This is a genomic window from Pseudomonas sp. E1MeOHC2, from assembly GCF_058745025.1.
The window spans coordinates 3,998,078-4,055,748 of record NZ_CP196675.1 but is presented as its reverse complement, the minus strand read 5'-3'; the positions used below and the strand labels follow the sequence as shown (position 1 = coordinate 4,055,748).

At 64.0% G+C, this 57,671-nt stretch carries 45 protein-coding genes (2 of these 45 running past the window's edge); 22 read left to right on the top strand and 23 right to left on the bottom strand.

The genetic code is table 11. The features are described 5' to 3' along the window. A protein-coding gene (gene ppsA / locus ACSSU5_RS18390) for a phosphoenolpyruvate synthase (RefSeq protein WP_264309635.1) crosses the window boundary here: on the bottom strand, positions 1 to 628 show its 5' end (the start). 1,748 nt of this gene lie to the left of the window's left edge; 628 of the gene's 2,376 nt are visible here — the first part of the coding sequence; the start codon lies at positions 626 to 628; its stop codon lies off the left edge, out of view. Positions 629 to 799: 171 nt separating this feature from the next. Between ppsA and ppsR the strand changes: the two genes are divergently transcribed. Further along, entirely contained in the window at positions 800 to 1,624 is an 825-nt protein-coding gene (ppsR, locus tag ACSSU5_RS18385; protein ID WP_264309636.1) for a posphoenolpyruvate synthetase regulatory kinase/phosphorylase PpsR, read from the top strand. A gap of 167 nt (positions 1,625 to 1,791) precedes the next feature. Here ppsR and ACSSU5_RS18380 read toward each other — a convergent pair whose 3' ends face one another. Continuing rightward, positions 1,792 to 6,657, bottom strand: coding sequence for an NAD-glutamate dehydrogenase (locus ACSSU5_RS18380; RefSeq protein ID WP_492559452.1), 4,866 nt, complete (start codon positions 6,655 to 6,657; stop codon positions 1,792 to 1,794). Positions 6,658 to 6,931: 274 nt separating this feature from the next. On the opposite strand from ACSSU5_RS18380, the gene ACSSU5_RS18375 reads away from it, so the two are divergent. Beyond that, on the top strand, positions 6,932 to 7,285 hold the full coding sequence (locus ACSSU5_RS18375) for a hypothetical protein (protein WP_264309638.1): 354 nt from the start codon (positions 6,932 to 6,934) through the stop codon (positions 7,283 to 7,285). A gap of 64 nt (positions 7,286 to 7,349) precedes the next feature. Here ACSSU5_RS18375 and ACSSU5_RS18370 read toward each other — a convergent pair whose 3' ends face one another. Further along, on the bottom strand, positions 7,350 to 8,267 hold the full coding sequence (locus ACSSU5_RS18370; RefSeq protein ID WP_492559451.1) for a LysR substrate-binding domain-containing protein: 918 nt from the start codon (positions 8,265 to 8,267) through the stop codon (positions 7,350 to 7,352). A gap of 133 nt (positions 8,268 to 8,400) precedes the next feature. On the opposite strand from ACSSU5_RS18370, the gene ACSSU5_RS18365 reads away from it, so the two are divergent. Together ACSSU5_RS18365 and ACSSU5_RS18360 are read left to right on the top strand one after the other, a co-directional pair. Further along, positions 8,401 to 9,699, top strand: coding sequence for an NAD(P)/FAD-dependent oxidoreductase (locus tag ACSSU5_RS18365; protein WP_492561336.1), 1,299 nt, complete (start codon positions 8,401 to 8,403; stop codon positions 9,697 to 9,699). Positions 9,700 to 9,742: 43 nt separating this feature from the next. Further along, positions 9,743 to 10,831, top strand: coding sequence for a polyamine ABC transporter substrate-binding protein (locus ACSSU5_RS18360; protein ID WP_492559450.1), 1,089 nt, complete (start codon positions 9,743 to 9,745; stop codon positions 10,829 to 10,831). Positions 10,832 to 10,849: 18 nt separating this feature from the next. Here the strand turns inward: ACSSU5_RS18360 and ACSSU5_RS18355 are convergent, their stop codons facing one another. Next, entirely contained in the window at positions 10,850 to 11,215 is a 366-nt protein-coding gene (locus ACSSU5_RS18355; protein WP_264309641.1) for an avidin-fold protein, read from the bottom strand. 163 nt (positions 11,216 to 11,378) lie between these two features. On the opposite strand from ACSSU5_RS18355, the gene ACSSU5_RS18350 reads away from it, so the two are divergent. After that, positions 11,379 to 11,807, top strand: coding sequence for an NUDIX hydrolase (locus ACSSU5_RS18350; RefSeq protein ID WP_492561335.1), 429 nt, complete (start codon positions 11,379 to 11,381; stop codon positions 11,805 to 11,807). 17 nt (positions 11,808 to 11,824) lie between these two features. Here the strand turns inward: ACSSU5_RS18350 and ACSSU5_RS18345 are convergent, their stop codons facing one another. Both ACSSU5_RS18345 and ACSSU5_RS18340 read right to left on the bottom strand, forming a co-directional pair. Next, positions 11,825 to 14,914 (bottom strand): MexW/MexI family multidrug efflux RND transporter permease subunit, encoded by a 3,090-nt coding sequence (locus tag ACSSU5_RS18345; RefSeq protein ID WP_492559449.1) that lies wholly within the window; start codon positions 14,912 to 14,914, stop codon positions 11,825 to 11,827. Continuing rightward, complete coding sequence (locus ACSSU5_RS18340; protein WP_492559448.1) at positions 14,911 to 16,008, bottom strand: efflux RND transporter periplasmic adaptor subunit; 1,098 nt, start codon at positions 16,006 to 16,008, stop codon at positions 14,911 to 14,913. Before ACSSU5_RS18340 ends, ACSSU5_RS18345 begins: the two co-directional genes overlap by 4 nt. Before the next feature lie 86 nt (positions 16,009 to 16,094). On the opposite strand from ACSSU5_RS18340, the gene soxR reads away from it, so the two are divergent. Then, a complete protein-coding gene (gene soxR / locus ACSSU5_RS18335; protein WP_264309644.1) occupies positions 16,095 to 16,562 on the top strand; it encodes a redox-sensitive transcriptional activator SoxR in 468 nt (155 codons plus the stop codon). 12 nt (positions 16,563 to 16,574) lie between these two features. On the opposite strand, the gene ACSSU5_RS18330 is transcribed toward soxR, so the two are convergent. The 3 genes from ACSSU5_RS18330 to ACSSU5_RS18320 all read right to left on the bottom strand — a co-directional run bounded on the left by ACSSU5_RS18330 (position 16,575) and on the right by ACSSU5_RS18320 (position 20,619). Further along, positions 16,575 to 19,079 (bottom strand): TonB-dependent siderophore receptor, encoded by a 2,505-nt coding sequence (locus tag ACSSU5_RS18330; RefSeq protein WP_492559447.1) that lies wholly within the window; start codon positions 19,077 to 19,079, stop codon positions 16,575 to 16,577. 86 nt (positions 19,080 to 19,165) lie between these two features. After that, complete coding sequence (locus ACSSU5_RS18325) at positions 19,166 to 20,098, bottom strand: FecR family protein (RefSeq protein ID WP_492559446.1); 933 nt, start codon at positions 20,096 to 20,098, stop codon at positions 19,166 to 19,168. Next, the gene (locus tag ACSSU5_RS18320) at positions 20,095 to 20,619 is read right to left on the bottom strand and encodes a sigma-70 family RNA polymerase sigma factor (RefSeq protein WP_264309647.1); all 525 of its coding nucleotides are present in this window, start codon (positions 20,617 to 20,619) and stop codon (positions 20,095 to 20,097) included. The genes ACSSU5_RS18325 and ACSSU5_RS18320 overlap by 4 nt, the downstream gene beginning before the upstream one ends. Positions 20,620 to 20,832: 213 nt before the next feature. Between ACSSU5_RS18320 and ACSSU5_RS18315 the strand changes: the two genes are divergently transcribed. The 3 genes from ACSSU5_RS18315 (at position 20,833) to ACSSU5_RS18305 (ending at position 23,872) form a co-directional block, all read left to right on the top strand. After that, the gene (locus ACSSU5_RS18315) at positions 20,833 to 21,615 is read left to right on the top strand and encodes an aldolase (RefSeq protein WP_264309648.1); all 783 of its coding nucleotides are present in this window, start codon (positions 20,833 to 20,835) and stop codon (positions 21,613 to 21,615) included. A gap of 44 nt (positions 21,616 to 21,659) precedes the next feature. Next, complete coding sequence (locus ACSSU5_RS18310; protein WP_492559445.1) at positions 21,660 to 22,541, top strand: dihydrodipicolinate synthase family protein; 882 nt, start codon at positions 21,660 to 21,662, stop codon at positions 22,539 to 22,541. A 116-nt stretch (positions 22,542 to 22,657) separates the two neighbouring features. After that, a complete protein-coding gene (locus tag ACSSU5_RS18305; RefSeq protein ID WP_264309650.1) occupies positions 22,658 to 23,872 on the top strand; it encodes a benzoate/H(+) symporter BenE family transporter in 1,215 nt (404 codons plus the stop codon). Here the strand turns inward: ACSSU5_RS18305 and ACSSU5_RS18300 are convergent, their stop codons facing one another. Then, complete coding sequence (locus tag ACSSU5_RS18300; RefSeq protein ID WP_492559444.1) at positions 23,873 to 25,189, bottom strand: T6SS phospholipase effector Tle1-like catalytic domain-containing protein; 1,317 nt, start codon at positions 25,187 to 25,189, stop codon at positions 23,873 to 23,875. 229 nt (positions 25,190 to 25,418) lie between these two features. Here ACSSU5_RS18300 and ACSSU5_RS18295 point away from each other — a divergent pair, with 229 nt between their 5' ends. The 9 genes from ACSSU5_RS18295 to ACSSU5_RS18255 all read left to right on the top strand — a co-directional run bounded on the left by ACSSU5_RS18295 (position 25,419) and on the right by ACSSU5_RS18255 (position 37,941). Beyond that, positions 25,419 to 26,378: an AAA family ATPase gene (locus ACSSU5_RS18295; RefSeq protein WP_264309652.1), complete on the top strand. Its 960-nt coding sequence runs from the start codon at positions 25,419 to 25,421 to the stop codon at positions 26,376 to 26,378. Between the two features lie 4 nt (positions 26,379 to 26,382). After that, a complete protein-coding gene (locus ACSSU5_RS18290) occupies positions 26,383 to 27,327 on the top strand; it encodes a DUF58 domain-containing protein (protein ID WP_264309653.1) in 945 nt (314 codons plus the stop codon). Then, positions 27,324 to 27,818 carry a DUF4381 domain-containing protein gene (locus ACSSU5_RS18285; protein ID WP_264309654.1) on the top strand — a complete coding sequence of 165 codons (495 nt, stop codon included), beginning with the start codon at positions 27,324 to 27,326 and terminating at the stop codon, positions 27,816 to 27,818. Before ACSSU5_RS18290 ends, ACSSU5_RS18285 begins: the two co-directional genes overlap by 4 nt. Beyond that, positions 27,811 to 28,887 (top strand): vWA domain-containing protein, encoded by a 1,077-nt coding sequence (locus ACSSU5_RS18280; RefSeq protein ID WP_264309655.1) that lies wholly within the window; start codon positions 27,811 to 27,813, stop codon positions 28,885 to 28,887. The genes ACSSU5_RS18285 and ACSSU5_RS18280 overlap by 8 nt, the downstream gene beginning before the upstream one ends. Further along, complete coding sequence (locus ACSSU5_RS18275; protein ID WP_492559443.1) at positions 28,884 to 30,602, top strand: vWA domain-containing protein; 1,719 nt, start codon at positions 28,884 to 28,886, stop codon at positions 30,600 to 30,602. The genes ACSSU5_RS18280 and ACSSU5_RS18275 overlap by 4 nt, the downstream gene beginning before the upstream one ends. Next, a complete protein-coding gene (locus tag ACSSU5_RS18270; RefSeq protein WP_492559442.1) occupies positions 30,599 to 32,233 on the top strand; it encodes a BatD family protein in 1,635 nt (544 codons plus the stop codon). The genes ACSSU5_RS18275 and ACSSU5_RS18270 overlap by 4 nt, the downstream gene beginning before the upstream one ends. Positions 32,234 to 32,471: 238 nt before the next feature. Beyond that, positions 32,472 to 33,710: an exonuclease SbcCD subunit D C-terminal domain-containing protein gene (locus ACSSU5_RS18265; protein ID WP_264309658.1), complete on the top strand. Its 1,239-nt coding sequence runs from the start codon at positions 32,472 to 32,474 to the stop codon at positions 33,708 to 33,710. After that, positions 33,707 to 37,351, top strand: a complete 3,645-nt coding sequence (locus tag ACSSU5_RS18260; protein ID WP_492559441.1) for an AAA family ATPase — start codon at positions 33,707 to 33,709, stop codon at positions 37,349 to 37,351. Before ACSSU5_RS18265 ends, ACSSU5_RS18260 begins: the two co-directional genes overlap by 4 nt. Then, positions 37,348 to 37,941 carry a glutathione S-transferase gene (locus ACSSU5_RS18255; RefSeq protein WP_492559440.1) on the top strand — a complete coding sequence of 198 codons (594 nt, stop codon included), beginning with the start codon at positions 37,348 to 37,350 and terminating at the stop codon, positions 37,939 to 37,941. Before ACSSU5_RS18260 ends, ACSSU5_RS18255 begins: the two co-directional genes overlap by 4 nt. 71 nt (positions 37,942 to 38,012) lie before the next feature. Here ACSSU5_RS18255 and ACSSU5_RS18250 read toward each other — a convergent pair whose 3' ends face one another. The 11 genes from ACSSU5_RS18250 to ACSSU5_RS18200 all read right to left on the bottom strand — a co-directional run bounded on the left by ACSSU5_RS18250 (position 38,013) and on the right by ACSSU5_RS18200 (position 50,071). Beyond that, positions 38,013 to 38,192, bottom strand: coding sequence for a hypothetical protein (locus tag ACSSU5_RS18250; protein WP_264309661.1), 180 nt, complete (start codon positions 38,190 to 38,192; stop codon positions 38,013 to 38,015). 147 nt (positions 38,193 to 38,339) lie between these two features. Continuing rightward, positions 38,340 to 39,470 carry a lactonase family protein gene (locus ACSSU5_RS18245; protein ID WP_492559439.1) on the bottom strand — a complete coding sequence of 377 codons (1,131 nt, stop codon included), beginning with the start codon at positions 39,468 to 39,470 and terminating at the stop codon, positions 38,340 to 38,342. After that, entirely contained in the window at positions 39,436 to 39,726 is a 291-nt protein-coding gene (locus ACSSU5_RS18240) for a DUF5629 family protein (RefSeq protein ID WP_264309663.1), read from the bottom strand. The genes ACSSU5_RS18245 and ACSSU5_RS18240 overlap by 35 nt, the downstream gene beginning before the upstream one ends. 141 nt (positions 39,727 to 39,867) lie before the next feature. After that, positions 39,868 to 42,243: an efflux RND transporter permease subunit gene (locus tag ACSSU5_RS18235; protein ID WP_264313954.1), complete on the bottom strand. Its 2,376-nt coding sequence runs from the start codon at positions 42,241 to 42,243 to the stop codon at positions 39,868 to 39,870. A 20-nt stretch (positions 42,244 to 42,263) separates the two neighbouring features. After that, a complete protein-coding gene (locus ACSSU5_RS18230; protein WP_492559438.1) occupies positions 42,264 to 43,304 on the bottom strand; it encodes a YCF48-related protein in 1,041 nt (346 codons plus the stop codon). 248 nt (positions 43,305 to 43,552) lie between these two features. Beyond that, the gene (gene pepN / locus ACSSU5_RS18225; protein ID WP_264309665.1) at positions 43,553 to 46,210 is read right to left on the bottom strand and encodes an aminopeptidase N; all 2,658 of its coding nucleotides are present in this window, start codon (positions 46,208 to 46,210) and stop codon (positions 43,553 to 43,555) included. Between the two features lie 13 nt (positions 46,211 to 46,223). Next, positions 46,224 to 47,054, bottom strand: coding sequence for a DUF2797 domain-containing protein (locus ACSSU5_RS18220; protein ID WP_264309666.1), 831 nt, complete (start codon positions 47,052 to 47,054; stop codon positions 46,224 to 46,226). Next, a complete protein-coding gene (locus ACSSU5_RS18215; protein WP_051099822.1) occupies positions 47,051 to 47,311 on the bottom strand; it encodes a YeaC family protein in 261 nt (86 codons plus the stop codon). Before ACSSU5_RS18215 ends, ACSSU5_RS18220 begins: the two co-directional genes overlap by 4 nt. 14 nt (positions 47,312 to 47,325) lie before the next feature. Continuing rightward, on the bottom strand, positions 47,326 to 48,213 hold the full coding sequence (locus ACSSU5_RS18210) for a rhomboid family intramembrane serine protease (protein WP_492559437.1): 888 nt from the start codon (positions 48,211 to 48,213) through the stop codon (positions 47,326 to 47,328). Next, positions 48,210 to 49,181, bottom strand: a complete 972-nt coding sequence (locus ACSSU5_RS18205; protein WP_492559436.1) for a metallophosphoesterase — start codon at positions 49,179 to 49,181, stop codon at positions 48,210 to 48,212. The genes ACSSU5_RS18210 and ACSSU5_RS18205 overlap by 4 nt, the downstream gene beginning before the upstream one ends. Continuing rightward, a complete protein-coding gene (locus ACSSU5_RS18200) occupies positions 49,181 to 50,071 on the bottom strand; it encodes an NAD(+) kinase (protein WP_027596710.1) in 891 nt (296 codons plus the stop codon). Before ACSSU5_RS18200 ends, ACSSU5_RS18205 begins: the two co-directional genes overlap by 1 nt. Before the next feature lie 43 nt (positions 50,072 to 50,114). On the opposite strand from ACSSU5_RS18200, the gene ACSSU5_RS18195 reads away from it, so the two are divergent. Beyond that, the gene (locus tag ACSSU5_RS18195) at positions 50,115 to 51,095 is read left to right on the top strand and encodes a DUF1853 family protein (RefSeq protein ID WP_492559435.1); all 981 of its coding nucleotides are present in this window, start codon (positions 50,115 to 50,117) and stop codon (positions 51,093 to 51,095) included. 224 nt (positions 51,096 to 51,319) lie between these two features. Next, complete coding sequence (gene cybB / locus ACSSU5_RS18190) at positions 51,320 to 51,865, top strand: cytochrome b561 (RefSeq protein ID WP_492559434.1); 546 nt, start codon at positions 51,320 to 51,322, stop codon at positions 51,863 to 51,865. Here the strand turns inward: cybB and ACSSU5_RS18185 are convergent. Together ACSSU5_RS18185 and ACSSU5_RS18180 are read right to left on the bottom strand one after the other, a co-directional pair. Further along, entirely contained in the window at positions 51,856 to 52,749 is an 894-nt protein-coding gene (locus ACSSU5_RS18185) for a 1-aminocyclopropane-1-carboxylate deaminase/D-cysteine desulfhydrase (RefSeq protein WP_492561334.1), read from the bottom strand. The two genes, cybB and ACSSU5_RS18185, sit on opposite strands and share 10 nt — an antisense overlap. Before the next feature lie 104 nt (positions 52,750 to 52,853). Next, positions 52,854 to 54,890, bottom strand: coding sequence for an NADPH-dependent 2,4-dienoyl-CoA reductase (locus ACSSU5_RS18180; protein ID WP_264309670.1), 2,037 nt, complete (start codon positions 54,888 to 54,890; stop codon positions 52,854 to 52,856). Between the two features lie 257 nt (positions 54,891 to 55,147). Here ACSSU5_RS18180 and ACSSU5_RS18175 point away from each other — a divergent pair, with 257 nt between their 5' ends. Together ACSSU5_RS18175 and ACSSU5_RS18170 are read left to right on the top strand one after the other, a co-directional pair. After that, a complete protein-coding gene (locus ACSSU5_RS18175; RefSeq protein ID WP_492559433.1) occupies positions 55,148 to 57,385 on the top strand; it encodes a TonB-dependent siderophore receptor in 2,238 nt (745 codons plus the stop codon). A gap of 117 nt (positions 57,386 to 57,502) precedes the next feature. Next, on the top strand, positions 57,503 to 57,671 hold the 5' portion of the coding sequence (locus tag ACSSU5_RS18170) for a nitrilase-related carbon-nitrogen hydrolase (protein WP_492559432.1). Its footprint extends 950 nt past the window's final position; 169 of the gene's 1,119 nt are visible here — the first part of the coding sequence; its start codon is at positions 57,503 to 57,505; its stop codon lies off the right edge, out of view.

Genomic DNA, 57,671 nt, shown 5'->3' with positions numbered 1-57,671 from the left:
AGCCCGACTCGGTGTCGAGGGTGAACATCACACCGGCGGTGCCGGTTTCCGAGCGGACCATGCGCTGCACGCCGGCAGACAGGGCCACCAGCTTGTGGTCAAAGCCCTGGTGCACGCGGTAGGCAATGGCGCGGTCGTTGAACAGCGAGGCAAACACTTCCTTGGCCGCGCGGATCACATTATCGACGCCGCGGATGTTCAGGAAGGTTTCCTGCTGGCCGGCGAACGAGGCGTCCGGCAAGTCTTCTGCGGTGGCAGAAGAGCGCACGGCAACGGCCATGTTGTCATTGCCGGCGGCCATTTCGGCGAAGGCTATACGGATTTCCGAATCAAGACGTGCCGGGAATTCGGCTTCCATGACCCACTGGCGAATCTGCGCGCCGGTTTTGGTCAGGGCGTTGATGTCATCCACATCCAGCGCATCGAGTGCGGCATGGATCCGCTCGTTGAGACCACTCTGTTCGAGAAAATCGCGATACGCCTGCGCCGTAGTGGCAAAGCCGCCCGGCACCGATACACCAGCACCCGCAAGGTTGCTGATCATCTCGCCCAGGGATGCGTTCTTGCCCCCCACATGCTCCACATCATGGACGCCGAGCTTATCGAGGGAAACTACGTACTCTACCAAGGTGATCTCTCCACTAACTGTGTTGGAAAAGCTCAAAGGCGCCCGCCTGTCTTCTTTGACTTGGCCGGGCGTTTGTGGCCTGTACCTGGAAAATAAGTGAGAATGCCGACAGCCGCATTCGGCAAACCGAACTTATCATATCCAAGAAACGTCATCAGCTTAAGGCCCAGGATGCAAATGAAAAGAACCGCGTTCTTCATCTCCGACGGCACCGGCATCACTGCCGAGACCCTGGGGCAAAGCCTGCTCGCTCAATTCGAAAGCATTCCGTTCAATAAATTTACCCGTCCTTACATCGATTCGCCGGACAAGGCGCGGACCATGGTGCAGCAAATCAACGCGGCTGCCGAGCGCGACGGTGTGCGCCCAATCATCTTCGACACCATCGTCAATCAGGACATCCGTGAAATCCTGGCCACCTCGAATGGCTTCATGATCGACATCTTTTCGTCGTTTTTATCCCCGCTTGAGCAGGAATTGACCGCCCATTCGTCGTATTCCGTGGGCAAATCGCACTCGATTGGCGGCAACTCCAACTACATGGAGCGTATCGAGGCGGTCAACTTTGCCCTGGACAACGATGATGGCGCGCGCACGCACTACTACGACAAGGCCGACCTGATTCTGGTCGGCGTTTCGCGCTGCGGCAAGACGCCAACCTGTCTGTACATGGCGATGCAGTTCGGTATCCGTGCGGCCAACTACCCGCTGACCGAAGACGACATGGAGCGCCTGCAACTGCCGGCGGTGCTGAAAAAGCACCACAACAAGCTGTTCGGCCTGACCATCGACCCCGACCGCCTGACCGCCATTCGCCACGAACGCAAGCCCAACAGCCGCTATTCGAGCTTTGCCCAGTGCGAGTTCGAAGTCCGCGAGGTAGAGAGCCTGTTCCGTCGGGAGAACATTCCCAATATCAATTCCACGCATTTTTCGGTGGAAGAGATTTCGGCGAAGATTCTGGTGGAGAAAGGCGTGGAGCGCAGGTTCAAGTAAGCCTGCAGTGGCCTCTTCGCGGGGCAAGCCCGCTCCCACAGGTTGCCCACTGCCCTCAGGTTAAGTGGGCAACCTGTGGGAGCGGGCTTGCCCCGCGAAGAGACCGGGACAGCCCCCTAAAAAAGCCCCGGCATCACTGCCGGGGCTTTTTCATTTCAGAGCAACGATCAGGACGGCACCACCACCGCCTGCCCGCTCATGGCCAGGTCGACCAGCTCGCGGTTGGCCACCGCATACATCGCATAGTCAGTGCCGGTGGCATTGCGCAGGTCGTCCAGCATTGCGCGCCAGCGCTCGACCATCACCCGGTGCTGCTCGGCCCACAGCGCCACACGGGCATCCATGTCCTGCGGTGCATCGACCATCTGCAGCACGGAAATGGTGATCGCCCGCTGCTGCAGGTCGATGTCGTCGCGGAATGCCTCACGGGCCAGGGCCTGCCAGTTGTTTTCCACCGGCAGGTTGCTGATCTCCTGCAGGTACCAGGTCAGGTCCAGCGAGCTGCCAACGGCGAAGAACGCCTTGGCCACCTGCGCCGGGTCATGGCCGGTGACGTCAGCCGCCTCGATGATCGGCAACAGCGTGTACAGGTGGCTGGTACCGGCCACCATGCGGGCCAACAGTTCAGGTACACCGGCTTCGACGAAGGCCTGGTAGCGAACCATCCAGCGCTCGCGGGTCGGCCCTTCCAGCAGTTCGTCGAGCTTGAGCCCCAATTGCGCGATCTTCGGCCCGAAGTGCGCGGTGTCGCGCCCGGCGTCCTGCTCGTTGCGACGGCTGCGCAGGAACCAGCGGGTAGCGCGACGGCCCAGACGCATCAACTCGTCCATCAGGGTCAGCTGGATCTCGGCCGGAACCTGATAATCCAGCGCTTCGATCTGACGGAACCAGTGCGGCAGGTGGAAGATGTCACGCACGATCACATAGGCGCCCGCCACGTTGGCCGGGCTCATGCCAGTGGACTCTTTCAAGCGCTGGACAAACGTGATGCCCATGTTGTTGACCAGGTCGTTGGCGATCTGGGTGCTAACGATCTCGCGCTTCAGACGGTGGCGACGCATGGACTCGGCAAACTTGCTGACCAGCGACGGCGGGAACGCGGTCTCCATGTCGCGGGTCAGGTAGTCGTCATCCGGCACCAGCGACTTGAGCAGTTGCTCCTTGAGGTCGATCTTGCTGTACGAGATCAACACCGACAGCTCGGCACGGGTCAGGCCTTGGCCAGCCGCCAGGCGCTCGGCCAGTTGCTCTTCGGACGGCAGGAACTCGATGGCACGGTCCAGCTTGCCACGCCCTTCCAGGTCCGCCATCAGGCGCTTGTATTCGGCAATCCGCTCGCGGGCGCGGCGGGCCGCCAAAGACAGCGCCTGGGTCTGCTTGTAGTTGTTGCCCAGCACCAGCGCGCCGACTTCTTCGGTCATGCTGCCGAGCAGCTGGTTACGCTGCTTCTCGGTCATGTCGCCACCCTGCACCACTTCATTGAGCAGGATCTTGATATTGACCTCGTGGTCCGAGCAGTCCACGCCGCCGGCGTTGTCGATGAAATCGGTGTTGGTCGCGCCGCCATTGAGGCCGAACTCGACCCGACCAAGCTGGGTCATGCCCAGGTTGCCGCCCTCGCCCACCACCTTGCAGCGCAGCTCGTTGCCATTGACGCGCAAGGCGTCGTTGGCCTTGTCGCCGACATCGGCGTGGCTTTCGCTGCTGGCCTTGACATAGGTGCCGATGCCGCCGTTCCACAGCAGGTCGACCGGCGCCTTGAGCAGTGCATTAAGTAGCTCGGTCGGGGTCAGGCGGTCGGCTTCGATGGCGAAGCGTTCTTTCATCTGCGGGGTGATGGCAATGCTCTTGGCGCTGCGCGGGAAGATCCCGCCGCCTTCGGACATGATGCTGGTGTCGTAGTCGCTCCAGGCCGAACGCGGCAGGTCGAACAGGCGCTTGCGCTCGGCAAAGCTGTTGGCCGGTTCCGGGTTCGGGTCGATGAAGATGTGCAGGTGGTTGAACGCTGCCACCAGTTTGAGCTTGTCGGACATCAGCAAGCCGTTGCCGAACACGTCGCCGGCCATGTCGCCGACGCCGATCACGGTGATCGGGTCTTCCTGCACATTGATGCCGCGCTCGCGGAAGTGGCGCTGCACGCCCACCCAGGCGCCACGGGCGGTGATGCCCATCTTCTTGTGGTCATAACCGGCCGAGCCGCCCGAGGCAAAGGCGTCGCCCAGCCAGAAGCCGTAGTCGATGGCAATGCCGTTGGCGATGTCGGAGAACGTCGCGGTGCCTTTGTCGGCAGCCACCACCAGGTACGGGTCGTCATCGTCGTGCCGCACCACGTTGGCCGGCGGCACCACGCCACCGTCCTTGAGGTTGTCGGTGATGTCCAGCAGCCCGGAAATGAAGATGCGGTAGCAGGCGATGCCTTCGGCGGCGATCTCGTCACGGCTGCCGCCCAGGGGCAGGCGGCGCGGCAGGAAGCCACCCTTGGCGCCGACCGGCACGATGACCGAGTTCTTCACCTGCTGGGCCTTGACCAGGCCGAGCACCTCGGTGCGGAAGTCTTCTTCGCGGTCCGACCAGCGAAGGCCGCCGCGGGCAACGTTGCCAAAGCGCAGGTGCACGCCCTCGACCCGTGGCGAATAGACGAAGATCTCGAACTTGGGTACCGGCTTTGGCAGCTCGGGGATCAGCTTGGGGTTGAACTTGAAGCTGAAGTACGACTTGTTTTGGCCGCTGGCGTCCGGCTGGTAGAAGTTGGTACGCAGGGTGGCCTTGATCAGGTCCAGGTAGCGACGCAGGATGCGGTCTTCGTTGAGCACCTGAACATCGTCCAAGGCGCTCAGGATCGCGTGCTCCAGGCGTTGCTGCTTGTCGTCCAGGTCGTCCTGGGTGAGCTTGCGCGCCAGGTAGAAGCGGGTCTTGAACAACCGGGTCAGCTCGCGGGCGATGTCGGTGTGGTTGTTCAGGGTACTGGCGATGTAGCCCAGGTCGAAGCCCAGGCGGATCTGCTTGAGGTAGCGGGCATACGCGCGCAGCAGTGCCACATCGCGCCATGGCAGGCCGGCGGTCAGCACCAGGCGGTTGAAGGCGTCGTTCTCGGCGTCGCCGCGGACAATATGGATGAACGCATCCTGCAAGGTGTCGTTGAGCTGCTGGATATCCAGGCTCAGGCCTTCGCTGTAAGTGAAGGCGAAGTCATGGATCCAGTACTCACGGCCATTGGCGTGACGCAGGCGATACGGGAACTCGCCCAGTACGCGCAAACCGAGGTTTTCCAAAATCGGCAGGACATCGGACAGCGCCAGCGGCGTGTCGGCGTGGTACAGCTTGCAATGCAGGGTACGCTCGCCAACCTGGGTCAGCGGCTGGTAGAAACTCATGGCCAGCGGCTTGCTTTCGGACAGCCCCAGCACATGCTGCAGGTCGACCACGGCCGAATGCGCAGCAAAGCGCTCGCGGTAGCCCGCCGGGAAGCCTTTGGGGAAGTCCGCCAGGATATTGGTGCCCTGGGCTTCGCCGAAATTCTCCACCACCAGGGTTGAGTAGTCGTCGTGCCACGAGCGGCACGCCTGGATCACTTCGTTTTCCAGTAGTTGCGGGTCGATGTCGATGCGGTTCTTGGGGTCGACCCGCAGAATCAACTGCACCCGCGCCAGTACCGACTCGGAGAAGAAGGTCCAGAACTCGCAATCGCTGGCTTTGAGGCGCTCCATCAGCACCTGCTGGATCTTCTGCCGCACTTCAGTGGAGTAGATTTCACGCGGCACATAAGCCAGGCAATAGCAGAAGCGGCCGTAAGGGTCCTTGCGCAGGAACACGCGGATCTTGTTGCGCTCCTGGATCTGCACGATGGACATGACGGTGCTGAACAGCTCGTCGATCGGCGTCTGGAACAGGTCGTCGCGCGGCAGCACTTCTAGCACCTGGGCCAGTTCCTTGCCCAAGTGCGCCTTGGGATCGAAGCCCGAGCGGCGCTCCACTTCGGCAACTTTCACCCGAATGTAGGGGATGGCATGCACGCTCTCGCCATACACCGTAGAGGTGTACAGGCCCATGAAGCGGTGCTCCTTGACCACCTTGCCGTCGGCGTCCAGCTGGCGGATCGACACGTAGTCCGGGTAGGCCGGGCGGTGCACACGGCTGGGCAGCGCGGCCTTGGCGAAGGACAACAGCAGCGGCTCGTTGAGGTAGGCCACAGCGTAGTCTTCGATACGCAGTTCTTCAGGCGTCAGCCCTACGCGCAAACGCCGCGGCAGGCCGAGGAAGGACTGCTCGTCATAGACCATCTGGCCGCCATCGCTGCCGCCCTGAACGGTGAACTCTTCGTAGCCCAGGAAGGTGAAATGGTTGTCCAGCAGCCACTCGAGAAACGCCTTTACCTCGCCTTTGTCATGCTGCGCCGGGCCGAAGGCGGTCTGCTCTACCTTCGCCACGACGTCGCGCAGCTTGGCCTTCATCGGCTCGAAGTCGGCTACCACCACACGCACTTCGGCCAGCACCTGCTCGATCTCGCGGGCCAAAACCGTCAGTTCGGCGGCGTTGGCGCAACGGTCGATCTCCAGGTACATCAGCGACTCATGGCGCACGCCCTCGCCGTGGGTACCCTTGGGCAGCAGCTCAAGCAGCTCGCCTTTGGCGCCACGGCGCACGCTCAGGACCGTGGTCTGCAAGGTGTGGATGCTGTAGCCGCGACGGTTGAGCTCGGTGCGCACCGAGTCGACCAGAAACGGCAAGTCGTGGTGCAACACCTCGACCACGGTGTGGGTCGACTGCCAGCCATTGCGTTCGTAATCTGGGTTGTACACCCGCACTTGGGGTTGTTCGGCGTCAAAGCGCTCGATGATGCGCCAGGCAGAAAGGGTACAGCCAGCCAGGTCGGAAAGCCTGCGCTGGGTGAGTTCGTCCAGAGAAATGATGCCGAAGAACTGTTCGGCGAACAGCGCCACTTGTGGCAGTGCCTGCTCGCTGATGTGCTGCGCCAGAGCCGCTTGCAGTTGATGCTGGAAGTCGGCCTTGCTGGCTGCGGTGAAAAACGCCATCTGTGGTACTCCGCTTGGGCTTTGTAATAATTGAAGCGTCGCTCGCGTGCGCCGTGTACGGATCAACGATAGCCAACCCGTGGCAAGGCGGACGGTTATAACCAGGCGTTGAACGTGCAAAGCACGCCCAGGTCTCGCCGAAGCTTAACGACTGAGTAGTCACCAACGCTTGCAGCGCTGCGACAATTTCGGTCAAGGGGCGGTAACTTTACGTTTATGGATGCCTGCAAGACTGTCAGAATTCCCTTCCGTTTCCTTTGACCTGAGCCTGTTCATGCAAATCAAGACCGCCCTGCTCTTCGCCACCCCTTGCGATGACGAGGAAGACAACATGGCGACCCTCTGCTGCCACAGCGACAAGGGTCAGATGTTCCTACTTACCCGCTATCCGGATGAAGACACGGTCGACCTGACCCTGGATGACGAGCCCTCGACGCTGGATGGACTGAAAGTGACGCTGACCGCCCAGCGCCTGCTGATCGAAGTGGCGGCCGGGGATCGCGATGCGCTGAGGGGGGATGAAGCGCTGGAGATCATCCTGACCAGCGAGCTGAGCGACATGGACGAGGTGAAGGAGACACTGCAGAACATTCTTGAGGGGACGGGGACGTTTGTCTGCGAGGTTTGAGGGAGCAGCCCGCTCCCACAGGGGGCTGGGCGGGCTTTAAAGATGGCGAGCAAGAAAGCTGCTCTTACCTGACCGCCATGCCAGCGCGAGTCTGCTCCAGCTGCGCCTCGAACCACTGCAACACCGCCGTGCAGGCCGGGTGCGCCGCCCCGCTGTCGCGCAACCAGAGTGCATACACCCCACCGGTCTTCAGCGGCTCGCCAAACGGCACGATCAGGTCACCCCGGGCCAGCGCATCGTGCGCCAGCACCTGGTCTGTCATGGCCACACCCAGGCCGCGCGCGGCGGCATCCAGCGCTAGGTCGTCAAGGTTGAACATCAGGTGCTTGTAACTGCGCTCGGGGCGATCCTGATGCGCCTGCAGCCACAGGGTCCACTCATGGCGCGCGGTCGAGCCGTGGATCAGCGCATGATCACCTAGCGCGTGCAGCGAACGTGGCGGTAACTGTCCGTCGCCCAGGCGCGGCGCGCAGACCGGGACCAGGTACTCATCGAACAACACCGTCAACGGCCGCTCATCAAGGCCATCACGCAAGTACAGCACATACGCATCGCAGTCCCCGCTGGTTTCCACCACCTCCCCGCTCACGGTCTCGATCGACAGGCATAACGACGGATTCAGCGCATAAAAGCTGCTCAGCCTGGGCAGCAACCAGCGCACCGCCAACGAAACGAAAATGCGGATACGAAACGGTCGGTCCACGGGCGCCGGCGAAAGCCGTTGCGCCAAAGCCCGCAGGTCGTTCAGGGCTTCGCATGCCACCGCATAGACATCACGGCCATGTTCTGTCAGCGCCACTTTGCGGCTGGTGCGATCAAACAGCGCCACACCGTAATGCTCCTCCAACTGCTGAACCTGGCGGCTGATCGCGCTCTGGGTCAGGTGCAACTGCCTGGCAGCCTCGGTAAAGCTGCTGCTGTCCGCTACGTGGATGAGCGCCTGAAGGGCTTGAAGCGAGGGAACACGAAAGATTTTATCCATGCGTTTCAAGAATAGCTGAATGAAATATTAACGTTAGAAACATAGCCACAGCCCTCGTAAATTAGGCCCTGAAGGCGCACCCAAGACAAACACCGATTACCCGTGCGCATTGATTGTGGAGAAGCTGATGGCAATCGACAACCGCTGTGGATGGATTGCGCTGGCGGGCGAGTCTGCCCCGCACCCGCGCCTCGAAGGCCAGCACACCTGCGACTGGCTGATCATCGGCGGCGGCATCACCGGCCTCGCTGCCGCCCACACACTGGCCGCACGCTTCCCGGGGCAACGCATCGTCCTGCTTGACCGGCAACGCGTGGCCCAGGGCGCTTCGGCACGCAACTCGGGCTTTGCCGTCAGCCATGAGCTGCCCTCGCCCGACGAATTGCTCGGCAACCCCGGTTTTGCCAGCTTTGAAGTGGCCTCGCGCATTGGTGTGGCTGCGGCCCAGGAGGTGCGCCAGCGTATCGCCGAACTGGGCATCGCCTGCGAGTACGATGACGGTGGGTACCACTTCGCCGTGCATCGGCCCGCACACTTGCAACAGGCCGAGGCCGTGATTCGCACACTCGAAGCCGTTGGCGCCAGCGCCCGCTACCTGGAAGGCGAAGCCCTGCAACAACGCCTAGGCAGCGGTTTCTACACCCGCGCCATCCATTGCGCCGGCGGCAACGCACTGCTACAGCCGGCCAAGTACGTACGTGGCCTGGCAGACAGCCTGCCCAAGGCGGTGGACGTTTACGAGCACAGCGCGGTGCAAAACCTTCGCCGCGCCGGGCAAGGCTGGCAGGCCCGCACCGATACTGGCGTGATCAACGCCACCCAGGTGCTAGCCTGCGTCGGCGCGTTTTTGCCCAGGGTCGGCGTGCACCAGAGCGGCACCTTCCCGCTGGAACTGAGCGCCAGCATCACCCGCCCACTCACGGAGCCTCGCTGGCAAAACCTGTTCGGCGAGCGCACCTGGGGCGTGCTGTCGACCTTGCCGGGCGGCGCCACCCTGCGCCTGCTGCCGGGCCGACGGCTGCTGATTCGCAACACCGTGGAGTACCGCCAGCGCGACCTCAATGGCGCGCAACTGCAGGCCCGCCGGCAACAGCATCTGCAAGGGCTGGAAAAGCGCTTCCCCGGGCTGTCCGCCAAAGACCTCGAATACACCTGGACCGGCCACCTGAGCGGCACCCGTTCCGGCGAGCCTTGCTTCGCGCGGATCGATGAAGGGCTGCATGCCGTGGCCGGCTGCAATGGTTCGGGGGTCGCGCGCGGCACGCTGTGGGGCAGGCTGCTGGTTGACATGGCCAGCGCCTCGACCTCAGCGCTGCTCACCGACGTGCTCGGCCAGGCCCAACCCGGTTACCTGCCGCCCCGCCCGTTCTTCGATATCGGCGCATCCCTGCGCATGGCCTGGGAAGTGCGCCGCGCGCGGCTAGAACGTTGACCGCCATGAGTACTTGCGCACACTTACAACAACAGAGGGCAAGATGATGAAACGTACCTGCATGGCCGTGCTGTCCGCGGCGTTGTTCAGCCTGACGGCCCAGGCCGCCGAGTCGGTGAATATCGCCAACTGGAGCGGTTACATTGCCGATGACACCTTGGCAGAATTCGCCCGCCGCACCGGCATCCAGCCCACCTACGACCTGATCGACAGCAACGAGACGACCGAGGCCAAGCTGATGACCGGCGGTAGCGGCTACGACCTGGTCAGCCCGTCCAACCATTTTCTGCCCAGGCTGATCAAGGCCGGCGCCATCCAGGAGCTCGACCGCAGCAAGCTGCCCAACTGGCACAATCTCGACCCCAAGCTGATGCAGCTGCTGGAAACCAGCGACCCTGGCAACCGCCATGCCATCCCCTACATGTGGGTGACCACCGGCATCGGCTACAACGTCGACAAGATCAAGGCCATCTTCGGCAATACCGATGTCACCCAGTCTTGGCAAATGCTGTTCAACCCGGAAAACATCCGCAAACTCAGTGCCTGCGGCGTGGCGTTCCTCGACAACCCGACGCAGGTGTTGCCCATCACCCTCAAGGTATTGGGGCTCGACCCGCACAGCCAGCGCCCTGAAGACCTGAAACAAGCCGAAGCGGCGCTCATGGCGATTCGCCCTTCGATCAGCTACTTCCATCAGTCCAAGTACGTCAGCGACCTGGCCAACGGCAACATCTGCGTCGCGATCGGCTTCAGCGGCGATGTACTGCAGGCAATGAACAGCGCGCAGCAGGCGAACAACGGCGTGCACCTGGGCTACAGCATCCCCCGTGAAGGTTCGACAGTAGCGGTGGACATGGTGGTCATACCAAAAGCTGCGCCGCACCTGGATGCGGCCTATGCCTACCTGAACTACCTGCTCGACCCCCAGGTCATGGCGCATATCAGCAACGCGGTGAAGTACCCCAATGGCAATGCGGCGTCATTGCCGTATGTGGACCCGGTACTGCGCGACAACCCTGCGGTGTACCCACCCCAGGCCGTGCTGGATACGCTGTTCCCGATCCAGACCTTGTCACCGGCGGGCATGCGCTTGAGCACCCGTTTGTGGACCCGGGTGATCAGCGGCAAGTGAGCGATGCGGGGGCTCCGGTTACTCGACGAACTCGACGTAACTGGATTCCCCACCCCCTGTCGCGCCCGACAACCAGCCCCAAACGAAGTGCAGCGTGGTACGACCGGCGTGATCCACCCCTAGCGTACCGCGCGACCAGCCAGCCAGCATTTCACCCTCCGTGGTTAAACACTGAAAAAGCAGTTCGAGGGTGTCGGGGCCTGTCACCCGGCCTACCTGGCTGCCGATACGGATACGGCCGCCCTGGTAATGGCTGGTAATGGCGCCTTCGTCGACAAAATAATGAAAAATCGTGCCCGTGCCTGATAACCCTTGTGTGTTGTTCGCTACCGCGAATCGGCGATTGTGCAAGCGCTCGCCGACCTGTGAATTCGCATTCTCCATCAGTGTCGTGTCCTTCCAGTGAGAGATCCATTCCAGCCTGTGCACACCTTAAACCAGAACGATCCCTGCTGGGCGTATTGCGCGGTTGTATGACCTGATGACCACCACCGACCGTCTGAACACGTATGATGCCTGGCCCACAATGGCCGATACGGAAATCATCATGCTCCCGGACAAGGCGTGCGCAGTCGTCCTCTCACCCTCGGCGCAGCCCGGCATTCTGTTGTTCCGCCATCCGCAGGCGGGCGTGCAACTGGTCAAGGGCTCCATCGAAAACGGCGAAACGCCGAGGGAAGCCGCCCTGCGTGAATTGGCTGAAGAGTCTGGCATCCAAGACGCCACGATCAAAGACGACCTGGGGTGCTGGGATGCCGGCCATCTTGGGCAGACCTGGTCGTTTCACCTGTGCCGGGTGGAGGGTGCTGTACCTGAACGGTGGTCCCACCAGACGCTGGACGACCATGGCCACACCTTCGCGTTTTTCTGGGCTTCGCTTGATCATTTGCCCTATTCCGAGTGCCACCCGGTCTTTCAGCGAGCGCTGAGCTTCGTGAGCGAAGCGCTGAAACGGGGCGGCCACTGGACCGTATAACAGGGCCAGGTGATCGCTCACTGCACACGCACCCCGAGGCTGTGCTCGGCCTCTGCCAATTGTTGTTTGCGCAACGAGATCAGCCGGTGATCCCGCGCCAACCAGGTGTAGATCGCCGGCAGCACGAACAAGGTGAACAGCGTGCCGATCAACATGCCGCAGACAATCACCACGCCAAGGCCGAAGCGGCTGTTGGCCCCTGCTCCACTGGCAAACAACAGCGGTATCACGCCGAAGGTCATCGCCGCCGTGGTCATCAACACCGGGCGCAGGCGAATCTGCGCGGCGCGGATGATGGCCGCCGCACGATCAAGGTTGTCGCGCACCTGAATTTCGTTGGCGAACTCCACCATCAGGATGCCGTGCTTGCTGATCAGCCCGATCAGCGTGACCAAGCCGATCTGCGTGTAGATATTCAGCGTGGCCCAGCCCAGCGCCAGCGGCAGTAAGGCACCGCAGATCGACAGGGGCACGGTCACCAGGATGATCAGCGGGTCTACCAGGCTTTCGTACTGCGCGGCCAGTACCAGGTAGATCACCACCAAGGCGGCAAGAAACGCCCACATCAGGGCAAAGCCTTCCTGCACATACTGGCGCGACTCCGATTGCCAGTCATAGCTGAAACCGGGCGGCAGCTCGGCGGCAAGCTGCTGCAGATACGCCACGGCCTTGCCCATCGAGACACCGGGCGCGGGGATGGCCTGCAGGGTGCTTGCATTCTGCTGGTCGAATTGCAGAAGGCGGTTAGGCGCGACCTGCATGTCCAGGCGCACCACCGTGGACAGCGGCACCAGGCTGCCATCTTCGGCCCGCACGTACTGGCGATTCAGTGCCGACGGTGTCAGGCGCTGGTCCTGAATGCTTTGCGGGATCACGTCATAGGCGCGGCCGAACAGGGCGAAACGGTTCAAGTACTGCTCGCCCACCAGCACGCCCAGGGATTCCCCGATGGCCTGCATGCTGATCCCAAGGCTCGCGGCCTTGGCGCGGTCGATGCGGACGTTCACCACCGGGTTGTTGTAGTCCAGATCGCTGTCCACCACGCTGAACAAACCGCTCTCGCGGGCGCGCTGCTTGAGCACTTCCATCGTCTGGTACAGCACCGGGTAATCCTGGGCACTGCGCAACACCATCTGTACCGGCAAGCCACCACTGGAACCTGGCAACGACGCCACCTGGAAGGCGAAGATACTGCTCCCTTCGATGTCCGCAACCGCCTGTTGCAACTGCGCCTGGATCTGCGCGGCAGAACGCTCGCGCTGCTGCCATGCGCTGAGGTTGATGCCACCGAAACTGGCCGCCGTGCCGTCGGTGCCGTTGATGATCCAGGTATCGGTGGTTTCGGCAATCGACTTCATCACGTGGTCGAGTTTGCTGGCGAAGCGCTCCACATAGTCCAGGCTCGCATGTTGCGGCGATTTGATCGCAGTCAGCACCGCCGCCTGGTCCTCCGGCGGCGCCAACTCGCGCTGCGGCAACAGGTACAGCCAGGGCAGGCTCAGGCACACCAGCAGGGCAACGCCCGCGCTGATCCAGCGCCGCGACAAGGTGTAAGCCAAGACCTGTGCGTAGGCCGCCGTCAGCCCACCGAACACCCTCTCGGCGAAGTGGGCCATGGCGCCGTCCTGCTGGCCGGGCTTCAACAGCAGCGAACTCATCACCGGCGATAGCGTCAGCGCCACGATGCCCGAAACGATTACCGCCCCTGCCAAGGTCAAGGCGAACTCACGGAACAGCGTGCCGGTCAGCCCGCCCATCAAGCCAATGGGGGCGTACACGGCGGCCAGGGTCAGGGTCATGGCGATCACCGGGCCGGCGATTTCGCGCGCACCGGCCAACGCCGCCGCCACGGGCGTCTGCCCCTCTTCGATGTGACGGTGCACGTTTTCTACCACCACGATGGCATCGTCCACCACCAGGCCGATAGCCAACACCATCGCCAACAACGTCAGCAAGTTCAGGCTGAAGCCGAACGCCAGCATCAGCCCCGCCGCCCCGAGCATCGACAAGGGGATGGCCACCACCGCAATCGCCACGCTGCGCAGCGACCCCAGGCACAGCCAGATCACCAGCACGACGATCAGCATCGCCTCCACCAGCGTGCGTAACACCTCTTCGATCGAAGCCTCGATGAACCGCGCGGTTTCATAGGCCAGCGCCACCTTCACGCCGGGCGGGAGGGTTTGCTGGATCTGCGGCAGCAACTCGCGAATGCCTTCCACGATCACCAGCGGGTTACCCGACGGTGTCGGGAACAACCCCAGGTGCACCGCAGGCTTGCCATCCATGGTGGCACTGGTGCGGGTGGCCGCTGCGTTCAATTCGACAGTGCCCACATCACGCAAACGCACAAGGTCCGTGCCATCGTTGCGAATGATCAGGTCACGGAAGTCTTCGACGCGGGTCAGGTCGGTATCGACCTGGATGTCGGCCAGCACGAACTGCCCACGCACCTGCCCCGGCGTCGCCTGGTAGTTGTTGGCCCGCACCGCTTGCGCGACGTCGGCAGCAGTCACCCCACGTCCGGCCATCTGCTCGCTGTCGAGCCACAGGCGCATGGCCAGGTTCTGCCCGCCGAAGGTCTGCACCTTGGCAACGCCGTCGATCCCCGAAAGCAGCGGCTCGGCCACCCGCGACAGGTAATCACTCAGCTCTGGGATAGACAGGCTCTCGCTGGAGAAGCCCACATACGCGACTGCCGTGGAGTCACCCGCAGACAGCTCCACCACCGGGTCGTAGGCTTTCTCCGGCAAGCGGTAGCGCACCTGGTTGACCTTGGCCATGGTCTCGGCCAGCGCCTGGGTCGAGTCCCGATTGAGCACCATGCGCAGGGTAATCAGGCTGCGCCCCTGCAGCGACGATGAAGACATATAGTCCACGCCCTCTACCGAGGACACCGCCTGGCTGATCGGCTGGGTCACAAAACCTTGCATCAGTTCGGCGGAGGCACCGGGGTAGTCGGTACTGATGGTGATCGTCGCACTCTCCAGCAACGGGTACTGGCGCACCGGCAGCTTGCCCAGGGCGAACAGCCCCATCAGCACGATCAGGCTGCTGACCACCAGCGCCAGCACCGGGCGGCGCACGAAGATATCGGTGAATTTCACGATTGATGCCCCCCGGCCCGGTCCAGCAAGCTGTCCTCAGCCACCTGCTCGACCTGCATGCCATCACTCAATTTCAGCTGGCCAGAAACCACCACCCTGTCGCCCGGCGCGAGGCCCGAGATGATCTCCACACGCCCCTGCCAACGCTCACCGGTCGTCACCCGCACCCGGCTGACGCTGATCCCGCGCTGCTGATCCTGCGTGGCAATGAACACCGTCTGCCCGTAGGCGGTATAGGTAATCGCGGTTTCCGGCACGGCCAGCACCCTTGACGGCTGCGTGGCGGGCAGACGCACGCCGGCATACATGCCCGGTTGCAACTGCCCGTCCAGGTTGGGCAAGGCGGCCTGCACCTGGACCAGCCGCGACTTGCTGACCAGCGGGTCGACCGCTACTACCCGGGCCTGAAACGCCCGCCCCCGCGCCGCATCGACCGTCAGCTCCAGCACCTGCCCGACACTGACCTCGGGGGCAGCCTGTTCGCTCAGGGAAAAATTGACGTGCAGTTGGCGCGTGTCCGTCAGGCTGGCAATCGCTTCGCCAGCGCCCAGGTACTGGCCCTGGTGGACACGGCGGATGCCGACCTTGCCTGCGAACGGTGCGCGTATGGCTTTTTGCGCAATCAGCGCTTCGACATGCTGCAGTTCGCCCATGGCCACATCCACGGCCGTGGTCGCGTTGTCCAGCAACTCCTGCGAAACGGCATTCAGCGCACGCAGCTTGCGCGCACGCTGCGCCGCGATGTGAGCATTGCGCAGCTTCGCCCGCAGTTGCACCCGCAGGGCCTGCTCGGGCGCATCGTTGAGCTGCACCAGCAACTGCCCGGCGCTGACAGCCTGCCCAGACTCAAACGCGATCTGCGTGATGCGCCCTGGCGCCTCGGCGGCCACCTGTACCTGATTGACGGCTTCCAGTTCCCCCGACGCAAAGGTGTTGCGCGCCACCTCGACCTGCTCAACCGTGGCCAGTGCAACCTTGGTCGCCGGCCAGGCCGCCACCGCCTCGCCCGATGCATGGCTACCCGTCAGCGCGTATACGCCGACCAGCACGCATGCCACTGCGCCAGCCCAGGCCATAAGCATCCTTTTGTTCATGCATTGCTCCGATCATCAGGGGAAAGCAGTTGCGGGAAAGATCGGGCAGGACTATAAGAGCTCAACTTAACTTGAGGTCAACAGGCGTGCCAGCAAGAACAGCAACTGACAGCTCGCGGCAACTGACCGTGGGCGAGGTGGCCAGACGCAGCGGGGTGGCGGTGTCCACCCTGCACTTCTACGAGTCCAAGGGCTTGATCGCCAGCACCCGCACCGGCGGCAACCAGCGGCGCTACCCCGCCTTGGTGCTGCGTACCATCGCCATCATCAAGGTGGCGCAGCGCACGGGGATTCCCCTTGAAGAAATCAAGCGCGCCCTCGGCCGGTACCCCCCTAACAGCAAACTCACGGCCGCCCAGTGGGGCGAAATGTCCTCGGCCTGGCGAGAAGACCTGAACGCCCGCATTCGCACCCTGCAAGCGCTGCGCGACAGCCTGGACAACTGCATTGGCTGCGGCTGCCTGTCGCTTGAAGACTGCCCGCTGCGCAACCCCGAGGATGTGTTGGGCAAGGACGGTGCGGGGGCCAGGATCCTGGAAGGCAAAAGTGTGTAAGCGAGAGGCTGCTTACCAGAACGTTCCGCGCAACGTGAGCATATGGTTGCGCTTTTCTGCGTACCAGTTGCCGGACGCCGAGGAGCCCAACGTGGCGTAGTAGGTCTTGTCGAAAATGTTGTTGGCGTTGTAAGCCAGCGTCCAGTGATCGTCGATCTGGTATTCGACCAACGCGTTCCACACGGCATAACCGCCCTGGCGATAATCGAATGGCTCCGAGCGCAGCACCTTGCCCGCGCCATCGATCACGCTGGCACTGCCGCTGACCAGGTTGGCGCTCTGTAAGGTTACGCCACCACCGACCTTGAAGCCGTGCAGTTGGCCAGGCAGTTGGTAAGTGCTCCAGAGCTTGAATTGGTGCTTGGGCGTGATGCTGCTGAAGGCCGTATTGTCCTGGCGGTTGCGGTTGTGGTTATAGGTATAGCCGGCCAGCAGGTTCCAGTCCGGCAAGACCTCCCCCGCCAACTCCATGTCCACACCCTTGCTGACCACTTCGCCCTGGGCCAGGTAGCAGCAGTTGCCGCCGAACAGGACGTTGGTCAGTTCGTAGTTCGGGTCGACCACAGCTTCGTTGTCCCGCTGGGTGTAGTACAACGCCACGGAGGCGTTCAGCGCCCCGTTGAACAACTCGCCCTTGAGGCCTGTCTCGTACGTCTTGCCTTTCATCGCTTCGATCGAGCTGCCTGGCAACGGACCTTGCAGCTTGTTCTGCTGTGGCTTGTAGATTTCCGAGTAGCTGACATATGCCGACCAATCATCGCTCAGGTCGTAGACCAGGCCGCCATAAGGCACCAGTTTGGTGGGTTCGCGGGTAGAAATATCGGATTCCACCGACCACACACCCTCGTCACGTGCCCGGTACAGCTGTTCGAAGGTGTAGCGCTGTGCACGTGCACCCACGATCAAATGCAGCGGTTCGGCCAGATGCAGGCGCAAGGTCGAGTACAGGCCGTACTGCGTCTGGGTGTTGGGGTTGTAGTCACGGTAGAAGTCCTTGTTGGTCGGCGGCATCACCCATGGCGTGGCGCCTGGGTTGAACACGTCGATGGGGCCACCGGAGCCGGCTGACTGCAGGGTGCCTTCCCACTGGCTGGTGATCTTCTGGTAATCGACGCCCATGAGGAATTCATGTTGCCGGTCGAAGGCCCGAAATTTGCCGGCAACGTTGACGTCCCAAAGCTTCTGGTCACTGCGGTACTGGTTGACGTTGCCTGTCCAGGCGGGGCCCACCAGGGTCACCGGGTTGACCGCGCCGAAGTTGAATGCGCTCTTGCCAAACCCGGAATCCAAGGTCTGGGTGTAGGTGATGTTGGCTTTCCAGTCATCGTTGAAATCGTGGTCGAGCTTGGCGAACACTTCCTGGGAGCGGCCGTCCAGGTACGCCCAGTTCTGCGTCAGGCTGCTATTGCGAGAGAGCCCCAGGTCGGTGCCGCTGCTATAGCGCGGCAGCCCGGTGCCGGAACCGGTTTCGTGGATGCGCTCGGAGCGACCACCCAGGGTCAGGCGGGTGTCAGGCAGGATATCGGCCTCGAGAATGCCATAGATGATCGGCTTTTCGGTCGCACGGTCGTCGAGCATGTACTGACGGTCGGTGTAAGCGGCGACCAATCGGCCGCGCAGCTTGCCATCGAAGCCGAGCGGGCCGGTCACGTCGAACTGAGTGCGGTAGTTGTCCCAGCTGCCGGCCGACATGTCGACCTTGAGCTGGTAGGTGTCCAGCGGGCGCTTGCGCACCAGGTTGATCATGCCGCCCGGGTCGCCGGTCCCCCCGAACAGCGCAGACGAACCACGCAGCACTTCAACGTGGTCGAACTCGACCATGTCGTAGCTCTTGTTCGAATAGAAACTCCCCGAGGTGGTCCCCAAGGCCATGGGCGCGGCACCGTCGATCTGGATGTTCTCGATCTTGAAGCCGCGCGAGTAGAAGTCCGATAGGCGGAAGTTGTTGTTCTTGACGGTGATGCCGGGTGTGACCTTCATGGCATCGGCCAGGTCAGTCATGCGGTGCTCTTCGATGATCTGGCTGGTCACCACCGACACCGACTGCGGCGTCTGACGCAAACTGGTGGGGGACTTCGAGCCGATACTGACCCGCTCGGTGGTGTACGAGCCGGTGTTCTCGGTCATCATGCCCATGCCCTGCCCCTGTATCACGGTGCTGCTCAGCTCCAGCGCCGAACCCGCATCGGGTGCCAGCGATTGCAGCGACCAGTTGCCATCCGAGGCCTGCACAGCCTTCAGCCCCGTCCCCTCCAGCAACAGGTACAGTGCCATTTCAACCGGCAACTGGCCCTTCACCGGGTGGGCCTGCTTGCCTGCCACCCACTGTGGCTCGTACGGCAAGCTGATGCCGGACTGTTCGGCAAAGCGGTTGAGCGCTTCGTCCAAAGGCGCCGCAGGCAAGTCGTAGCGCAGGGTGGGTTGGGCGGCTAGCACAGGCTGGCAAAGGCTCAGGCCAGAACCGATGAGCATGGCTTGGGTGAGCAGTGCTGGGCGAAAACGTGACAACAGATCCATCGAGGGGAGGCTCCTGAAAAAGTGTAGGTCTTTTTCTACTTGTCGAAGGCGCCGACAAAACCCCGTAATCGGACAGCACACTTTTTTCAGGCCGGTACGATGCGCACCCACAGTGACGTGCGCCAGATCAGGCGCACGGGGAGCGTGTGGCTGAGTGTGCGCAAGGCGTTTTCGCTGTCGTCAAGCTGGAACACCCCAGAAACCTTCAGCCCCGCCACCGCAGGGTCGCACCCGACCCAGCCCGTGCGCTGGCGGGCCAGCCGCTCGGCCAACTCGTGCAAGGGCATGGAGTGAGTGATGAGCAACCCGCGCGTCCAAGCCGACCCGTCGAACGTGGGTTGTTCGACCCGACGTGAATCGGCCGCATCGACCAGAAACTGCTCGCCTGCCATGGCACGCAATGCAGGCCGACCCGGCGCGAGGATGGCAACTGCCCCCTCATCGACCGTCAAGCGCGTGCGGCCGTTTTCCTGACACAGGTCGAAGGCCGTACCCAGTGCCTGGAACCGGGCCTGGGCCGTGTCCACACACAGCGCGCGTTGCAGAGGGTCGTGGCCGGCTTTCACGTAGACCTGGCCTTCGCGCAGTTGGATCAGGCGCTCGACCTGGTTGACGCGCACATCGACAGCACTCCTGCCATTGAGCTGCAGTTGAGTGCCATCGGCCAGTTGGACGCGACGACGCTCGCCGGTGGCCGTGCTGTAGTCGGCAAGGCTGACACGCCAGGGCGACTGCTGCACGGCACTACCGGCCATGCCCAGGCCAAGCAAACCAAGCGTGAGGGTTTTCAATGCTGCGCGTCGGCCTGGGTCGCCCAGCGTGCGGATGGCCACGCCCGAGGGCAGTTCGCGGGCCTGGGCAAAGCAGGTTTGCGCCTCCTGCAGGGCCTGCCAGGTGGCCTCGTGCTGCGGGTCGGCTTGACGCCAGGCCAGGCACGCGGCGCACAACGCCGGCGCATGCTGGGATGATTCGAGCTTTACCTGCCAGTCGATCGCCTGGTCGAGCACCGGGTTGGTCATGGCGCGTGCATGATCTGGTAGCAATGCCGTATGGCCTTGGCCATGTACTTCTCGACGCTGCTCAGGCTGACGCCAAGGCGAATCGCGATGTCCTGATAGCTCATGCCTTCCAGTCGCGACAGCAGGAACGCCATGCGCGCTTTGGACGGCAGCCCATCAAGCAGGGCATCGATCTGCATCAACGTCTGCAGCAACATCAATTGCCGCTCGGCAGAAGGCGCCTCGGGTTCGGGCAGGTGCGCCAGTGCTTGCAGATACGCGGCTTCCAGCTTGTGACGACGAAAGCGGTCGATCAGCAGCCCTCGCGCCACGCTGCTCAACCAGGCTCTCGGCTGGCGCAGCGCAACAATCTGCTGCGGGCGTAGCAAGGCCTGCAGGAAAGTGTCCTGCGCGACATCACACGCCTGATCGCCGTAGTGCTGGCGGCGTTGCAGCCAGCTCAGCAACCAGGCGTGATGGTCGCGATACAGGGCATCGACCCCCTCGCGTGAAGGCGGTGCTGAAGCGGGCGGTGGCGACATTGTGAGCCTCGGTTCCAGGTCGAAACAGGTGCAGTTGCAAATGGTTCGCAATACTACGAGGTTTTGCCGCATCAGGTCACCCTGCAAATGACAGGATCAACGCGATGACACTTCGCTTGCATATGACACAACGTGTCATTAAGATCGCCATGTGTCCTGAAACCAAACCACGGCAATCAGGAAGTCATCGCCCTCATCGTGCAGGTAACCCTCATGACCACCACCATGCAGACCCCCAAGGACCAGCTTGTCAAACGTGCCCAGCAGCAAATGCTGACTGCGTTGGCCGACAACGCCTACACCCCGCGCCAGAAGCTCGCACTGACCTGCCGGATTCTGTTCGACGGCGGCCACGATTCGGGCCTGGCCGGGCAGATCACCGCACGCGCACCGGAACCTGGCACCTATTACACGCAACAGCTTGGCCTGGGCTTCGACGAGATCTCGGCCTCCAACCTGCTGGTCGTGGACGAAGACCTGGCAGTGCTGCAAGGCCACGGCATGGCCAACCCCGCCAACCGTTTCCACAGCTGGCTGTACCGGGCACGCCCCGACGTGAACTGCATCATCCACACCCACCCGCTGCACAGCGCGGCCCTGTCGATGCTTGAAGTGCCGCTGGCGATCTCGCACATGGACCTCTGCCCGCTGTTCGACGATTGCGCCTTCCTCAAGGAATGGCCAGGCGTGCCAGTGGGCAATGAAGAAGGTGAGATCATTGCCAGGGCCATCGGTGACAAGCGGGCGATCCTGCTTTCCCACCATGGCCTGCTGATCGCCGGGCGCTCGATCGAAGAGGCCTGCGTGCTCGCCCTACTGTTCGAGCGCGCCGCCAGGATGCAACTGCTGGCCATGGGCGCCGGTGAAATCCGCCCAATCCCCGAAGCACTTGGCAAAGAAGCCCATGACTGGATTTCCACGCCAAAACGCCATGGTGCAGCGTTCAGCTACTACGCGCGCCGTGCCTTGCGTGCCCATGGCGACTGCCTGGGCTGATTGAAGCTGTATCCCTTCCTGAACAACGGCAAAGGTGCCTGGTCATGTCTACACCTGTAATTCGCGGCGTCATCGGCTACACCATCACCCCCTTCGCAGCAGACGGCTCGGTCGATCTGAACGCCCTGGGCACATCCATCGACAGCCTGATCCAGGCCGGCGTGCACGCCATCGCCCCCCTGGGCAGCACGGGCGAAGGTGCTTACCTGTCCGAGGGTGAATGGGAATCTGTGGTGCGCTACAGCCTGGAGAAGATCGCAGGCCGGGTACCCAGCGTGGTCAGCGTTTCCGACCTGACCACCGCGCGTACCGTGCAGCGTGCCCGCCTGGCCCAGGCGTGCGGGGCCACGGCGGTGATGGTGCTGCCCATTTCCTACTGGAAGCTGACCGAGGCCGAGGTGGTTGACCACTACAAGGCGGTCGGCGCCGCGATCGACATTCCGATCATGCTTTACAACAACCCGGGCACCAGCGGCACCGACCTCTCGGTGGAGCTGATCCTGCGTATTCTGGGCGAAGTCGCCAATGTCACCATGGTCAAGGAAAGCACCGGTGACATTCAGCGCATGCACCGCCTGTACACCGCGACCGAGGGCAAGGTGGCGTTCTACAACGGCTGCAACCCGCTCACCCTCGAAGCGCTGATTGCCGGCGCCACGGGCTGGTGCACTGCGGCGCCAAACCTGATCCCGGCATTGAACCTGGCCTTGTGGGACGCCGTGCAAAACGGCGAGCTGGCAGAAGCCCGCGCACTGTTCTACCGCCAGTACGAGTTGCTGGCGTACATCACCCAGCGCGGCCTGCCCACCACCATCAAGGCCGGGCTGAACATGCTTGGCCTGGACATGGGGGCGCCGCGCCTGCCCTTGCAGCCGCTGGACCCACAAGGCAGTGCCTACCTGAAAGGGTTGCTGGGTTTGGCCTAAAAATTGACGCAATACCTGTGGGAGCAGGCAGGCCTGCTCCCACACCGTTAGCGCCTTACAGCCGACCTTGTTCACTACACAGACTTTCATCAATCACATAAGCACGGAGGCCATTTGTGACAACGCCTGCTCAAAACCCATCAGCCTCGCTTGGGCTTACAGACATCCTGCACCCTGCCATCGCCGGGCTGGTTTCAGTCATCGTCAACTACGGCGGCACGTTCATCCTGGTGTTCCAGGCGGCCAAAGTCGCCGGGCTAAGCCCGGAACTGACGTCGTCATGGGTCTGGGCTGTGTCGATCGGGGTAGGTATTACCGGGCTTGCCTTGTCCTGGTACAGCCGCGAACCGCTGATAACAGCCTGGTCCACCCCGGCAGCCGCGTTTCTGGTCACTGCACTGGCCAGCGTTCCCTACGCCGAAGCCATTGGCGCATACCTGCTGTCCGCTGCTGGGTTCGTGGTGCTCGGCCTGACCGGATACTTTGAAAGGCTGGTCCGGATCATCCCAGGCGGGGTCGCGGCAGGGTTGCTGGCCGGCATTCTTTTGCAATTTGGCATTGGCGCGTTTGCCGGCTTGTCGGTTGACCCCATGCTGGCCGGGTTGCTTATCGCGGCTTATGTGGTGTTCAAACGCTTTACTGCCCGCTACGCGGTCGTAGGCATCCTCGCACTGGGCCTGGCGTATCTGCTGATCCAGGGGCAGGCAGGCCTTTCACAGCTCACGCTGGAGATCGCCACACCAGTGTTCACTGCCCCGGCCTTTACCCTCAACGCGGCCCTCAGCGTAGCGCTGCCGTTGTTCCTGATCACCCTGACGGGGCAATACATGCCCGGCATGCTGGTGCTGCGCAACGACGGTTTCAAGACCAGCGCCAACCCGATCGTCGCAGTCACCGGCCTGGGCTCCTTGCTCATGGCACCCTTTGGCTCGCATGCGTTCAACCTCGCGGCCATCACCGCTGCCATCTGCACAGGCAAGGAAGCGCATGAAGACCCGGCCAAGCGCTGGATCGCGGGCATCGCCGCTGGCATCTGCTACATCCTGGTGGGGGTGTTCGGCGTAACGCTTGCCAGTGTGTTCATGGCACTCCCTGCAACGTTCATCACCACCCTGGCTGGCCTTGCCCTGTTGGGCACCATCGGCGCCAGCCTGGCCAGTGCGGTGGCCGATGCCAGCACACGCGAGGCCGCACTGATCACCTTTCTGGCAGCCGCCGCCAATATCACCCTGCTCGGCATTGGCGGGGCCTTCTGGGGGTTGGTCATTGGCCTGTTGGCCTACGCGGTATTGAATGGGCGCACGCCCACGCTCAGCCGTAAAAAACCGTGATCAACCCTGCGGATTTGCATGCACCACCCGCCCCGCCTCGCCTGGCCGATTGACGAACAGCACGTCCAGCGTGCTGTTGCGCAACCCCTTCACTGGGTTCCAGTGCGCCGCCGTGTGAATGTACTTGTCGCGCAGCAGGCGCTGTTCGTCCTCGGTCAGGCCAGCGTCGGGGCGGGTACCCAAGGCAAAGCCATGCAGCTTGCGGCTGATTTCCAGCAACTCATCCGGCACGCGATGGGCCTCATCGCTGCCCAATGCGGCAAATGGCACGTCGGCGCGCAGGGCCAGCTCGCGCATGATGCTGAGGTAAACCCGGGACAGATGCCCCGCGACCTGCCGCTCGCGATACAACGCCGCATACACCTGCTTTTGCGCCTCGGCCGGCTTGCCGCCGGCAATCGGCTGCTCCCAGGTCAGTACCCGCGGCCGCGGTTCACCCAGCTCGCCAAACGCCGATGCCAGGACGGCACTGACAGCCGAGTAGGCACGGGTGCGCTCGACATGGGTACGCACAGGCACCTGCTGCGATAGCGGCTTGCACAGCAGCACCTGTTCCTGCATGTACGGCAGGTAGCCCCCGCCAATGTTCGAGTGCACGCCAGGCACGACAATGTCACCGTCGCTGCACACCAAGGGGAAGTTGTGCCGGCGCTCGTCACCGGCCACCAACTGCACCACCTGCCGCGCAATGCCCTCCCCCAGGCCCAGGCGCAAACCACCATGGCTATCGTCGGCGGGGTCGAAGTCACCCTGCAGGGGCGCAACAATGGCTGCCACGGTATCGAACAGGCCGATGAAATTAAGGGTGATGCCACACGCGCTGCCCAACAGGCTGCCATCGCCATCATTCAAGACATTGGCCAGGTGCCTGGCGGCTGCGGCGCCACGACTGAAACCAAACAGGTCGAACTCGATGCGTTCGAGCCGCGATTGCGGATGCGCCGCGCACCAATCACGCAACAGCTCGCCGATCGCCCTCAAGGCCTCGGCCACCCGCGCCTCGACCCCGCTGCGCCCGCGCCCGGTAGCCGCCGCAAAGCTGGAGTCCGGCTTCCCCAGCGTGGTGCCGACGCCCTCGACATACAACTTGAGAAAAGCCACTGTGCCCGCCGCAGGGCACCCGCCTGCCGGGTAAAGCGCATGCAACAGGGCCACGTTGCTGCGGGCATTGCCATAGCTGGCACCGGCCAGATGCCCCGGCGCTTGGCCCCAGGCCATGGCGTTGCCCTGGTTGTTACCGGTGCCATCGAAGAACACGCCGACACGCAAGGTCATTGGCGCGGTTTTAGCTGAGGTACGGCTGCTGTCTTCCATCATCCTGCATCCTGCTTGCCCAAAGAGCACCAGCAGGCGTCAGTACCTAGCAACAAGCCATCAGCCGACTCCGAACCCTGCGCAGGACTTCTCGCTATCGCCACACCCGACGCGCTGGATAAATTTGCCAGCCGCCATTGGTCGCCACCCCCCCGGATAGATTAAAGTATCACCCCTTGCCGAGGCGGCTGCTCCCAGCCCGCCTGCGCCCCAATACCAGGAACCGTCGCCGATGGAACACCGTGAAGCGCTTATCGCGCTGCGCACCTTTCTTTCCTCCCAGATCCTAGGCCAGGAGAAGCTGGTCGAGCGGCTGTTGATCGTGCTTCTGGCCGACGGCCACATGCTGGTCGAGGGCGCCCCGGGCCTGGCCAAGACCAAAGCCATCAAGGAGCTCGCCGAAGGCGTCGAGGCAGAGTTTCATCGTATCCAGTTCACCCCCGACCTGCTCCCGGCCGACATTACCGGCACCGAGATCTACCGCCCGGAAACCGGCAGCTTCGTGTTCCAGCAGGGGCCGATCTTCCACAACCTGGTGCTGGCCGACGAAATCAACCGCGCCCCGGCCAAGGTCCAGTCGGCGCTGCTTGAAGCCATGGCCGAGCGCCAGGTCAGCGTGGGCCGTAGTACCTACGACCTGTCACCGCTGTTTCTGGTCATGGCCACCCAGAACCCCATCGAGCAGGAGGGTACCTACCCGCTGCCCGAAGCCCAGCTCGACCGCTTCCTGATGCACGTAAAAATTGGCTTCCCCGACGCCGCAGTGGAACGGCGCATCCTGCTGCAGGCACGCGGCGAGGCGCTGGGCGGCGAGACCAAGCCCGAGCGCCGGGTCAGCCAGCAGGCGATCTTCGCCGCGCGCAAGGAAATCCTTGGCCTGTACATGGCCGACGCCGTCGAGGAGTACCTGGTGCAGTTGGTGATGGCCACACGCACCCCGGCCAAGTTCGACACCGAACTGGCCGACTGGATCGCCTACGGCGCCAGCCCGCGCGGCTCGATTTCGCTGGACCGCTGCGCACGTGCCCACGCCTGGCTGGCCGGGCGCGACTTCGTCAGCCCCGAGGACATCCAGGCGGTGCTGTTCGACGTGCTGCGCCACCGCATCATCCTGTCGTTCGAGGCCGAGGCTGCGGGGATCGACCAGGACCGGGTGGTCCAGCGCATCCTCGACGTCGTCGCCGTTGCCTGAGCCCATGCCCACCACACAGCTGGCCGAACCCGGCATCCGTATCGGCCTTGCCGAGCTGATCGACATGCGCCACCGCGTGCGCGAAATCCAGCTGTTTTCCCGGCCCGGCCAGCGCAGCCCGCTGGTGGGCCTGCACCATTCCAAACTGCGCGGACGCGGTGTGGACTTCGACCAGGTGCGCGTGTACCAGGCAGGCGACGATGTGCGCAACATCGACTGGCGGGTCACCGCACGCACCCAGGAGCCGCACACCAAGCTGTTTCACGAGGAGCGTGAGCGGCCAATCTTCATTCTCGTCGAGCAGAGCCAACGGCTGTTCTTCGGCTCGGGGCTGATGTTCAAGTCGGTGCTGGCGGCCCAGGCCGCAGCGCTGTTCGGCTGGGCCGCGCTGGGCCACAACGACCGCATCGGCGGGCTGGTGTTCGGCGACAACGAACACCACGAAATCAAGCCACGGCGCAGCAAGCAGAGCCTGCTGCAGCTGCTCAACCGCTTGGCCAAGGTCAACCAGTCGCTGCACACCGAAGCCATGCCCCAGCCCGACAGCCTTGGCCTGGCCCTGCGCCGCGCGCGTGAAGTGCTGCGCCCTGGCAGCCTGGCCATCGTCATCTGCGACGAGCGTGCGCTGACCGATCAGGTCGAGCAACACCTGGCCATGCTGTCGCGCCACTGCGACCTGCTGCTGCTGCCGGTCAGCGACCCGCTCGACCACGCCCTGCCCGCTGCCGGCCTGCTGCGCTTTGCCCAGCGCAGCGCGCAACTGGAGCTCGACACCCTCGACGCCAGCCTGCGCCAGGCTTACCGCCAGCAGGCCGAGGCGCGTATCGAGCGTTGGGAGCTGATGGCGCAAAAGCTGCGCGTGGTGCTGATGCCGCTGAGTACACAAAGCGAAATGATCGAGCAACTGCGCGAGTACCTGAATGCTCAACGTCCGGGGAGCAGTAAATGAACCCGCTGGACCAGTTGAACCCGCTGATTGCTCCGCAAGCAGTCGGGCTGTGGCCACCGGCGCCGGGTTGGTGGGTGTTGCTGGCGCTGCTGCCGCTGCTTGCCTGGGGCCTGTGGCGCATACGCCGTTGGCGCCCGGGCAAACGCCGCATCGTGCGCGCCGAGCAACCGCTCGACCCGGTACGCGTGGCGGCCCTGGCCGAACTTGCCCGCCTGCCACGCCCCTATGACGGCGCCCCCGCCGGTGCCTGGCTGCAGCAGATCAACGCCCTGCTCAAACGCCTGTGCCGCAGCCATTACCCCGGTGCCAACAGCCATACCCTCAACGGTCGCCAATGGTTGGCATTTCTCGACAACCGCTGCCCGGCCGCCGGCCTGACCCGCTGGATGGTGCTGGTCGAAGGCGCCTACAAGCCTGAGTGCAAGCTCGACGACAAAGCCATCGTCGGGCTCAGCCAGGCCGTCGAAACCTGGATCCGCAAGCATGTTTGAACTGGCCTGGCCGTGGATGTTCGCCCTGTTGCCGCTGCCCTGGCTGGCGCGCCTGGTGCTGCCCGCCGCCGACAGTGGCGAGCCGGTGCTCAAGGTGGGTTTCCTGAATGAACTGGAGGGCCTTGCCGGGCGCCGGGCGCGGCTGAACCTGCCGACCTGGCGCCAGCAAGCGCCTTTCGTCGTCATCTGGCTGCTGCTGCTGCTGGCAGCCGCTCGCCCGCAATGGCTCGGCGACCCTGTACCGGTGGCGGCCAGCGGTCGCGACCTGCTGGTGGCGGTGGACGTGTCCGGCTCCATGGACTTCCCCGACATGCAGTGGAAGAACGACGAAATCAGCCGCCTCGACCTGGTCAAGGCGCTGCTCGGCGACTTTCTCCAGGACCGGGAAGGCGACCGGGTTGGCCTGATCCTGTTTGGCAGCCAGGCCTATTTGCAGGCGCCGCTGACCTTCGACCGGCGTACCGTACGCACCTTCCTCGACGAAGCGCAGATCGGCATCGCCGGCAAGAACACCGCCATCGGCGATGCCATCGGCCTTGCGGTCAAACGCCTGCGCGAGCGTCCGGCACAGAGCCGGGTCCTGGTGCTGATCACCGACGGTGCCAACAACGGCGGGCAGATCCACCCGCTGACCGCCGCCCGCCTGGCCGCCCAGGAAGGCGTGCGCATCTATGCCATCGGCATCGGTGCCAACCCCGAGGCCAGCGGCACCCCCGGCCTGCTGGGGCTCAACCCAAGCCTTGACCTGGACGAAGCCTCGCTCAAGGAAATCGCCGAGATAACCCACGGCGCCTACTTCCGCGCCCACGACGGCGCCGAGCTGGTCGCCATCGGCGACGCCCTCGACCAGTTGGAACCGGTGGCCCAGCAACCGACCCAGGCGCGCACCGCCAAGGCGCTGTATGCCTGGCCACTGGCCCTGGCGCTGTTGCTCAGTGTGCTGCTGGTGGTGGCCGTGCAATGGCCAGACAACCGGCTGCAGCGCTTGCTGCGCAAACCGCGCTTTCTGCAGCCGCACCCGGAATGGCGCCAGCGCCTCAAACGCCTGCGCCTGAGGAAACGGCGATGATCGAACTCTGGCCACAATGGTTGCGCCCCCTCTGGCTGCTGGTCGTGCCGCTGCTCGGCTGGCTGCTGTTCAAGCTTTGGCACCGGCGCAAACGCGCCGGACGCTGGCAGATGATCCTGCCACCGGCCTTCCATGCCGTGCTGCTCGGGGGCGGTAGCGGCAGCACCAGCAAGCTGCCCTGGGTAGCACTGGGCCTGGCCTGGGCGCTGGTGGTACTGGCCCTGCTGGGGCCGAGCTGGCAACGCGTGGAGGAAAGCCAGCAGCGCCCGGCCGACCCACTGGTCATCCTGCTCGAACTGACCCCACAGATGCTCGCCGAGGACAGCCCCCCCAACCGCCTGGAACAGGCCCGGCGCAAGGTCCTCGACCTGCTCGAACACCGCCGCGACAGCCAGACCGCGTTGATCGTCTACGCAGGCTCCGCCCACACCCTGGTGCCGCTGTCCGATGACCTGGGCACCACGCGCAATCTGCTGGAGGCGATCGACCCCTCGATCATGCCCAAACCTGGCCAGCGCGCCGACCTGGCGGTGCAAAAAGGCCTGGCCTTGCTGGCCCAGAGCGGCCTGGGCCAAGGCCGCCTGCTGCTGATCGGCTCATCGCTCACCGCGCCAGAGCGCCAGGGCATTGTCCAAGCCCTTGGCCGCCAGGGCCCGAGCCTGCTGATGCTGGGCATCGGCAGCCGTGACGGCGCCCCGGTGCGACAGGCCAATGGCGAATTCCTCAAGGATGAGCAGGGCGGCATCCTGCTGCCACGCCTGGACAGCGCCAGCCTCAAGGCATTTGTCAGCAGCACCGGCGGGCGCTACCGCAATGCCCGGATCGACGACCTCGACCTGCGGGGCCTGGGCCTGTTCGACAACCCGCGTGCCTCGCGCAGTGACGGCCAGACTTTGCAACTGGACAGCTGGGCCGACCAGGGCTACTGGTTGCTGATTCCGCTGTTGCTGCTGGCGGCCTGCGCCGGCCGTCGCGGCTGGCTGTTCTGCCTGCCGCTGTTGCTGGCCCTGCCGCAGCCAAGCCAGGCCTTCGAGTTCAACGACCTATGGCTGCGCCCCGACCAGCAAGGCCAGCGCCTGCTCGAACAAAACCGCCCGGCCAGCGCCGCGCGCCATTTCCACGACCCGCAATGGCGCGGCATGGCGCTGTACCAGGCCGGTGATTACGCCGGTGCCGCCCAGGCCTTCTCCCAAGGCAACACGGCGGCAGCGCACTACAATCGAGGCAATGCCCTGGCCCGCAGTGGTGAACTGGAAGCCGCCCTGGACGCCTACGAACAAGCCCTGGAGCGTCAACCCGACCTAAAACCGGCACTGGACAACCAGGCACTGGTCCAGCAACTGCTGCAGCAGCGCGAAGCCAAGGCCCAAGAGCAACCCGCCAGCAGCGAAGCCCAAGGCACACCCGGCAGCGAGACCGAAGGCAACAGCAGTTCGGCCAGCAGCCCGGCCCAGGGCACGCCCGGCAGTGACGAACACGCCAGCGCCGAAGCACCGGGCGAAGGCAGCAACAACAGCCAGGCCACACCAGGCAATCAGGGGGGCGCCGACGACAACGTCATCCAGCCCCCCCAGCGCCCGGTGTCGACCAGCCTTGACGCCGAACAGCGTCAAGCCCTTGAACAGTGGCTGCGCGAGATCCCCGATAACCCGGCGGAACTGCTGCGGCGCAAATTCTGGTATGAACAGCAATTGCATCAGGACAATCCACGATGAGTCGCTTCGGCGTCTTTTTCCTCGGTTTCTTATGGGCCTTGATGGCCCAGGCCGAACCGATGCTGCAAGCCAGCGTCGACCGTACCCGCCTGGAGGCTGGCGAAAGCCTGGAGCTGACCCTTGAAAGCCAGGACGTGACCCAGTTCGGCAAGCCCGACCTGCGTGCCCTGGAAGGCGACTTCGAGGTGCGAGGCACACGCCAGCTGAACAGCCTGCACACCCTCGACGGCGAGACCCGCGCCAGCACCCGCTGGATCATCACCCTGCTGCCACGGCGCAGCGGCAGCCTGCGCATCCCGGAGCTGCAGCTGGGCCAGTCACGTAGCCAGGCCATCGACCTGCAAGTACTGCAGGCCGATGCCAGCCGCCAGGACAGCGCCTCCCAGGTGTTCATCGAGGCGACCCTGGACAGCAACGAGGTCTACGTCCAGGCCCAGGCTGTACTGACCCTGCGCATCTACCATTCGGTGGCGCTGTATGACGACAGTAGCCTCAGCCCGCTGCAGCTGGAAAACGCCAAGGTCGAGCCACTGGGCGAGTCGCGCACCTACGAGAAGGACATCAACGGCGTACGCCACGGGGTGATCGAGACCCGCTACGCCGTCTATCCGCAGCAGAGCGGCAGCCTTGAGGTTCCTCCACTGACCTTTAGCGCCACCGCCGCTGCCAGTGTCGACAACGACCAGCCGCCCTCCGCCGCCCCCCGTGCCGGCCGCCAGGTCCAGGTCAGCTCGCTGCCGCTGCGCCTGTCCGTGCGCCCGATTCCGGCGGCCTGGCCGGCCGGAGCGCCATGGTTGCCTGCGCGCAGCCTGTCCCTCGAAGAACACTGGAACCCCGACCCAGGCAGCCAGCAGACGCAGATCGGCGATTCCCTCACCCGCAACATCACCCTGCGCGCAGACGGTTTGTCCAGCACCCAGCTGCCACCGCTGCCGGCTACCGAAATCACCGGCCTGCGCCGCTACCCCGACCAGCCGCTGCTGCGCAACGAAATCAACGACCGCGGCATGACCGCCAACCGCGAAGAGCGCGAAGCCCTGGTGCCGACCCACAGTGGCAAGTTGGCCTTGCCAGCGCTGGAAGTGTCCTGGTGGAACACCCGCGAAGATCACCTGGAGCACACCAGCCTGCCGGCGCGGACTCTGGACGTGCAGGACAACCCGGCCCTGAGCGCCGACACCCCGGTAGGCGACAGCCGATCTGCCAACGCCCTGCTATGGCCCTGGCAGCTGGCCACGCTGGTGCTGGCCCTGACCACGCTGCTCGGCTTCGCCTTGTGGTGGCGAGCACGTTCGCAACCGGCAGTGCTGCGCGCAGCGCAACAGGGCCCCAGCCCACGCACCCTGCTGGACGACCTCAAGCGCGCCTGCCAGGCCAACGACCCCCAGGCCACGCGCCAGGCGCTCGACGCCTGGGCCCGCCAGCAACCGCAGACCCTGGCGGAGATGGCGGCGCGCTTCGTGCCGTTATCCGATGCGCTGGATGGGTTGAACGGGGCGTTGTATAGCGAGAGTGGGCAGTATTGGCAGGGTGAGGATCTGTGGCGGGCAATCGGGACGATTCCGCCGGCCGAGCAGGTGCTACTGCCTTCGGGGGAAACGGGGAGCTTGCCGCCGTTGTATCCGAAATAAGGATTGGGGATAGGGTTTGGAGGTGCATGGCGCGGCATTTTCTGCGCCTATCAGATCGAGCGCCGCGCGGGCGGCGCTCGATCTGATAGGCGCTGCAAAACTCAAGACATGCACATGCACACCCACACGCCCCCGACATGCACCCTCCCCCCCCCATTGAGTTACCATACCCCCCTGCGCACCGCCCACCATCCAAGCCAAGCCCCCGCTTGCTCGACTCGACACCAACAGGTCATCCATGCGTCTGTTTCATACCTCCGACTGGCACCTGGGCCAAAGCCTGCACGGCCAGGAACGCGACTTCGAACACGCCTGCTTCCTCGACTGGCTGCTCAGCCAGCTGCACCTGCGCCAGCCGGATGCGCTGCTGATCGCCGGCGACATCTTCGACACGGTCAACCCACCGGTAAAAGCCCAGGAACGCCTCTACGACTTCATCGTCCAGGCGCATGAGCAACAGCCCAAGCTGGACATCGTGATGATCGCCGGCAACCACGACTCCGGCTCCCGCATCGAACTGCCTGCAGCGCTCATGCGCCGCCTGCGCACCCACGCCCTGGGCCGTGTGCACTGGCTCGACGAAGGCCAGCTGGATGCCGAGCGCCTGCTGATCCCGCTGACCAACGCCCGCGGCAAGGTCTGCGCCTGGTGCCTGGCCCTGCCCTTCCTGCGCCCGGCGGAAGTCACCGGCCCGCAGTTGGGTGACGACTACCTGCAAGGCATCACCCAGGTGCACCAGCAACTGATTGCCGCAGCCCAGCAAAAGCGCAAGAAGGACCAGGCCCTGGTCGCCATCAGCCATGCCCACATGGCCGGAGGCGCGGTGTCGGAGGACTCCGAGCGCAGCCTGATCATCGGCAATGCCGAAGCCTTGCCGGCCAAGCTGTTCGACAAGGCCATCAGCTATGTCGCCCTGGGCCACCTGCACAAGCCGCAGAAGGTCAACCGCGAAGAACGCATTCGCTACAGCGGCTCGCCGATCCCGCTGTCGTTCGCCGAAATCAACTACCCCCACCAGGTGCTGGAGGTTGAGCTGGACGGCGCCGAGCTGGTCAGCGTCGAACCGCGCCTGGTGCCCCGCGCCGTGGCCCTGCAGCGCATCGGCCCGGCGCCGCTCGGCGAGTTGCTCGAACAACTGGCCGAACTGCCGGTGATCGACCTGCTCGAAGACCCCAATCGCCAGCCCTGGCTCGAAGTGCGCGTGGTGCTGGACGAACCGCAGCCCGACCTGCGCCAGCAGATCGAAGGCGCCCTGCAGGGCAAGGCCGTGCGGCTGATCCGCATCGGCGCCGAATACGCCGGGCGCGCCAGTGCCGAGGACGACGCGCTGGCGTTCGTCGAACTGTCCCAGATGACCCCGCAGGACCTGTTCAGCCGCGCCTGGGAACAGGCCTACGGCAACCCCGCCGATGAACAGGCCCTGGCCGACTTCGCCCTGCTGCTGCAGGACGTCCAGCTGGAAGAGGAACAGCCATGAAGATTCTCGCCATCCGCCTGAAGAACCTGGCATCCCTGGCCGGCCCGATCGACATCGATTTCACCGCCGAACCCCTGGCCAGCGCCGGCCTGTTCGCCATCACCGGGCCTACCGGTGCCGGCAAAAGCACGCTGCTCGATGCCCTGTGCCTGGCCCTGTTCGGCACCGTCCCGCGGCTCAACGACATCGGCCGCGAAGCCAAGGTGCCGGACGCCGACGGCGAAATTCCGACTTCCGACCCGCGTAACCTGGTGCGCCGGGGCACGGGCAGCGGCTTTGCCGAAGTCGACTTCGTCGGCATCGATGGCCGTCGCTACCGCGCCCGCTGGGAAGCCAACCGCGCCCGTGACAAGGCTAACGGCAAGCTGCAACACAGCCGCCAGAGCTTCTATGACCTGGACAGCGAGCAGGTCCTGGCCAGCGGCAAGAATGAATACAAGCAACTGGTCGAAGCACGCCTGGGCCTTAACTTCGAGCAGTTCACCCGTGCGGTGATGCTGGCCCAGAGCGAGTTCGGCGCCTTCCTCAAGGCCGACGACAAGGAACGCAGCGAGCTGCTGGAAAAGCTCACCAACACGGCGATCTATACCCGCCTTGGCCAGCGCGCCTTCAGCAAGGCCCGCGAGGCCGGCGAAACGCGCAATGCCCTGAAAGACCGTGCCAGCCACCTGCTGCCCATGCTCACCGAAGCCCGCGCCGAACTCGACCAGCGCCTGGAGCAGGCGCAGCAACAGTTCAAGGCCGACCAGGCGCGTGAGCGCCAGCTGGAACAACAACGTGCCTGGCTCAATGAACAGTGCCAGTTGCAGGTTCAGCAGGCCGAAGCCAGCGCAACCCTGCACGCCGCTGAACAGGCCTGGGAGCAACTGGCCGAACAGCGCCTGGACCTGCAACGCCTGGATCGCCTGGCGCCCCAGCGCCACCAGTTCCACCGTCAGCAGGCCTTGGCGGCGCAGCTCGCGCCACTGGCCAGCGCGGTCAGCGAACAACAGCGCCAGCAAAACGACCTGCAAGGCCGTACCGGCGAACTTGAGCAGGCACTCGAAGCCGCACGCCAAGCGCTGACCCAGGCCCAGGCCAGCCAGGGCGAAAACGCCCCGCGCTTGCGCCAGGCGTTCGCCGAGCAGGACACCCTCACCCGCCTGGAACAGGAACTGGGTAAAGTTCGCGAGACCGGCCAGCAGGCCGACCTGGCTGCCGCCGAGCTGCAACAACAGCTGCAGCAGCTTGAAGAACAGCAGCAGCGCGGCCAGCAGCAACTGGTGCAGATCGACGCAGCCCTGGCCGAAAGTACCCCCCTGGCCGCCCTCACCAGTGCCTGGCAGGCCTATCGCCCGCAGCTGCAACAGTTGCTGCAGATCGGCAACCGCCTGAACCACGGCCGTGAAGAACTGCCGGGGCTGCAGGCCCAGGCCAGCCAGGCCAATGCGCAACTGCAGGAACAGCGCGACGCCCTTGAGGTGCTGTTCCGCGAGGCCGCAGCAGAGCCCCAGGCCCTGGCCGAGCAGCTCGACCTGCTGGGTGGCATGCTGCAGGAAAACCGCAAGCAACAACGCGCCGTGGAAGAACTGTCCCGCCTGCATGGCCGCGAGCAAGAGCTGCAACAGGCTATCCACTCGCTGCGCGAACGCCAGCAGCAGGCCCTGCAGCAACGCCAGCAACTGATTGGCGAAGGCACCGCCGCCAAGGCCGAGCTGGAGGCCGCCGAGCAGGCGCTGACACTGACCCGGCAACTGCTGGAACGTCAGCGCCTGGCACGCAACACCAGCGTCGAGGAACTGCGGGCGCAGTTGCGCGATGGCGAACCGTGCCCGGTATGCGGCAGCGCAGAACACCCGTTCCATCAGCCCGAAGCGTTGCTGCAGAGCCTTGGCCGGCATGACCAGGCCGAGGAAGCCACGGCCCTGGCGCAGGTTGAGCAATTCAACACCCGCCTGATCGAGCTGCGCACCCAGGTGGGTGTGGTCAATGGCCAGATCAAGGAGTATCAGCACCAGCAGGGGCAACTGAACGAGCAGTTGCAGCCGTTGGCCGAGCAACTGGCCGCCCACGCCTTGTGGCCCGCCCTCAGTGCCCATGACGAAAAGGCCCGCAGTGCCTGGCTGGACAGCCAGCTGCGCCGCCTCGACCAGGAAATCGGTCGCGACGAACAACGCCAGGCCACCCTGCTGACCCTGCAAAGAGACGCTGCCCGCCTCAACCAGCAACTGCAAAACGCCAGCGAAGCCCAACAGCAGGCGCAACGCCGCCTGGACCAGCAGCACCAGGCCCTGGCCGCCGACCAGGAGCGCCTCGAACAGGCCCTGGCCGATTTCGCGACCTTGCTGCCGCCCCCTGTGCTGCAGGCCCTGCGCGATGAGCCGGCGCACGCGTTCCTCAGCCTCGACCAGCAGATCGCCCAGCGCCAGCAACAGCTGGACCAGCAGAAGGACGAACTGCACGAACAACAGCAACGCCTGCAACAACTGGAGCGCCTGCACGACCAGCAGCAAACCCGCGTCCAACGCCAGCAGGAACTGCAACAGCAGATCAGCGGGTTGGCCGAGCAGATGGCCAAGGCCCGCGCCGCACTGGCCGCGCTGTTGGGCGAACACGCGCGCGCCGAAGACTGGCAGCGCCAACTGGAGCAACAGGTGGAGCAAGCCCGCGCAGGCGAAGCCGAGACCGCCGAGCGCTTGCAACAGGCCCGTACGCAAGCCCTGCAACTGGCCGGCGAGCTCAAGGCCAACCTCGCCCGCCAGCAGACGCTGGAACACGAACACCAGCAACTGCAGGGTGAAATCGCCCAATGGCGCGCCGAACACCCCGAGCTCGACGACAGTGGCCTCGACCGCCTGTTGGCCATGGACGATGCGCACGTGGGCGAACTGCGCCAGTGCCTGCAAGCGGCGCAAAAGGCTATCGAACAAGGCCGCGTGCTGTTGCAGGAACGCGCACAGCGGCTGCAGCAACATGCCGCGCAAGCCAACGTCGAGGCCACGGCCGAGGCGCTGGAGCAGTCCCTCGCTGAACTGCGCCAATTGCTCGCCAACCATGAACAGCAGTGCGCCGAACTGCGCGCCGCCCAGGCTGAGGACCAGCGCCGCCAACAGGCGTACCAGGCGCTGGCTGAGGAAATCGAACAGGCCCACCAACAGTGGCAGCGCTGGGCGCGCCTCAATGCATTGATCGGTTCGGCCTCCGGCGACGTCTTCCGCAAGATCGCCCAGGGTTACAACCTCGACCTGCTGCTGCACCATGCCAACAGCCAGTTGCGTCAGCTGGCGCGTCGTTATCGCCTCAAGCGTGGCGGCAGCGCCCTCGGCCTGCTGGTGCTGGACACCGAGATGGGCGATGAGCTGCGCTCGGTGCATTCGCTGTCAGGGGGTGAAACCTTCCTGGTCTCGCTGGCCCTGGCCCTGGGCCTGGCGTCGATGGCGTCGAGCACCCTGCGTATCGAATCGCTGTTCATCGACGAAGGCTTTGGTAGCCTCGACCCTGAGTCGCTGCAACTGGCCATGGATGCCCTCGACGGCCTGCAGGCACAAGGGCGCAAGGTCGCGGTGATCTCCCACGTGCAAGAGATGCATGAACGCATTCCGGTGCAGATCCAGGTGCGCCGCCAGGGCAACGGCCTGAGCGACGTCGAGGTGTGCGGGTGATCCTCTACTCGTTCCGCCGCTGCCCCTGGGCCATGCGCGCGCGCCTGGCCCTGCGCTACGCCGGGTGCGAGGTGAAGATCGAGGAAGTGGCGATGAAGAACAAGCCCGCCGCACTACTGGCCTTGTCGCCCAAGGGCACGGTGCCGGTGCTGGACACCGGTGCGAGCGTGTTGGAAGAGAGCCTGGACATCATGCGCTGGGCGCTGCAACGCAACGACCCACAGGATTGGCGGCTACTGGCCAACCCTGCGGCGGCGCAACAGGCCGAGGCGCTGATCGCCCGTAACGACAGCACGTTCAAGGCGCAGGTGAACCTGTACAAGTACGCCGAGCGTTACCCCGAACATACCCGCGAGCACTACCGCCAGCAGGCTGAAGCTTGGTTGGTAGAGCTCGAAGGCTTGCTTGAAGGGCGTGCTTACCTGCTGGCCGATCACCCGAGCCTGGCCGATGCCGCCTTGCTGCCCCTGATGCGCCAGTTTGCCGGGGTCGAACCGCAGTGGTTCGCCGAGGCGGCTTATCCGCGGGTGCGGAGCTGGCTGGAGGGGTGGCTGGCGTCGGATCTGTTCAAGGCGGTAATGGCGCGATAGCTATCAGACTCGGCGCGAAACCTGTGGGAGCGGGCAAGCCCGCGCCCACGGGTTCAGTGCTCACAGGCGTGTCAGTGACTGTGCTTGCCACTCAACGCCGCATAAAAATTCGCGCTCTGACGCAGGTACTGCTCGGTATAGCTGTGGGTAGCGGACGCCTTGCTGCTGTTGTCAGCATGGGCATGCGCTGGCAGCACGACCGAAGCGGAAATGGCGGATGCGGCGATGACCGGGAAGAGATTGAAGTTCATGTGGGCTGACCTCGACTGCGGTGGTTTGACGTTGGCCCTTCTGGGCCTTGGGTCAAACTTACGCCGCCAAGGTCGCGCCTAGAAATTCATTGCGACAGTAACCATTATCACGCTGATCGATAGTCGCTGAGACAGCCCTTGAGATCGTCACTCGATGAATTTCAAGTCCGACGGCGCATCCTGGGTCAGCGTCTGTACCGTATCACCGAGCTCGCCGGTACGCGGGTCGCGGCGCATGACCACGATCTGGTTGCTCTTCTGGTTGGCTACCAGGAGGAAGTTGTCGCTAGGGTCGAGGGCAAATTCCCGAGGGTGATCGCCCTCGACCGAACGGCGCTGCAACAACGCCAACTGGCCATCGTCCTTGCCCACGCTGAACGCCACGATCTCGTTGGCCGTGCCGCGATTGCTCACATACAGGAAACGCCCATCCGCCGACAGGTGCAAGCCGCCAGCCGCTTTGGCCGCAGCCTCCTGGCTCTGCGTCAGCGGCAGGCGCTGACGCTCGACGAGGTTGCCGTCCTGGGCATCGAACATCACCACCTCGGCGCTCATTTCCAGGGTCAGGTAAGCGTGTCGCCCCTTGGCGTCGAACAGCAGGTGGCGCGGGCCGCTGCCCGGCGGCAAGGCCACCGAAGCGGGAATTGCCGGGGTCAGCGGATGGTCCGCGCTGGCGCCATCGTAGCGATAGATAAACACCTTGTCGGCGCCCAGGTCGCAGGCATACAGGTGCTGGCCATCCGGCGACAGCACCAGCGAGTGCACATGGGCACCGGCCTGGCGTTCGGGATTTACGCCGCTTGGTGTGTGCCGGGCCTGCTGCACCACATCCTTGAGCTTGCCGTCCTTGGCCACCGGGATCACCACCAGGCTGCCGCCGGGGTTTGGCTGGACAGCGTAGTTGGCAACGAACAGGTAGCGCTGGTCACGACTGAGGCTGGCGTGGGTTGGCTCGTCGCCCCGGGTGGCCACCTGGTTCAGCGGTTTGATCTGGCCCTTGCTGCTCAGGCTGAAACTGCTGACGTGCCCCTGCGCGGTTTCGTTGACCGCAAACAGTTGGCGCTGGTCGGCCGAGAGCACCAACCAGGAGGGGCTGACGCTCTTGACCACCTGCTGCGGCGTGGGGTCGATATGGCCGCTCTTGCTGTCGAACTGGTAACGGTAGATACCTTGGCTCGCACCATCGGTGTAGCTGCCCACCAGCAGTGTGGCAGCCTGGGCGTTGAGGGTCAGGGTCATGAGGCTAGCGGTCAGCAGGCTCGTCCAGGTCCGGTTCATCGTGGTCTTCATCCGGGGCGCGAAAGGCACTCATACAGACTAGACGATGCTCGCCCTGGGCATCGTTTAGCTGCCACTCGTCACCGCTGGCAATGGCGGCGGCGACCTGTTCGGGGGTGAAGGCCCAGCGACGGAGCTGGCGGCCATCCATGCATTCGACGGTGAGGCCGGTTTCGTTGGACGTGAAGTCGAAGGCGTGCAGGCCATCGATCAGCAGCATGTCGCAGGATGCGAGGGCGGTGGCGAGGGGGGACATGGGGGTACCAATTTGAAATGTGGCGGCATTATAACCCTGGGGCTGCTGTGCAGCCCATCGCGACGCAAGGCCGCTCCCACAAGTACAGCGCCTACCTGACGAGCTGCACCTACTGTGGGGCCGCAAAGCGGCCCCCTGCAATCAATGGGCGAAAATAGACCCGCCCTCCTTGCCCACCATCTTCTCCGGCTTGATCAGGAACCGCGCCAGCGCCGGCAGCAGCCACAGCGCACCGAACATGTTCCACAGCAGCATGAAGGTCAGCATCAGGCCCATGTCGGCCTGGAACTTGATGGCCGAGAAGATCCAGGTGCACACGCCAATTGCCAGGCACAACCCGGTGAACAACACCGCCTTGCCGGTCGAACGCAGGGTTTGGTAATAAGCCTCCTGCAACGGCAGGCCTGCGCGCAGGAAGCTTTCCAGACGGCTGTAGATGTAGATGCCGTAGTCCACGCCAATGCCCACACCCAAGGCCACCACCGGCAACGTCGCGACCTTCACACCAATGCCCATGTAGGCCATCAGCGCATTACCCAGCACCGAGGTCAGCACCAGCGGCAGGACGATGCACAGGGTCGCCGCGAACGAGCGGAAGGTGATCAGGCACATGACTGCGACGCAGATGTACACCAGCACCAGAATGGTCAGTTCGGCCGACTTGATCACCTCGTTGGTGGCCGCCTCGATCCCAGCGTTGCCCGCCGCCAGCAGGAACTGCAAGCCCTCCTTGTTATGGCTGTCGGCAAAGGCCTTGGCTGCGGCGGTGACCCGCTCCAGGGTCTCGGCCTTGTGGTCGTTGAGGAACACCAGCACCGGCGCCAGCGAGCAATCGGCGTTGTACAGGCCGTCGGCGCGGGCGATGGAATTGTTGAGGATGTCCGGGTTGCGCGACAGGGTCTCCCATTTCAGGCTGCCCTCGTTCATGCCCTTGATCACCTGCTTGGACACGGTCACCAACGAGATCGCCGACTGCACGCCCGGGGTGTTTTCCATGGTCCACATCAGCTCGTCTATCGGTGCCATGGTCGAGTGGATCGAGCAACTTTCCGACGGCGTCTTGACCATGATCACCAGCACGTCCGAGCTGGTCGAGTAGTTGCTGATGATGAAGTTGTTGTCCTGGTTGTAGCGCGAGTCCGGGCGCAGTTCCGGCGCGCCCTGGTCGAGGTCGCCGATTTTCAGGTTCTGGCTGTACCAGAGGCCACCGGCGAACATCACCAGGGCCAAGGCAACAGACACCGGCGCCACTTTGGCACTGGCGAAGTTCGACAGCAGGCGCCAGAACGGGTGCTCGCGGGTCGCATCCTTCTTGCTGCGCTCGACGGCCTTCTTGCTGATGCCGACGTAGGAAATCGCCACCGGCAGCAAAATGAGGTTGGTAAAGACAATCACCGCCACACCGATCGAAGCGCCGATGGCCAGCTCGCGGATGACCCCGATGTCGATAATCAGCAGGGTGATGAAGCCCACCGCGTCGGCGAGGATGGCGATCATCCCCGGCAGGAACAGTTGGCGGAAGGTGCGCCGGGCAGCGGTCAGGGCATTGTCGGCGTCGCTCGACTGCAGGGCGATGCCGTTGATCTTCTGCACCCCGTGGGAAATGCCGATGGCAAAGATCAGGAAGGGCACCAGCATCGAGTACGGGTCCAGGCCGAAGCCCACCGCATGCATCAACCCCAGTTGCCAGACCACCGCCACCAGGGTGGTGATGAGCACGGCAATGGTGCTGCGGATGCACCAGGTGAACCAGTACAGCAGCACCCAGGTGATGCCCAGGGCCACGCCGAAGAACAACGCCACCATCACCAGGCCGTCGATCAGGTCGCCGACTTTTTTGGCGAAGCCGACGATATGAATCTTCACGTTGGGGTTCTGCGCCTGGAACTTGTCGCGGATCTTTTCTTCAAGCTGGTGCGAGAACTGCTGGTAGTCGAGCTTGACCTGCTTACCCTGGTCCTGCGGGTCGGGGTAGCTCTCCAGCAACGGCACATCGACGATGCTGGACTTGAAGTTGTTACCCACCAGGCGCCCCACCTGGCCGGACTTGAGCACGTTGTCGCGCAACGCGTCGAGGCTTTCGGCCGAGCCGTTGTAGGTATTGGGGATCACCTCGCCACCGGAGAAGCCTTCTTCGGTCACCTCGGTCCAGCGCACGCTGGGGCTCCACAGCGACTTCAGCCCGGCGCGATCGACACCGGGGATATAGAACACCTCGTCATGGATCTGGCGCAGGGTCTCCATGTAGTCCTTGTCGAAGATGTCACCGTTGACCGCCTCCACCGAAATTCGCACGGTGTTGCCAAGGTTGGCCAGGTCGTTGCGGTGCTCCATCATCTGCTCGATGAATGGGTGTTCGAGCGGGATCATCTTCTCGAAACTGGTCGAGGGCCGAATCTGCGTGGCCTGCCAGAACAGGAAGATGCTGACCAGCACGCACAGGGCGATGACCACGGGGCGGTTGTTGAAGATCAGGCGTTCGAGCAGCGTAGCCTTGTCCTGGTGATGCGGGTGCATGGTGATGCTCTCCCTGCTGGTCATGGACGTGGCTCCTTGGCAGCTTGGTCGCCACCTTCGGCGGTGGCCAGGTGCACGCCGCCCTGCCCCACCAGCAGCAAGCCGCCCGTGGTCAGGCCAGTGACGCCGGCCAGGGCAATGCGATCGGCACGGTTATAGACGCTGAAGGTCTGCCCGTCGTCATGGCTGCGCAACACACTGCCGCCGTTACCGACCAGCACCACGCTGCCATCATCGACAAGCGTAGCGCTTGCCAGGCCGAATTCGAGGGAGCCGCGCGCGGCCTTGAGCTCGATCGGCTGCCAGCTATCGCCGAAGTCGGTAGAACGGAACAGGTTGCCGCGCAGGCCGTAGGCCAACAGCGTCCGTGGCTGGGCGGTGCCGATCACGCCGAACAGCGAGCCCTCATAGGGGCCCTCGACCTTGGACCAGCTCTGGCCGTTGTCGCTGGAGCGGAACATGCTGCCCTGCTCGCCAACGATGAACAGGCCGGCGTCCTTGATTGCGGCAATGCCGTTGAGGTGAAACTGGTCGGCGTTGTCCAGCCGCTCGGCGACGTCCTGCCAGTGCTGGCCGCCGTCGGTGGTTTCCAGCAGTGCGCCATAGGCGCCCACGGCAAAGCCATGCTGGGCGTCGAGGAAGGTGACATCAAGCAACGGGGCTTCACGGGACAGGTCTTCGAACTGCTTGCTCCAGGTCGCGCCGCCATCGGTGCTGGCGAGGATCTGCGCGTCATGGCCGACCGCCCAGCCGCGTTTGTCGTCGAGGAAGAACACGGCGGTGAGCAGTTGCCGGGTGGGTACCCGGGCCTGGGTCCAGGTCTTGCCCTGGTCGTCGGAGAACAGGATGTGCCCGCGATCACCGACCACTACCAGGCGCTTGCCGGCCTGGGCAGCATCGATCAGCAGGCTCTGGCTGGCCTGGGCCGATTCGGTCGAGTATTCGTCGGCGGCAGCGGCTTCGACACTGCCTGTCCACATGCCCAATGCCAGCGCCAGCATCGCACCGGCGGCCAGCGGCCAGGCTCCACGCCTGGTCTGCGCCATTAGCTGCTCCCTCATGACTGTCCCCTGTTGTGTTCTTCTTAGTGGGTCAATGCCTTGCAGGTACTGCGAAAAGCCTGTGGTAGAGGCCTGCAATAGCTTGAGGGGATCGTAGCGGGGAAGGTTGCGGGAATACAACGAGCGGGACGTTATGTTTTGTTAACCGCCCAAAAGCTTCGCGGGACAAGCCCGCTCCCACAGGTGTTGCGCAGTACCTGTAGGAGCGGGCTTGTCCCGCGAAAGGGCCAGTTCAGGCTATGGGGAACTCAAGCCAGGCTCTTGCTCACCACTTCATACACATCACTGGACAGCGACCCGGAAGCCAGAATCCGCTCCAGCTCACCCTTCATCAACGCCTGACGCGCAGCGTCATACTTGCGCCAGCGGGTCAGCGGTGCCAGTTGACGCGAGGCAATCTGCGGGTTCAGCGCATTCAGCTCGATCACCAAGTCCGCAAGGAAGCGATAGCCCGAGCCATCGGCCGCATGGAAGTTGACCAGGTTCTGCCCAGCGAACGCACCGACCAGCGCCCGCACCTTGTTCGGGTTCTTCAAGGTGAACGCCGGGTGCTGCATCAGCGCCTTGACCCGCGCCAGCCCGCCCGGCAGCGAGCTGGCGGCCTGCACGCTGAACCACTGGTCCATGACCAGCGGGTTGTCCTTGAAGTGTTCGGCGAAGGTCTCCAGCGCCTTGGCCCGCTCGGCCTCGAACGGCGAGTTGACCAGTACCGCCAGGGCGGTCAGGCGTTCGGTCATGTTATCGCACTGGTCGAACTGCTCCAGCGTCGCCTCCAGCACCTGCGGCTTGCCGCTCTGCATCAGGTACGACAGCGCGATGTTCTGCAGGCTACGGCGGGCGAAGTGCTCGGCTGCGGCGACGTAAGCGGTTGTGCGCGAGACCTCGCGGTGCGCCTGGTAGCGGGCCCACAGGCCATCGAACAGCTGCTCGGCGATCTGCTGGCGGGCGAACTCGCGGGCGGCGTGGATGGCATCGACATCGGCCACCTGGCTGATCTCGGTGAGGTAGGCCTCGCCCGGCAGCGACAGCATCTCGGCGACCATGGCAGCGTCCAGCGACGCGTTGCCCAGCACAGTGCCCAACGCAGTGATCAGGCGCGGGTCAAGCTTCAGCGCTTCGCCACGCTGATGCTGGCCGATCAGTTCCTGCAGCACCTGAACAGACAACTGCTGGCCAGCTTCCCAGCGGTTGAAACCATCGCTGTCGTGTTGCATCAGGAACATCAGTTGGTCGCGGTCGTAAGGGAAGCTCAGCTTCACCGGCGCACTGAAGCCCCGCAGCAGCGAGGGCAGCGGCTTGGCCGTGAGGCCTTCGAAGGTGAAGGTCTGCTCGGCCTCGGTCACCGACAGCACACGGCTGGTGCCGCCAGCCGCGGCCTCACCCGCCAGGCGCAGCGGCAGGTCGTTGCCTGCAGCATCCAGCAGGCCCAACTCGACCGGGATCACGAATGGCAGCTTTTCGACTTTGTCCGGGGTCGGCGGGCAGCTCTGGCGGAAAGTCAGGCTATAGGCCTGGGTACCCGCGTCATAGGCTTCGCTGACCTCCAAACGCGGCGTGCCCGCCTGGCTGTACCAGCGCTTGAACTGGGTCAGGTCGACGCCGTTGGCATCTTCCATGGCCTTGATGAAATCGTCGGTGGTCACCGCCTGGCCATCATGGCGTTCAAAGTACAGGTCGCTGCCCTTGCGGAAGCCCTCTGCGCCCAGCAGGGTGCGGACCATGCGCACCACTTCGGCCCCCTTCTCGTACACGGTGAGGGTGTAGAAGTTGGAGATCTCGATGAAGCTGTCCGGGCGCACCGGGTGGGCCATGGGGCCGGCGTCTTCGGCGAACTGATGGGTGCGCAGGTAGGCGACGTCCTCGATGCGCTTGACCGTGCGCGAGTTCATGTCGGCGCTGAACTCGGCGTCGCGGAACACCGTGAAGCCTTCCTTGAGCGACAGCTGGAACCAGTCGCGGCAGGTGACGCGGTTGCCCGACCAGTTGTGGAAGTACTCGTGAGCGACCACGCCTTCGACACGCTGGTGGGCGGCGTCGGTGGCGGTTTCGGCGCGGGCCAGCACGCAGCTGGAGTTGAAGATGTTCAGGCCCTTGTTTTCCATGGCGCCCATGTTGAAGTCGTTGACCGCGACGATCATGAAGATGTCCAGGTCGTACTCACGGCCATAGACTTCTTCATCCCAGCGCATGGACTTCTTCAGGCTGACCATGGCGTGGTCGCACTTGTCGATGTTCTCGGGCTCGACGTAGATGCGCAGGGTCACGTCGCGGCCGGACTGGCGCGTGAAACTGTCCTCGACGCACCAGAGGTCACCGGCCACCAGCGCGAACAGGTACGCCGGCTTCATGAACGGGTCTTCCCAGGTCGCCCAGTGGCGGCCGTCTTCGGCCGGCCCGCTGCCGATCGGGTTGCCGTTGGACAGCAGCACCGGGTAATGATGCTGCTCAGCGATCACCGTGGTGGTGAAGGTGCTCATCACGTCAGGGCGGTCGAGGTAGTAGGTGATCTTGCGGAAGCCCTCGGCCTCGCACTGGGTGCAGAACATCGTGCCGGACTTGTACAGGCCTTCCAGCGCGGTGTTGCTCTCGGGGTGGATCTTCACGCTGGTGTCGAGGGTGAAGCGCTCGGCCGTGGGGTGCACGGTCAGGCTGTCGGCTTCGAGCTGGTAATCGCTCGCCTGCAGCTCGACATCGTCCAGCGAAGCACGCAGCAGCTCAAGCTGCTGGCCGTCGAGCACCAACGGCGGCAGACCGGCACCACGTGCCGGGTTGCGGCGCATGACCAGTTGCGCATGGACCAGGGTGTGGTCCTCGAACAGCTCGAAGGTCAGGTGCGTCTCGTCGATCAGGTACTCGGGCGCCTGGTAGTCCTTGAGGTAGATCACTTGCGGTTGTTCGGTACGCATGTGCAGGTCCTTTTTACTGGAGCACGGCCATCTGGTAGGCCGTGTACTTGCGAATATTGATCACGCCGGTGTCGAAGATCAGGTACTGGCCCTTGATGCCCAGCAGCGTACCTTCCACCACCGGGTTCTTGTCCAGGTTGAAGCTGACGATCTTCGTCGGGTAGGCCTCGACCGGGTAACGCATCTGCACCACTTCGGCATCCGGCAGCGGCTGGATCGCCTGCAGGCCAAAGCGCGCTTGCAGTTCGCGCAGGCCGTCGGCACAGGCGTCGAAGATCTGTTCACGAATGGCCACCAGGTCCAGCGCTTCGGCGTCGCCCTTGAGCAGTGCGCGCCAGTTGGTGCGGTCAGGTACCTGGCTGCGCAGCACGTCTTCGACCAGGCCCGACTGTTGGCGGGTGGCCACGCGCATGATCGGCAGCGCCTGGCTGGCACCCTGGTCAAGCCAGCGGGTGGGCAGTTGGGTGGCGCGGGTGATACCGACCTTGACCCCTGACGAGTTGGCCAGGTAGACCACGTGGTCGGTCATGCAGAACTGCTCGCCCCAGGACGGTTCGCGGCAAGTGCCGGCGTCATAGTGGCAACGTTCCGGGGCCATGATGCACACGTCGCACTGGGCCAGCTTGGTCATGCACGGGTAGCAGTAGCCTTGGCTGAAGCTGGTCTTGGTGCGCTTGCCGCAATGGCTGCAGTGAATGGCGCCGAGGTATTCCAGACGCAGGCGCTGGCCGATCATTGGGTTGACCGGCACCTGCGTGTCATCCAGACGAAAGCTGTACTGCACCAGCGGTGCTTCCAGGCTTACCGCCATCTTGCTCAAAGAGCCACGAGCGAGTTCGATCAATGTACCGAGTCCGACTTGAACAAAATGTTAGCGATCGGCGCGGACTTCGACGCGCACTCCTGCGGGCCCATGTAGCCGGTACGCTGATCTTCGGGGAGGTTTTTCATTTCCCAGGCGATCACTGCCTGCAGTGACAGCTCTTTCTGCTCGGCAGTGAGCTTGCGGCCGTCGGACCATTTACCGATTTCTACGGCCGTTTTCAGGCTCTCGTAGATCTCGGGGGTAATGTTTTCGATCATTTGCGCGAAAGTGGACATAGCGTCTCCATAATTCAAGCCGACAGTTTACGCCGGGCCATGCCGCCGCCCAAGAGCCCTGTCAGGCATCCGATGAGCAGCCCGCCGACGTGGGCGGCGTTGGCGATTTGGCCGAAGCCGAGCTGGCCGACCACCCCGGTCAGGCACACCACCAGCCAGATGAGCATCATCACCAGCACGCCTTTGGGCAGGTTGAAATGCGGGTTGGGCGCCAGCCACTGGTACAGCCAGATATGCCCGAGCAGCCCGTAGAGCACACCGGACAGGCCGCCGAACAGGCTCGGGCCACTGGTGTAGTGCTGGGCCAGGTTGGACACCAGGCTGAACAGCAGGGTGAGGCCCAGCAGTAGCCACCGGCCCTGGCGCAGTTCGATGCGCTTGCCCAGCTCCCAGTACCACAGGCTGTTCATGGCCAGGTGCAGCACGCCGAAATGCAGCAGCATGGGCGATACCAGGCGCCACCACTGGCCTTCGGCGAGGCCCTGGGCCAGTGGGGTGAAGTACAGGTAGTCGCCCTGCACGCGGAAATCGAGGAAGGTGAACCAGCCGATGGTCGAGAAGTTTTCGCCAAGGCCCGTGAGGCCGGCAACGATGAAGCACAGCAGCAGAATCGCGGCGGTGACCTTGCAGGCTTTTATCTGGTCCTTCAGGGAGGGCTGTGTGGGCGCATTCGCGGGTAAAGCCGCCCCCACAGGGGCCTGCGCAAGCTCAAGGTCGGCGTTACCGTCGGGATAGCGCTGGTAGAGTTGCAGCACGTCCTGGGCCAGCGTGTCCGGGGCCCACAGGACCTGGACCTCACCTTCTTCGCTGACCCGGTGCGGCACCTGCAGGCGTTGCAGCAGGTGGACGAAGCCGCTGAGGTCGACCGACAACGGCAGGCGCATCACTTCGATTATGTTCATTGATTGGCCTGTGGGCGGTCGACGTCGACCCAGACGAACTTGTGCGGGTCGATACGGGTTTCATCATCCAGCCGATAGGCTGCCAGCTTGCCGTAGAGCACCGCGCTGTAGTCTAGGCAGGCCAGGTTGTCGCGGATCGGCGCCGGCCGCCCGCTGCGCCAGTAATGGCCGACGAACAGCAAGGGCTCGTCCTCGGCATAGCGCAGCAAGGCGTTCTTCTGGATATGGCTCAGTGGCGTGCTGGCGACTTCCTCCGGCAGGGCATCGGGCTGGAACACGATGTCACCATAGGTTTGCGGGTCTTCTTCCCAGAACTTGGTGCGGAAGAAGGCGCGGGTCAGGCCATCGCCGCCGGTCAGGGTCAGGCCGTCCGGCAGGCGCATGTCGGTGCCCCGCAGCAGGCGATTGCACACGGTGGCGGCGAAACTGCCAGGCACTGCCGAGGCTTGGATGAAATGCGCGTCGATACGCCCGTCCGGGTACTGCTGGCGCAGCGGCTCGATCAGCCGTGGGTCCCAGCAGGCATGCACCAGACGGAAACGCCCGGCGTCGACGAACAGCGGCAACTCATAGAACCAGTTGACGAAGTCATGCCAGTCGCCGGGGTGGTGGGCGAACTGGGTCAGGGTCTCGTCGATCAGCCGGGCGTGGCGTGGCGTGTGTTCGCGCACATGCGCCCTGCCGCTACCGGGCAGCGCCGGGGTGACCCAGCCCAAGGCGTTGTATTCATGGTTGCCCATGATGCAGAACGCCTGACCGGTCTCGACCATGTCATGCACGATGTGCAAGGCCTCGCGGATACGCGGGCCGCGGTCGACGATGTCGCCCAGGAACAATGCCTGGCGCCGCGGGTGACGCCAGACGCCGGCCACACGCTTGTAACCGAGGGCGTCGAGCAAGCGTTCAAGGGTCAGCGCACAGCCATGCACGTCACCGATGATGTCGAAACTTCGCGCCGGATCGAGCATCAGTCGTCCCTGCTTCCAAGGCGGCTGCCCCAGCCGAGTTTGGTACGGCACACTTCGTAGTAATTGTGGTCCAGCGGGTGGATCAGGCGCAGCTTCTGCGGCTTCTTGCTCACCGTGATGGTGTCGCCAGGGGCGCAGGTGAAGTGGTTCTGGCCGTCACACGACACCTGCGGGTAGATCTGCAGGTCCTTGGCCACGACGATCTTCAGCTCGCTGTTGCCGTCGACCACAATCGGCCGACCCGACAAGGTATGCGGGTACATCGGCACGATGACGATGGCGTCGAGTTTGGGGTGCATGATCGGGCCGCCAGCCGACAACGCATAGGCGGTCGAGCCGGTCGGGGTGGCGACGATCAGGCCGTCGGCCTTCTGGCTGCAGACGAACTGGCCATCGATGTAGATCTCGAACTCGATCATCCGCGTCGACTTGCCAGGGTGCAGGACCACGTCATTGAGCGCATCGCCCTGGCCGATGGCCTCGTGGTGGCGGCGCACTTCGGCTTGCAGCAGGAAGCGGTTTTCCACCAGGTAGTGGCCGTCGAGCACTTCGGCGACCTTTTCTTCCAGCTCGTCAGGGCGGATGTCGGTCAGAAAGCCCAGGTTGCCGCGGTTGATGCCCAGCACCGGAATGTTGTGCCGGGCCAGGGCGCGGGCGGCGCCGAGCAGGCTGCCGTCACCGCCGACGACGATGACCAGGTCGCAGACCTCGCCCAGCAGCTTGCGCGTGGACGTCTGCAGGCCATGGCCGGGCAGGACTTCAGCGATGGTGTCCTCGAGGATCACATGCAGGTGGCGCTCGAGGAGGAATTTTTTCAGTCGGCGAATGGTGTCGAGCACCTGCGAGCTGCCAAGGCGTCCGATGATACCGATATTGCGAAATTGCTCCATGGGGCTCCTGCGAGGCTCTGCGGCGGGTGACTATGGGTCGATTATGGGCGAAACGACCGGGCAGCGGCAAACCGGCTATGCTCGCTGGATGATGCCTTTCGCCGAACTCCACGACGTACCCCGCCAGTTGCGCCGCCCTGCCGTGCGCGACCTGGCCTGGACACTGCTGTCTCCCCCCTTGCTGAGCGCCCCGCCCTGCCCCCAGCGCCACCCGTTGGCAGGCAGTGACTGGGCGGATGAGCCGCAGCGCCTGAAAGCCTGGCTGCAGGCGCTGGATGCCGATGACCAGCCGCTGCGCGATAGGCTGGCAAGGCTGACCAGTCGGCGCCTGGGGCTTTATTACGAAAGCCTCTGGCAGTTCGCCCTGGCTCAGGCGCCGGGTATCGAGTTGCTGGCGGCCAACCTGGCGATCCGCGAAGGTGGGCGCACGCTGGGCGAACTGGACATCCTGCTGCGCGACGCCGACGGCACCCACCACCTGGAGCTGGCGATCAAACTTTACCTGGGGCCCACCCACGGCGATGGCCGAGACCCGGCGCAATGGCTCGGGCCGGGGTGCCACGACCGCCTGGGCAGCAAGCTGGCGCATCTGGCCGGGCATCAGTTGCCCATGTCCAGTGACGCCCAGAGCCGTGCGGCGCTGGTCGGGCTTGGCGTTCATCAGGTGCAGGCGCACCTGTGGCTGGCGGGTTACCTGTTCTACCCATGGCCTGGGGCTGCAGACCCGCCTGAAGGCGCCAACCCGCTGCACCTGCGCGGGCGCTGGTTGCGGCGGCGGGATTGGTCACTGGCCACAGGTGAACGCTGGCAGCCCTTGCCACGCAATGCCTGGCTGGCACCCGCGCGGGCCGAGGCCGATGAGTGCTGGACGGCGGCGCAGTTCGGGGCCTGGCTGGCAGGGCTGGATGAGCATGCGCCGGCGCAGATGCTGGTCAGGCTGGAACAGGAAGCCGACGGTGCCTGGCAGGAAATGGAGCGGGTGTTTCTGGTGGCTGATGGCTGGCCACTTTTGCCCAAGCGATGATTCTGCTCGTACCGGCCTCTTCGCGGGCAAGCCCGCGCCCACAGGTACAGCACTGCCCTTGAAAGCAGTGGGGCACCTGTGGAAGCGGGCTTGCCCACGAAGAGGCCGGTACAGGCAACACAATTTTCACCGACCCAGAGCAAAGATTGATTCCCTCCAGCAGTTACAGTTAGCCCTGAGCGCCACCAAGAGCGCCACCTTAGACCTGATGACGAGGACCCACCATGGTTTCATCCCCCCCCACGCCCCATTACGCGCGCCTGTCCATCGCCCTGCACTGGCTGATGCTGGTGCTGCTGGCCGTTGTCTATGCCTGCATCGAGTTTCGCGGCCTGTTCCCCAAGGACAGCGCCGAGCGCAACCTGATGAAAGATCTGCACTTCATGCTGGGCCTGACGGTATTCGTGCTGGTCTGGCTGCGCCTGGCCGTGCGCCTTAGCCGCCCTACCCCGCCCATTCTGCCCAAGCCCCCGGCCTGGCAGACCGGGCTTGCGCATTTGATGCACCTGGCGCTGTACCTGTTGATGATCGGCCTGCCCCTGGCCGGCTGGCTGATTCTGAGCGCCGCCGACAAGCCAGTGCCCTTCTATGGCCTGGAACTGCCACACCTGATCGGCGCAGACCCGGACCAGGCCAAGTTCATCAAAGGCTGGCATGAGCGCATCGGCAGCTGGGGTTACTGGCTGATCGGCCTGCACGCGCTGGCCGGGCTGTATCACCACTACGTGCAACGCGACAACACGCTGCTGCGCATGCTGCCCTACAAGTAACCACGTCGGCCTTGCAGGCCACCGGTGTGAAGCACGATCAGGCGGGTGCCGGGCGGGAACAAGCCGGCCTCGACCTGCTCGCGCAGCGCCAGCAGGGCCTTGCCGGTGTAGAGGGCTTCGAGCGGTACGCCAGTGTCCCGCTCGCAAGCGTCGATAAAATCCAATAACGCGTCGTCGATCCGGGCAAAGCCGCCCCGACAGGCATCATGCAGCCGATAACCACGGCTACCGACCCACTCAGCCACTGCCTGCGGCACACCCTGATCGCGCGGCACCGCCAGCGCGCCGTGCACTTCGTGCGCACCGGCCTCTTCCTGCACCAGGCCAGCCAGTGTGGTGCCGGTGCCTACAGCCAGCCACCAGGCGCTGTAATCGTCCCAGCCGATCCCGGCCAATTGCGCACGCGCCTGGGCGACGATCAAGCCGCAACCTTGCGCGCCTGCCAAGCCACCGCCCCCTTCGGGGATGCAGTACCAGCCGGGGTAACGTGCCTGCCAGGGTTGCCAGAACCCCGCTTCATGACGGGCGCGATAGCCACCATAGCCAAGCCAGTGCAACTGCATGCCCAGCGCCTGCAGATCGCGCACGGTCGGGGTGTCCTGGGCATGGCCACGCAGCAGGCCGGCTGTGGCGAAGCCGAAACGTTTGCCTGCGGCGGCCAGGGCGTGCAGGTGGTTGGAGTGGTTGCCGCCGAGACTGATCAGGCCAGGGGCACCGGCATCATGGGCATGCTGGAGGTGGTGGCGCAGCTTGAACCACTTGTTGCCACTGATCAGGGGGTCGATCAGGTCTAGGCGCAGGATGGCGGCTTCGACGTTGGCGCGTTGTAGCCAAGGCAGGCTCAGAGGGTGCAGGGGAGCCTGGGGGAGGTCCAGAAAATCGATAGACATGGATCGGGGCCTGAAGCGAAGGCTTCAGTTTATCAGTGAATACCGGGGGCCGCTTTGCGGCCCCAGGCTATCTCAAAGGGCTACCTCAAAGGGCTACCTCAAAGCTCGGCAGCCAACCGCGAGCCTTGGTTGATCGCCCGCTTGGCATCCAGCTCGGCCGCCACATCCGCGCCACCAATCAGGTGCACCGACTGCCCCGCCGCCAACAAGCCTTCGTGCAATTCACGCAGCGGCTCCTGCCCGGCACAGATCACCACGTTGTCCACCGCCAGCAGCTGCGGCTCACCGTCACCGACCCGAATGTGCAAACCGGCATCGTCAATGCCCAGGTATTCAACGCTATTGAGCATCTGCACGTGTTTGTTTTTCAGCCCGGCTCGGTGGATCCAGCCGGTGGTCTTGCCCAGGCCGTCACCCACCTTGGACTGCTTGCGCTGCAGCAGATACACCTGGCGTGCCGGCGCGTGTGGCACGGCCTTGACCCCAGCCACGCCACCTCGCGCCTCAAGTTGGGTATCGATGCCCCACTCTTTCCAGAACGCCTCACGGTCCTGGCTGCTGGCCACACCTTGATGCACGAGGTATTCGGACACATCGAAACCGATACCGCCCGCGCCGATCACCGCGACGGCCTTGCCGACCGGCTTGCGCTCGAGCAGTACGTCCAGGTAGCTCAGCACCTTGGCGTGCTCGACCCCCGGGATTGCTGGCGTGCGCGGCGCGATACCCGTGGCCAGGATGACCTCGTCGAAGCCGCCCTCTACCAGCGCCTGCACATCGACGCGGGTGTTCAGGCGCAGGTCCACGCCAGTGCTGTTCAGCTTGTTGCGGAAGTAGCGCAGGGTCTCGAAGAACTCTTCCTTGCCTGGCACCCGCTTGGCCACGTTGAACTGCCCGCCGATCTCGCCGGCGCCATCGAACAGGGTCACCTGGTGGCCACGCTCGGCAGCCACGGTGGCGGCAGCCAGGCCGGCTGGGCCCGCACCGACAACGGCAATGCGCTTCACGGCGCGCACTGGCAAGTAGTTCAGCTCGGTCTCGTGGCAGGCGCGCGGGTTGACCAGGCAACTGGTCAGCTTGCCGCCAAAGGTGTGGTCCAGGCAGGCCTGGTTGCAACCGATGCAGGTGTTGATCTGATCAGCATGCCCGGCAGCGGCCTTGTTGACGAAGTCTGGATCGGCCAGGAACGGCCGCGCCATGGAGACCATGTCGGCATCGCCGTCGGCGAGCACCGCCTCGGCCACTTCCGGGGTGTTGATGCGGTTGGTGGTAATCAGCGGAATGTTCACTGCGCCACGCAGTTTGGCAGTGACCTTGCTGAACGCCGCCCGTGGCACTTTGGTGGCGATGGTCGGAATGCGCGCCTCGTGCCAGCCAATACCGGTGTTGATGAGCGTCGCACCGGCTTGCTCGATGGCCTTGGCCAGGAGCTCGATTTCGTCCCAGGTGCTGCCACCCTCGACCAGGTCGAGCATCGACAGGCGGAAAATGATGATGAAGCGCGGGCCCACGGCCTCACGCACGCGGCTGACGATCTCGACGGCCAGGCGCATGCGGTTTTCATAGCTGCCACCCCAACGGTCGCTCCGGTGGTTGGTGTGGGCGGCCAGGAACTGATTGATGAAGTAGCCTTCCGAACCCATGATCTCGACGCCGTCGTAGCCGGCACGCTGGGCCAGCTTGGCGCAATTGACGAAGTCGGCGATCTGTTTCTCGATCCCCTCTTCGTCCAGTGCCTTGGGCTTGAACGGGTTGATCGGTGCCTGGATCGCGCTGGGTGCCACCTGGCGTGGGCTGTAGGCATAGCGCCCGGCATGCAGGATCTGCAGGCAGATCTTGCCGCCCGCTGCGTGCACGGCCTCGGTAACGATGCGGTGCTTGTCGGCTTCTTCCTCGGTGCTGAGCTTGGCGGCGCCAGAGTAGACACCGCCCTCGTCATTGGGCGCGATTCCGCCGGTGACCATCAGGCCGACGCCACCCCGGGCGCGCTCGGCAAAATAGGCCGCCATGCGCTCGAAACCCCCTGGGCGCTCTTCAAGGCCAGTGTGCATCGAGCCCATCAGGGTGCGGTTGCGCAACGTGGTGAAGCCCAGGTCGAGTGGTGCGAGCAGGTGCGGATAACGGTCGGCAGCCATGGAAGGTCCCCATTTGGCGTGATCACGGAATGCGGGTACCTCGCCGGTCGGCGGGCCCGTCGTTTATCTGCCAGCAACATTAAACAGCTGTTTGAAGGCTCTCAATGATCAAAACTGACAACTTGATGATCATGCTGCACAGCCCTTCCCGCCCTTTCGTCATGAGATGTAAAAATATTTTCATCCGCGTATTGAAAACGTAAATCATTTGTAAATAATTCGCATCCGACAATAATTACCACTTGGATGTAGAGTTCATGCCCAAAACCCGTCCCACACGGCTGTCTCCTTTGTCGCTGCATCTTTACCTCGGCCTCGCTGCTGCGCTGCCAACCGGCGTGGTACGCGCCGAACCCCTGGAACTCGCGACACAGGAGGCTGCCAAGGACGGCGGCAACGTAACCTCGCAACCCCTCGAACTGTCCGCCACCAATGTCGAAAGCCAGTGGCTGGGCGCCTCGACGGAAAACACCGGCAGCTACGCGCCGGGCACCACCACCATGGGCGGCAAAGGCCCGCAGAAGCTGCGCGAAATCCCCCAGTCGGTGACCGTCATCACCGACCAGCGCCTGCAGGACCAGCAACTGCGCAACATGGACCAGGTGATGAACCAGATGACCGGCGTCACCCGCAAGGAGGCGTGGGCTAAGAACACTTACGTATCGCGTGGCTTCGAGATCAACGATGTGCGCTACGAAGGCGGTGCCACCTCCAGCATGCTCGACAGCAGCCGCTATGAGGACCTGGCTCAGTTCGACAGCGTCGGTTTGCTGCGCGGCGCCGATGGCCTGTACGGCGCAGGCGAGCCAGGGGGCGTGATCAACTTCAGCTACAAACGCCCGCTGGCGCAACCGCAGGTCAAGACCCTGACCTCGGCCGGCAGCTGGGACAACTACCGCGGCGAGTTCGATGTAACCGGCCCGCTGGGTATGGATGGCCGGCTGCGCGGGCGCTATGTGGGGGTGCTGGAGGACAAGCACAACTTCGTCGACTACGACCACAAGAAGCGCAACCTGAACTACATGTCGTTCGAGCTGGACGCCAGCGACGACACCTTGCTGTTCTTTGGCGCCAGCCATCAGCGTGATGACCTCAAGGGTGTGCGCAACACCCTGGGCCGTTACTCCGACGGCAGCGACCTTGGCCTGCCACGCAGCACCAACCTGACCACGCCGTGGAGCTGGAACGATATCGAGAACACCACCGTGTTCGCCCGCCTGGATCAGCAACTGAGCGACAACTGGAAAGCCGTGGCCAACGTGCGCCACAACATCAACCGCAACGCGCAGAACGTGGTGGAGCTGGAGAACCCCATCGACCCGGTCACCGGTACCGGCGGGTCGTGGTGGAACAACCAGCACGATTTTCGTACCACCAACACCACCGTGGACCTGAACCTGCAAGGTGCGTTCGACGCCTTCGGCCACACCCACGACCTCACCTTCGGGGTTGACGGCAGCAAGCTCAAGAGCCGCGGTGGCAGTTTCTGGAACTTCCTCTACGACGACCTGATCTTCTCACCGACCCTGCCAGAGCGCTTCCCCACGGCGCAAAGCTTCCCAGACACCAGCACCGACGTGCGCAAGGCCGGCGCCTATACCTCGCTGCGCATCCGGCCGGTGGATGATCTGTCGCTGATCATCGGCGGTCGCTACACCCTCATGGAAGACACCGAGTACGTGGGCGCAAGTGGCCAGAAGCTGACCTCGATCGATGAAGACCGCCAGTTCGTGCCGTACTACGGCATCGTCTATGACCTCACCGAAACCACCAGCCTGTATGCCAGCCATGCGGAAATCTACAAATCGCAGGCGACATTGCTGCAAGGCCCGCCACCGGGCAGCAAAGCCCTGGAGCCAATGACCGGGACCAACTACGAGGTCGGGATCAAGCGCGAGTTGGCCGATGGCCGGCTGCTGGCCAGCTTTGCCGTGTACCGCATCGAGAAGAAGGGCCAAGGCCAGACCGACCCCAACTTCCCACGTGAATGGGGCTCTGTGACCTCCTGTTGCTATGTTGGCGATGGATACCAACTGAGCCAGGGCTTCGAGATCGAACTCAACGGCGAAGTCCTGCCTGGGCTGCAGGTGGCGATGGGGTACACCTACAACGCCAACGAGAACAAGCGTGAGGGTGATGCCCGTTTCAGTACCCACACCCCACGCCACCTGTTCAAGCTCTGGACCGACTATCGCTTCCAGCGCCTGTCTGCCTTGAGCCTCGGCGCCGGGGTGATCGCACAGAGCGAGCACAGCGAATCGGGCACCGTGGTACCGCTTGGGGGCAGCGACTCGCTGGACTACGCGTTCGTCGAAAGCGGCTATGCGATCTATTCGGCGCGCGCCGCGTATGACCTGGACGAGCACTGGACGCTGGCACTGAACGCCAACAACCTGTTCGACAAAACGTACTACAGTACGGTGTCGTCAACCGGGTACGGCAACCTGTATGGTGAGCCACGCAGCTTCTTGCTGAGCTTGAGCGGAAAGTTCTAACCCCCCCTGCTGGGGCTGCTGCGCGGCCCCAGCAGGGTGAATCACACAATTGACCTTCCGCTGGGCGCCGGTTTGCTCGTACCCTTGTCACAGTTTCAACTGAATAGACACGGTTCCATGCGAAAACTGCTTGCTGGCGCACTGGCGCTGGTCTTCATCGCCGCCCTGTGCGGCTACGGCTTCTGGACCCAACAACGCCCGGAAGGCCATTACCTTTCCGACTTGCGCATCGAGCTGGCGCTCAACCATGGCGTGCCGGGTGAACACGGCAACCTGCTGGGCGTCG

What these genes read in the sequence shown, in the direction of transcription:
- ppsR (WP_264309636.1), top strand. Translation starts at nt 800, where the DNA reads ATGCAAATGAAAAGAACCGCGTTCTTCATCTCCGACGGCACCGGCATC.
- ACSSU5_RS18380 (WP_492559452.1), bottom strand. Translation starts at nt 6,657, where the DNA reads ATGGCGTTTTTCACCGCAGCCAGCAAGGCCGACTTCCAGCATCAACTG.
- ACSSU5_RS18375 (WP_264309638.1), top strand. Translation starts at nt 6,932, where the DNA reads ATGCAAATCAAGACCGCCCTGCTCTTCGCCACCCCTTGCGATGACGAG.
- ACSSU5_RS18370 (WP_492559451.1), bottom strand. Translation starts at nt 8,267, where the DNA reads ATGGATAAAATCTTTCGTGTTCCCTCGCTTCAAGCCCTTCAGGCGCTC.
- ACSSU5_RS18360 (WP_492559450.1), top strand. Translation starts at nt 9,743, where the DNA reads ATGATGAAACGTACCTGCATGGCCGTGCTGTCCGCGGCGTTGTTCAGC.
- ACSSU5_RS18355 (WP_264309641.1), bottom strand. Translation starts at nt 11,215, where the DNA reads ATGGAGAATGCGAATTCACAGGTCGGCGAGCGCTTGCACAATCGCCGA.
- ACSSU5_RS18350 (WP_492561335.1), top strand. Translation starts at nt 11,379, where the DNA reads ATGCTCCCGGACAAGGCGTGCGCAGTCGTCCTCTCACCCTCGGCGCAG.
- ACSSU5_RS18340 (WP_492559448.1), bottom strand. Translation starts at nt 16,008, where the DNA reads ATGAACAAAAGGATGCTTATGGCCTGGGCTGGCGCAGTGGCATGCGTG.
- ACSSU5_RS18330 (WP_492559447.1), bottom strand. Translation starts at nt 19,079, where the DNA reads ATGGATCTGTTGTCACGTTTTCGCCCAGCACTGCTCACCCAAGCCATG.
- ACSSU5_RS18325 (WP_492559446.1), bottom strand. Translation starts at nt 20,098, where the DNA reads ATGACCAACCCGGTGCTCGACCAGGCGATCGACTGGCAGGTAAAGCTC.
- ACSSU5_RS18320 (WP_264309647.1), bottom strand. Translation starts at nt 20,619, where the DNA reads ATGTCGCCACCGCCCGCTTCAGCACCGCCTTCACGCGAGGGGGTCGAT.
- ACSSU5_RS18315 (WP_264309648.1), top strand. Translation starts at nt 20,833, where the DNA reads ATGACCACCACCATGCAGACCCCCAAGGACCAGCTTGTCAAACGTGCC.
- ACSSU5_RS18310 (WP_492559445.1), top strand. Translation starts at nt 21,660, where the DNA reads ATGTCTACACCTGTAATTCGCGGCGTCATCGGCTACACCATCACCCCC.
- ACSSU5_RS18300 (WP_492559444.1), bottom strand. Translation starts at nt 25,189, where the DNA reads ATGATGGAAGACAGCAGCCGTACCTCAGCTAAAACCGCGCCAATGACC.
- ACSSU5_RS18295 (WP_264309652.1), top strand. Translation starts at nt 25,419, where the DNA reads ATGGAACACCGTGAAGCGCTTATCGCGCTGCGCACCTTTCTTTCCTCC.
- ACSSU5_RS18290 (WP_264309653.1), top strand. Translation starts at nt 26,383, where the DNA reads ATGCCCACCACACAGCTGGCCGAACCCGGCATCCGTATCGGCCTTGCC.
- ACSSU5_RS18285 (WP_264309654.1), top strand. Translation starts at nt 27,324, where the DNA reads ATGAACCCGCTGGACCAGTTGAACCCGCTGATTGCTCCGCAAGCAGTC.
- ACSSU5_RS18280 (WP_264309655.1), top strand. Translation starts at nt 27,811, where the DNA reads ATGTTTGAACTGGCCTGGCCGTGGATGTTCGCCCTGTTGCCGCTGCCC.
- ACSSU5_RS18275 (WP_492559443.1), top strand. Translation starts at nt 28,884, where the DNA reads ATGATCGAACTCTGGCCACAATGGTTGCGCCCCCTCTGGCTGCTGGTC.
- ACSSU5_RS18270 (WP_492559442.1), top strand. Translation starts at nt 30,599, where the DNA reads ATGAGTCGCTTCGGCGTCTTTTTCCTCGGTTTCTTATGGGCCTTGATG.
- ACSSU5_RS18265 (WP_264309658.1), top strand. Translation starts at nt 32,472, where the DNA reads ATGCGTCTGTTTCATACCTCCGACTGGCACCTGGGCCAAAGCCTGCAC.
- ACSSU5_RS18260 (WP_492559441.1), top strand. Translation starts at nt 33,707, where the DNA reads ATGAAGATTCTCGCCATCCGCCTGAAGAACCTGGCATCCCTGGCCGGC.
- ACSSU5_RS18250 (WP_264309661.1), bottom strand. Translation starts at nt 38,192, where the DNA reads ATGAACTTCAATCTCTTCCCGGTCATCGCCGCATCCGCCATTTCCGCT.
- ACSSU5_RS18245 (WP_492559439.1), bottom strand. Translation starts at nt 39,470, where the DNA reads ATGAACCGGACCTGGACGAGCCTGCTGACCGCTAGCCTCATGACCCTG.
- ACSSU5_RS18240 (WP_264309663.1), bottom strand. Translation starts at nt 39,726, where the DNA reads ATGTCCCCCCTCGCCACCGCCCTCGCATCCTGCGACATGCTGCTGATC.
- ACSSU5_RS18235 (WP_264313954.1), bottom strand. Translation starts at nt 42,243, where the DNA reads ATGCACCCGCATCACCAGGACAAGGCTACGCTGCTCGAACGCCTGATC.
- ACSSU5_RS18230 (WP_492559438.1), bottom strand. Translation starts at nt 43,304, where the DNA reads ATGAGGGAGCAGCTAATGGCGCAGACCAGGCGTGGAGCCTGGCCGCTG.
- pepN (WP_264309665.1), bottom strand. Translation starts at nt 46,210, where the DNA reads ATGCGTACCGAACAACCGCAAGTGATCTACCTCAAGGACTACCAGGCG.
- ACSSU5_RS18215 (WP_051099822.1), bottom strand. Translation starts at nt 47,311, where the DNA reads ATGTCCACTTTCGCGCAAATGATCGAAAACATTACCCCCGAGATCTAC.
- ACSSU5_RS18210 (WP_492559437.1), bottom strand. Translation starts at nt 48,213, where the DNA reads ATGAACATAATCGAAGTGATGCGCCTGCCGTTGTCGGTCGACCTCAGC.
- ACSSU5_RS18205 (WP_492559436.1), bottom strand. Translation starts at nt 49,181, where the DNA reads ATGCTCGATCCGGCGCGAAGTTTCGACATCATCGGTGACGTGCATGGC.
- ACSSU5_RS18200 (WP_027596710.1), bottom strand. Translation starts at nt 50,071, where the DNA reads ATGGAGCAATTTCGCAATATCGGTATCATCGGACGCCTTGGCAGCTCG.
- ACSSU5_RS18195 (WP_492559435.1), top strand. Translation starts at nt 50,115, where the DNA reads ATGGGCGAAACGACCGGGCAGCGGCAAACCGGCTATGCTCGCTGGATG.
- cybB (WP_492559434.1), top strand. Translation starts at nt 51,320, where the DNA reads ATGGTTTCATCCCCCCCCACGCCCCATTACGCGCGCCTGTCCATCGCC.
- ACSSU5_RS18180 (WP_264309670.1), bottom strand. Translation starts at nt 54,890, where the DNA reads ATGGCTGCCGACCGTTATCCGCACCTGCTCGCACCACTCGACCTGGGC.
- ACSSU5_RS18175 (WP_492559433.1), top strand. Translation starts at nt 55,148, where the DNA reads ATGCCCAAAACCCGTCCCACACGGCTGTCTCCTTTGTCGCTGCATCTT.